General features: G+C 64.4%; 49 protein-coding genes and 1 tRNA gene. 29 read left to right on the top strand and 21 right to left on the bottom strand.

Annotated elements, in window-relative coordinates; genetic code table 11:
* The first annotated feature begins 316 nt into the window (after nt 1-316).
* The 3 genes from AC1DCZ_RS16370 (at nt 317) to AC1DCZ_RS16360 (ending at nt 2,493) form a co-directional block, all read left to right on the top strand.
* Nucleotides 317-1,027 (top strand): metallophosphoesterase family protein, encoded by a 711-nt coding sequence (locus AC1DCZ_RS16370; RefSeq protein WP_476975530.1) that lies wholly within the window; start codon nt 317-319, stop codon nt 1,025-1,027.
* A 186-nt stretch (nt 1,028-1,213) separates the two neighbouring features.
* Nucleotides 1,214-1,753, top strand: coding sequence for a hypothetical protein (locus AC1DCZ_RS16365; RefSeq protein ID WP_476975529.1), 540 nt, complete (start codon nt 1,214-1,216; stop codon nt 1,751-1,753).
* 5 nt (nt 1,754-1,758) lie between these two features.
* A complete protein-coding gene (locus tag AC1DCZ_RS16360) occupies nt 1,759-2,493 on the top strand; it encodes a recombinase family protein (protein ID WP_476975528.1) in 735 nt (244 codons plus the stop codon).
* A gap of 215 nt (nt 2,494-2,708) precedes the next feature.
* Here AC1DCZ_RS16360 and AC1DCZ_RS16355 read toward each other — a convergent pair whose 3' ends face one another.
* Nucleotides 2,709-3,524, bottom strand: coding sequence for a hypothetical protein (locus AC1DCZ_RS16355; RefSeq protein ID WP_476975527.1), 816 nt, complete (start codon nt 3,522-3,524; stop codon nt 2,709-2,711).
* A gap of 567 nt (nt 3,525-4,091) precedes the next feature.
* On the opposite strand from AC1DCZ_RS16355, the gene AC1DCZ_RS16350 reads away from it, so the two are divergent.
* The 7 genes from AC1DCZ_RS16350 (at nt 4,092) to AC1DCZ_RS16320 (ending at nt 8,383) form a co-directional block, all read left to right on the top strand.
* The gene (locus AC1DCZ_RS16350; RefSeq protein WP_476975526.1) at nt 4,092-4,583 is read left to right on the top strand and encodes a hypothetical protein; all 492 of its coding nucleotides are present in this window, start codon (nt 4,092-4,094) and stop codon (nt 4,581-4,583) included.
* Between the two features lie 61 nt (nt 4,584-4,644).
* Nucleotides 4,645-5,064: a DUF6884 domain-containing protein gene (locus tag AC1DCZ_RS16345; protein ID WP_476975525.1), complete on the top strand. Its 420-nt coding sequence runs from the start codon at nt 4,645-4,647 to the stop codon at nt 5,062-5,064.
* Nucleotides 5,065-5,208: 144 nt separating this feature from the next.
* Complete coding sequence (locus tag AC1DCZ_RS16340; RefSeq protein ID WP_476975524.1) at nt 5,209-5,544, top strand: helix-turn-helix domain-containing protein; 336 nt, start codon at nt 5,209-5,211, stop codon at nt 5,542-5,544.
* An 8-nt stretch (nt 5,545-5,552) separates the two neighbouring features.
* Nucleotides 5,553-6,374 carry an ImmA/IrrE family metallo-endopeptidase gene (locus tag AC1DCZ_RS16335; protein ID WP_476975523.1) on the top strand — a complete coding sequence of 274 codons (822 nt, stop codon included), beginning with the start codon at nt 5,553-5,555 and terminating at the stop codon, nt 6,372-6,374.
* Complete coding sequence (locus AC1DCZ_RS16330; protein ID WP_476975522.1) at nt 6,371-7,018, top strand: PIN domain-containing protein; 648 nt, start codon at nt 6,371-6,373, stop codon at nt 7,016-7,018. Before AC1DCZ_RS16335 ends, AC1DCZ_RS16330 begins: the two co-directional genes overlap by 4 nt.
* A 567-nt stretch (nt 7,019-7,585) precedes the next feature.
* Nucleotides 7,586-7,858: a hypothetical protein gene (locus tag AC1DCZ_RS16325; RefSeq protein WP_476975521.1), complete on the top strand. Its 273-nt coding sequence runs from the start codon at nt 7,586-7,588 to the stop codon at nt 7,856-7,858.
* Between the two features lie 87 nt (nt 7,859-7,945).
* Entirely contained in the window at nt 7,946-8,383 is a 438-nt protein-coding gene (locus AC1DCZ_RS16320; RefSeq protein WP_476975520.1) for a hypothetical protein, read from the top strand.
* Nucleotides 8,384-8,404: 21 nt separating this feature from the next.
* Here AC1DCZ_RS16320 and AC1DCZ_RS16315 read toward each other — a convergent pair whose 3' ends face one another.
* Nucleotides 8,405-8,698 carry a hypothetical protein gene (locus AC1DCZ_RS16315; RefSeq protein ID WP_476975519.1) on the bottom strand — a complete coding sequence of 98 codons (294 nt, stop codon included), beginning with the start codon at nt 8,696-8,698 and terminating at the stop codon, nt 8,405-8,407.
* A gap of 90 nt (nt 8,699-8,788) precedes the next feature.
* Here AC1DCZ_RS16315 and AC1DCZ_RS16310 point away from each other — a divergent pair, with 90 nt between their 5' ends.
* On the top strand, nt 8,789-9,727 hold the full coding sequence (locus AC1DCZ_RS16310; RefSeq protein WP_476975518.1) for a DNA/RNA non-specific endonuclease: 939 nt from the start codon (nt 8,789-8,791) through the stop codon (nt 9,725-9,727).
* An 82-nt stretch (nt 9,728-9,809) separates the two neighbouring features.
* On the top strand, nt 9,810-10,811 hold the full coding sequence (locus tag AC1DCZ_RS16305; RefSeq protein ID WP_476975517.1) for a hypothetical protein: 1,002 nt from the start codon (nt 9,810-9,812) through the stop codon (nt 10,809-10,811).
* A gap of 42 nt (nt 10,812-10,853) precedes the next feature.
* Here AC1DCZ_RS16305 and AC1DCZ_RS16300 read toward each other — a convergent pair whose 3' ends face one another.
* On the bottom strand, nt 10,854-11,687 hold the full coding sequence (locus AC1DCZ_RS16300) for a hypothetical protein (RefSeq protein ID WP_476975516.1): 834 nt from the start codon (nt 11,685-11,687) through the stop codon (nt 10,854-10,856).
* 454 nt (nt 11,688-12,141) lie between these two features.
* On the opposite strand from AC1DCZ_RS16300, the gene AC1DCZ_RS16295 reads away from it, so the two are divergent.
* Complete coding sequence (locus AC1DCZ_RS16295; protein ID WP_476975515.1) at nt 12,142-12,300, top strand: hypothetical protein; 159 nt, start codon at nt 12,142-12,144, stop codon at nt 12,298-12,300.
* Between the two features lie 73 nt (nt 12,301-12,373).
* Here the strand turns inward: AC1DCZ_RS16295 and AC1DCZ_RS16290 are convergent, their stop codons facing one another.
* The 13 genes from AC1DCZ_RS16290 to tmk all read right to left on the bottom strand — a co-directional run bounded on the left by AC1DCZ_RS16290 (nt 12,374) and on the right by tmk (nt 27,935).
* Nucleotides 12,374-12,706: a hypothetical protein gene (locus AC1DCZ_RS16290; RefSeq protein WP_476975514.1), complete on the bottom strand. Its 333-nt coding sequence runs from the start codon at nt 12,704-12,706 to the stop codon at nt 12,374-12,376.
* A gap of 337 nt (nt 12,707-13,043) precedes the next feature.
* Nucleotides 13,044-16,121: a type I restriction endonuclease subunit R gene (locus AC1DCZ_RS16285; RefSeq protein ID WP_476975513.1), complete on the bottom strand. Its 3,078-nt coding sequence runs from the start codon at nt 16,119-16,121 to the stop codon at nt 13,044-13,046.
* Entirely contained in the window at nt 16,105-16,479 is a 375-nt protein-coding gene (locus AC1DCZ_RS16280) for a DUF4357 domain-containing protein (protein ID WP_476975512.1), read from the bottom strand. The genes AC1DCZ_RS16285 and AC1DCZ_RS16280 overlap by 17 nt, the downstream gene beginning before the upstream one ends.
* Nucleotides 16,476-18,578, bottom strand: coding sequence for a GmrSD restriction endonuclease domain-containing protein (locus AC1DCZ_RS16275; RefSeq protein ID WP_476975511.1), 2,103 nt, complete (start codon nt 18,576-18,578; stop codon nt 16,476-16,478). The genes AC1DCZ_RS16280 and AC1DCZ_RS16275 overlap by 4 nt, the downstream gene beginning before the upstream one ends.
* 15 nt (nt 18,579-18,593) lie before the next feature.
* On the bottom strand, nt 18,594-19,805 hold the full coding sequence (locus AC1DCZ_RS16270; RefSeq protein WP_476975510.1) for a restriction endonuclease subunit S: 1,212 nt from the start codon (nt 19,803-19,805) through the stop codon (nt 18,594-18,596).
* Nucleotides 19,802-21,772, bottom strand: a complete 1,971-nt coding sequence (locus tag AC1DCZ_RS16265; RefSeq protein ID WP_476975509.1) for a type I restriction-modification system subunit M — start codon at nt 21,770-21,772, stop codon at nt 19,802-19,804. The genes AC1DCZ_RS16270 and AC1DCZ_RS16265 overlap by 4 nt, the downstream gene beginning before the upstream one ends.
* 238 nt (nt 21,773-22,010) lie before the next feature.
* Complete coding sequence (locus tag AC1DCZ_RS16260; protein WP_476975508.1) at nt 22,011-22,673, bottom strand: DUF6308 family protein; 663 nt, start codon at nt 22,671-22,673, stop codon at nt 22,011-22,013.
* A 59-nt stretch (nt 22,674-22,732) separates the two neighbouring features.
* The gene (locus AC1DCZ_RS16255) at nt 22,733-23,515 is read right to left on the bottom strand and encodes a metallophosphoesterase family protein (RefSeq protein WP_476975507.1); all 783 of its coding nucleotides are present in this window, start codon (nt 23,513-23,515) and stop codon (nt 22,733-22,735) included.
* Entirely contained in the window at nt 23,512-23,826 is a 315-nt protein-coding gene (locus AC1DCZ_RS16250) for a hypothetical protein (protein ID WP_476975506.1), read from the bottom strand. Before AC1DCZ_RS16250 ends, AC1DCZ_RS16255 begins: the two co-directional genes overlap by 4 nt.
* Nucleotides 23,827-24,261: 435 nt before the next feature.
* Nucleotides 24,262-24,334 (bottom strand) — tRNA-Thr (locus tag AC1DCZ_RS16245).
* A gap of 138 nt (nt 24,335-24,472) precedes the next feature.
* Nucleotides 24,473-26,044, bottom strand: a complete 1,572-nt coding sequence (locus AC1DCZ_RS16240; protein ID WP_476975505.1) for an alpha/beta hydrolase — start codon at nt 26,042-26,044, stop codon at nt 24,473-24,475.
* Between the two features lie 83 nt (nt 26,045-26,127).
* Nucleotides 26,128-27,270 carry a DNA polymerase III subunit delta' gene (locus tag AC1DCZ_RS16235; protein WP_476975504.1) on the bottom strand — a complete coding sequence of 381 codons (1,143 nt, stop codon included), beginning with the start codon at nt 27,268-27,270 and terminating at the stop codon, nt 26,128-26,130.
* On the bottom strand, nt 27,267-27,935 hold the full coding sequence (gene tmk / locus AC1DCZ_RS16230) for a dTMP kinase (RefSeq protein ID WP_476975503.1): 669 nt from the start codon (nt 27,933-27,935) through the stop codon (nt 27,267-27,269). The genes AC1DCZ_RS16235 and tmk overlap by 4 nt, the downstream gene beginning before the upstream one ends.
* A gap of 87 nt (nt 27,936-28,022) precedes the next feature.
* Here tmk and AC1DCZ_RS16225 point away from each other — a divergent pair, with 87 nt between their 5' ends.
* On the top strand, nt 28,023-29,207 hold the full coding sequence (locus tag AC1DCZ_RS16225; RefSeq protein WP_476975502.1) for a trans-sulfuration enzyme family protein: 1,185 nt from the start codon (nt 28,023-28,025) through the stop codon (nt 29,205-29,207).
* Nucleotides 29,208-29,216: 9 nt separating this feature from the next.
* Nucleotides 29,217-29,561 (top strand): DUF2516 family protein, encoded by a 345-nt coding sequence (locus tag AC1DCZ_RS16220; protein WP_476894245.1) that lies wholly within the window; start codon nt 29,217-29,219, stop codon nt 29,559-29,561.
* 66 nt (nt 29,562-29,627) lie between these two features.
* Here AC1DCZ_RS16220 and AC1DCZ_RS16215 read toward each other — a convergent pair whose 3' ends face one another.
* Entirely contained in the window at nt 29,628-30,452 is an 825-nt protein-coding gene (locus tag AC1DCZ_RS16215; protein WP_476975501.1) for a class I SAM-dependent methyltransferase, read from the bottom strand.
* A 145-nt stretch (nt 30,453-30,597) separates the two neighbouring features.
* Between AC1DCZ_RS16215 and AC1DCZ_RS16210 the strand changes: the two genes are divergently transcribed.
* Nucleotides 30,598-31,344 (top strand): phosphoglyceromutase, encoded by a 747-nt coding sequence (locus AC1DCZ_RS16210; protein WP_476894243.1) that lies wholly within the window; start codon nt 30,598-30,600, stop codon nt 31,342-31,344.
* 87 nt (nt 31,345-31,431) lie between these two features.
* Here AC1DCZ_RS16210 and phoU read toward each other — a convergent pair whose 3' ends face one another.
* Nucleotides 31,432-32,094 carry a phosphate signaling complex protein PhoU gene (gene phoU, locus AC1DCZ_RS16205; protein ID WP_476975500.1) on the bottom strand — a complete coding sequence of 221 codons (663 nt, stop codon included), beginning with the start codon at nt 32,092-32,094 and terminating at the stop codon, nt 31,432-31,434.
* 207 nt (nt 32,095-32,301) lie between these two features.
* On the opposite strand from phoU, the gene AC1DCZ_RS16200 reads away from it, so the two are divergent.
* Both AC1DCZ_RS16200 and AC1DCZ_RS16195 read left to right on the top strand, forming a co-directional pair.
* Nucleotides 32,302-33,540, top strand: coding sequence for a sensor histidine kinase (locus AC1DCZ_RS16200; protein WP_476975532.1), 1,239 nt, complete (start codon nt 32,302-32,304; stop codon nt 33,538-33,540).
* Nucleotides 33,537-34,217, top strand: coding sequence for a winged helix-turn-helix domain-containing protein (locus AC1DCZ_RS16195; RefSeq protein ID WP_476894241.1), 681 nt, complete (start codon nt 33,537-33,539; stop codon nt 34,215-34,217). The genes AC1DCZ_RS16200 and AC1DCZ_RS16195 overlap by 4 nt, the downstream gene beginning before the upstream one ends.
* An 84-nt stretch (nt 34,218-34,301) precedes the next feature.
* Here AC1DCZ_RS16195 and AC1DCZ_RS16190 read toward each other — a convergent pair whose 3' ends face one another.
* Nucleotides 34,302-34,886, bottom strand: a complete 585-nt coding sequence (locus tag AC1DCZ_RS16190) for a hypothetical protein (RefSeq protein ID WP_476975531.1) — start codon at nt 34,884-34,886, stop codon at nt 34,302-34,304.
* 350 nt (nt 34,887-35,236) lie between these two features.
* Here AC1DCZ_RS16190 and AC1DCZ_RS16185 point away from each other — a divergent pair, with 350 nt between their 5' ends.
* The 6 genes from AC1DCZ_RS16185 to rlmB all read left to right on the top strand — a co-directional run bounded on the left by AC1DCZ_RS16185 (nt 35,237) and on the right by rlmB (nt 40,319).
* Complete coding sequence (locus AC1DCZ_RS16185) at nt 35,237-35,719, top strand: CarD family transcriptional regulator (RefSeq protein ID WP_476894240.1); 483 nt, start codon at nt 35,237-35,239, stop codon at nt 35,717-35,719.
* Between the two features lie 166 nt (nt 35,720-35,885).
* Nucleotides 35,886-36,704, top strand: a complete 819-nt coding sequence (ispD, locus tag AC1DCZ_RS16180) for a 2-C-methyl-D-erythritol 4-phosphate cytidylyltransferase (RefSeq protein ID WP_476975499.1) — start codon at nt 35,886-35,888, stop codon at nt 36,702-36,704.
* 2 nt (nt 36,705-36,706) lie between these two features.
* Nucleotides 36,707-37,231, top strand: a complete 525-nt coding sequence (gene ispF / locus AC1DCZ_RS16175) for a 2-C-methyl-D-erythritol 2,4-cyclodiphosphate synthase (RefSeq protein ID WP_476975498.1) — start codon at nt 36,707-36,709, stop codon at nt 37,229-37,231.
* An 87-nt stretch (nt 37,232-37,318) separates the two neighbouring features.
* Nucleotides 37,319-37,678, top strand: a complete 360-nt coding sequence (locus tag AC1DCZ_RS16170; protein WP_476975497.1) for a hypothetical protein — start codon at nt 37,319-37,321, stop codon at nt 37,676-37,678.
* 74 nt (nt 37,679-37,752) lie between these two features.
* Nucleotides 37,753-39,204: a cysteine--tRNA ligase gene (gene cysS / locus AC1DCZ_RS16165; protein WP_476975496.1), complete on the top strand. Its 1,452-nt coding sequence runs from the start codon at nt 37,753-37,755 to the stop codon at nt 39,202-39,204.
* Nucleotides 39,205-39,332: 128 nt separating this feature from the next.
* Nucleotides 39,333-40,319, top strand: a complete 987-nt coding sequence (rlmB, locus tag AC1DCZ_RS16160) for a 23S rRNA (guanosine(2251)-2'-O)-methyltransferase RlmB (protein ID WP_476894235.1) — start codon at nt 39,333-39,335, stop codon at nt 40,317-40,319.
* A gap of 287 nt (nt 40,320-40,606) precedes the next feature.
* Here the strand turns inward: rlmB and AC1DCZ_RS16155 are convergent, their stop codons facing one another.
* On the bottom strand, nt 40,607-41,416 hold the full coding sequence (locus AC1DCZ_RS16155; protein WP_476894234.1) for a carbon-nitrogen hydrolase family protein: 810 nt from the start codon (nt 41,414-41,416) through the stop codon (nt 40,607-40,609).
* A gap of 135 nt (nt 41,417-41,551) precedes the next feature.
* Between AC1DCZ_RS16155 and glgX the strand changes: the two genes are divergently transcribed.
* The gene (glgX, locus tag AC1DCZ_RS16150; protein ID WP_476975495.1) at nt 41,552-43,666 is read left to right on the top strand and encodes a glycogen debranching protein GlgX; all 2,115 of its coding nucleotides are present in this window, start codon (nt 41,552-41,554) and stop codon (nt 43,664-43,666) included.
* A 27-nt stretch (nt 43,667-43,693) separates the two neighbouring features.
* A complete protein-coding gene (locus tag AC1DCZ_RS16145) occupies nt 43,694-44,050 on the top strand; it encodes a barstar family protein (protein WP_476975494.1) in 357 nt (118 codons plus the stop codon).
* A 126-nt stretch (nt 44,051-44,176) separates the two neighbouring features.
* Here the strand turns inward: AC1DCZ_RS16145 and glgP are convergent, their stop codons facing one another.
* On the bottom strand, nt 44,177-46,795 hold the full coding sequence (gene glgP, locus AC1DCZ_RS16140) for an alpha-glucan family phosphorylase (protein WP_476975493.1): 2,619 nt from the start codon (nt 46,793-46,795) through the stop codon (nt 44,177-44,179).
* A 152-nt stretch (nt 46,796-46,947) separates the two neighbouring features.
* Between glgP and AC1DCZ_RS16135 the strand changes: the two genes are divergently transcribed.
* Genes AC1DCZ_RS16135 through AC1DCZ_RS16125 form a run of 3 tightly spaced genes read left to right on the top strand, consistent with a single transcriptional unit; the run spans nt 46,948 to nt 54,507 of the window.
* On the top strand, nt 46,948-49,029 hold the full coding sequence (locus tag AC1DCZ_RS16135; RefSeq protein ID WP_476975492.1) for an alpha-1,4-glucan--maltose-1-phosphate maltosyltransferase: 2,082 nt from the start codon (nt 46,948-46,950) through the stop codon (nt 49,027-49,029).
* Nucleotides 49,026-50,822, top strand: coding sequence for a maltose alpha-D-glucosyltransferase (gene treS / locus AC1DCZ_RS16130; RefSeq protein WP_476894229.1), 1,797 nt, complete (start codon nt 49,026-49,028; stop codon nt 50,820-50,822). The genes AC1DCZ_RS16135 and treS overlap by 4 nt, the downstream gene beginning before the upstream one ends.
* Before the next feature lies 1 nt (nt 50,823).
* Nucleotides 50,824-54,507: a 1,4-alpha-glucan branching enzyme gene (locus AC1DCZ_RS16125; RefSeq protein WP_476975491.1), complete on the top strand. Its 3,684-nt coding sequence runs from the start codon at nt 50,824-50,826 to the stop codon at nt 54,505-54,507.
* Nucleotides 54,508-54,876: the final 369 nt, after the last annotated feature.

Below are 54,876 nucleotides of genomic sequence, written 5' to 3'. Positions count from 1 at the left end.
GAGCTCATGCAACAATCACAGACCGTCGGCACCGTGCCGGCTGCCGAGCCAGAACAGGAGGACACCAACCCCGAACTGGCGCTCAGCGCCTAACCACCCCAAGAATCACGCAACAAACGCGTTACACCACACAAATGGACTTGACCCCGGCCCGCTTCTGGATACAAGTGCGTGACGATCACATCCCGACTATCAGAACGACATCACCCGTCGTACAAATCGAATCCCTTGCGAGGACCTGAAGTATGAAAGCGGTAACTGGTTCGTCGCCGATCGCGGTTTTCGGCGATTTGCACGGTGACACGGGCTGGGCATTGTGGGCCTTCGTGCCGCTGCCCGCGAGGGCGTTCGCAACGCCTTGCACGTCGGTGACTTCGGCGTCGACTGGCCCGGGCCAAAGCGGGGGCGATACGAGCCCAGGCTGAACAGGTTCCTGGCCGACCACGACATGCTGTTGACTCTGGTGGGCGGTAACCACGATTGCTGGTCGACGCTGGCCAACCTCCCTGTACAAAACGATGGTTTGGCCACCTTTCGCTCGAACATCAAGGTGTTGCCCAGGGGCGGACGGGCAACCATCCAGGGCCTCAGAGTGGGCGGGCTCGGGGGAGCCTTCAGCGTCGACTACCGACACAGGACCGAAGGCAAAGACTGGTGGGCGAACGAAGAACCCACAGCCGAGGAGGCGCACAATTTGATCCGCGGCGGGCCGTTGGACGTCCTCATCACGCACGATGTGCCGACCGGAGTGCCGCTAAAAGGGGACTTCGTCCTGACTGCAGACCTAGTGGAACATGCAGAACGCACTCGGGTCCTGCTCCGGGAGGTGGTCGACGAGCTGGCACCGCCCCAGGTCTTCTGCGGTCACTGGCATCAGCGGCGGATTCACCAGCTGGTCCACTCCGATAGACGGATAACTCGCATCGACGTGCTCGACAAGGAGGAGTCCCGGGAGGGCAACGCGGTGCTGGTGTGGCCGGGCGGCGAGCCCCTGCGCATCAAGCCGCTGTTCATTCGGGGTGATTAAGGCCGGCAACGGCCACCAGCAGAGGTGTGCCTGAGGCCGCGGTGAGACATACACTCCCGTCCGCACACATGAGGACCATGAATACTTCGAGAGCGGCAAACAATATGCGCCTTCAGCCCACATCCCGGCCGGCTGCACAACACTGGGCCCCTCGCACTCCTGAGGCGACCGAGGCTTGGTCTACCGATGCAGAAGAAGTGGTCGCCGCTACCGCAGATCGGAGGCTCACAGATGGACGCTGAAGGTGAATACACGCCGGATGAGATCGCGTTCCACGCCGAGGCAATTCGTGACGCGCCATGGCCGCTTGACGAACACATTTTGATTGATCCACTTTACTTGGGCGCCGTCGCCGCCAAACTGGCCAGCCACCATTGTGCCGAGGCCGCACGGTGGACAGCGGTCAACCAGGACGCCCTGCTGCTGGCCAGGGAACGAAATGACCGGACCTTCCCAGAAGTTATCGAGTACGTGGCCGGCGACATGCTCCGGACCAGCTGGCTGGACCGCTTCTTCCACGGGGTGAGCCCTAACGATCCGGCTCCCAAGACGACATACCTGGAGAATATTGGGGCGTTGGAGGAGTTGGCCATGAGCGCGATTCTTGATGTTCGGTTCGTCGTCCAAGCTTTCCGCGACACGCCTCCAAGAAAGCGTCATGCACTGCTTGACCGGCTAGCGGAAACAAGCCGCCGTGAACGCCGGACGGCACGACAGGAAGAGTGATAGAGATGCCAGCCCAGAACGTGAACCAAGATGCGCTGATTTCACCATCGGCGATAACTAATGATATTGGCCACATAAACGCCGGTGCGGCAGTTCACGGATCTCCGGCCGGCGAAAACCCCCGGCGAAACGATGGCACTTCAGCCCGGGTTTCTGCCGGACCTCTACTTCTCGGCTACGCGAGAGTATCCAAGGCTGACCAGCGTTTGAACCGGCAAGTAGAGGCATTGCGCCAAGCGGGTTGCAACCGTGTTTTTGAAGACCACGGGATCTCCGGCATGAAGGTGTCCCGGCCGGGGCTGGACGAGCTGCTGACCTTCGCTCGCCCTGGGGATGCGATTGTCATTCTTGATCTCGATCGACTGGGTAGGAGCACGAGACATTTGTTGGCGCTCATTGATGACCTTCGCTACAGGGGGATTGGCTTGAAAATCCTCAACCTCGGCGTCGACACGAACACGCCTGCTGGGCAGCTCGTTCTCACAGTCATGGCCAGTATCGCCGCGCTGGAGCGCGCGTACTTGGTGGACCGGGTACGCTCAGGGCTGGAATCTGCGAAGCGGAATGGCCGAGTGGGTGGTCGCCCGGCGGCGCTTTCTACCGAACGCCGAGAAGAAGTGGTTCGAATGAAAGCTAGCGGTCGTACGGTCGCGGAGATTGCCAGGCTCATGGTCACCAGCGAGCGCACGATCCGACGCGTGCTGGCTGCGACGGCGTGCGGCCCGTCCGATGACGGCTGAAAGCAGTCCGGTCAGAGCGAACTCCGGCTAGGACTTCACCACCGGTTGGGCTTTATGGTGCGGAGGCGATGCCTCTGGACGCCTATAGAAAATCGCATGCACTAGGGACTGGTGGGAATGCCCCGTTCCTGAAGGGACTCTGCTCGGGACACATTCATTGGCTCACTGGATGGCAGGAGTTCCGGATGCGTGAGTCAGCCGGGGCCGAGTCAAGACTAGAGGTGCTTGACCCGGCGCAGATCCCACAGGTGCCAGGCTTCACTGGTCATCACCGTCGCGGCCCCCACCGACCGGCCGAGCTCCTCGGCCGAGGTCGTGAAACTGTGCAGTTTGCCGTCCGCGGTCTTGGTTTTCTCGGTCTTTCGCACAAATGCGGGCCAGGAACGTCCGCGGGCGGCTGCGCTTGCGACCCGCCATTCGTATGCGAGGGCGAACCGTGCCCACTGGGCGTCCACGGAACCACCCTTAGTCAGATGTTGTGCGGCCTCCCGCATCATGGTCGTGGCGTCCGAGTCGATCTTCGGATGCTCCTTGCGCAGCTCGCTGATCCGCGCGATGTCTTTGGTCAGCCCTGCCGCCTGGTTGTTTAGGTCGCTAATGAGCCCGTCATCGAAGTGGCCCGTGGCGTATTGATCGTTGGTGTAATCCCACAGGAATCTACGGTGCTGGGCCCGTTCGTCCTCTGCGATCGCCAGGGCCCGCGCCCGGCGGGTCGGTCGGTTGCCGCTCAAGACCCACACCGCCTGAGATGCACCTAGCAGCGCGGCGCGGGTCGGAGTGAAAAGCGATGTGGGCCGCATGTTCAGCTCACCTTCGACGAGGTCTGCCATGAGCGCCAGATGGTCGACGGCAGACAAGAGTCCCGACCAAGCAGTTGTCCGTACCGGAGCACTGACCAGGCCCTGGTCATCCACTCTCAAGGAACTTCCCTGCTCGATGTTGTCCGGGGACGCTGTTCTCGGCTCCCATGCCCGCGCCGCGTCAAAGCACCGCAGCAGGCGCCCGTGCCACATCCCATCGCTCTCGTCCATGGAACGAACCTACAGGGCCGCCCATCCACAGCAGTCAGGTGCGGTCCTTGCCTCTACGCATGTTTTCCTTGAGACACATCCGCGAGAGGTGTGCGCCAGTAAGAAGTGGGTCCTCGTCGCCGTGCTGGTGGCCGCCGTCCTCATCGCCGCCGCATGTGCCGCGGAGACTGCAGCAGGAACAGCAGCGGCAGGCGGGAGCTGCGCAGCCGGCAGCGCCGGTCGAGTCCATGGTGCAGGCCAAGCGGAGGATCGAAGCCGACGCCTACACGGCCCGAGTCGTCGCCGAGCCTGAATCTATGATGACCGGCGGCAAGCGCAAAATCGTTCGGCACGAGGCCTGAACATCTCCTTCGAATGGGTCCGCGGCCATAACGGCCACCCGCTCAACGAGCTGGCAGACCGCCTGCAGCGCTGGCCCGCCACAACCGTAAATGGGCGTCGACGAAATCACGAACGCCCAGGATGATCGCTTCGATCCGGGATGACGCGAAGGGAATTGTTGGCAGCCACCCTACTGGCGTCTGCCTATGCCCCAGTCGGCTTGGTATGACTGGATAGGCTTTCTGCATGACTGAAATTCTGGAGACAGCACGCACCAGCTACGGCGACTGGAAGGGCACCACCGCCGCCGATGATCACCAGACCGTGGGACACCGGACCCCCTATGAGGTCGTCGGGCTAGACCCTGATCTGTGGTGGATCGTTGGCTTCGACTTTCAGGGCCCGGACCTGACCCACGAGGGTGGCCTGTTCGTCTATGCGGTCCGGAAGGACGCGATGGGCATCACCAACTGGGACGCGATCCAGCTGCATGGCGAAGCCAACGGCTCGGTGCCCGTCACCAAGTTCCTAGTCCACGGAGTCGCGCCGGTGGAGCTCATCAGCGAATCCTTCAACCAGTTCCAGGTCCAGCTGAGAACCCGCAACGTCGGGCATGACCTGGATGTCGTGGCCCTCGATGACCTGAACTACGACGCCGAGACCAACACCGTCATCCCGCGGCCCAAGCCGGAAGCGGGTCCGCTGGCGAAACTAAGGGCTGCCCGCCGCCCAGCCTAGGAGTAACCGCACACTGCGCCGGCTGAAGAGTCCTGGGCGGTCCTCCGTACACCTGGGGCCCATGAGAAACTCATCCGGAACCTACGTGGGCCTTGCTGGCTGCGCCTCCCAGAAGCTGCAGCGCCGGGCCCCGGCCCGCGAACTCTACGTCTCCCAGCTGTTCCGGAAGGCTTCCGCCTACGCCGAACTGACCTGCGACCGCTGGTACATCCTCTCGGCCAAGCACGGGCTGCTCCACACCGACGAGATCATCGACCCCTACAACCTGCGGCTCGGCACGAACGATAAAACGTCACCACCGATCCGCGCGTGGTCCGCCGGCGTCCGGGACCAGCTCGACCTCGAGGACGTCACCCGGGTGGTCCGGGCGGGAGAGCAGTATCGGACTGTGCTGCTTGGCAGCCGGTGGCCGTCCGAGGTGCCCATGAAGGGTCTCGGCATCGGCTGGCTGACGGCGCGGCTCAACGCCGGCAGCAGTTGACGATGCCGTGGGGAAGAAAATCGGACTCGTTCATGCCTTCAGGCTCGCGCGCTGAGGGAGACCATTTGGTCGGCTACTTGACACCCTGGTGGTAGGATTGAATCACTAACTAACAAAAATGATTCATGCGAAAGAAGTCATGCCATGAGCGGACATATTGCCGGGCGCATCACCAAGCTGCGCGAAGAGAGCGGAATGAGCCAGCGTGCTCTGGCCGCCGCCGCCGACGTCCCCCAGACGATCCTTTCCCGGATTGAGGCGGGCTCCCGCCCCGCGCGGATTGACGAGGTCATGGCTTTGGCTTGGGCCATGGGGCACAGCGTGGATGCCATCCTGGACGAGCATCCCCTGAGCGAGCGCGTTCTCGTTGCTGCGCGCGCCAGCATGACCGGCGCCGATGCTGCGTCCGTGAAGAGCCGGCTCACTTATTTCCTCGAGGTGGACGCGTACATGGACCTGGAGAAGGTCGCTGTTCGTTGAGCCATGAAATGAAAGCACCTGCAGACCTGACCGGCATCGAACTGGAGGCCTACCTCAGTGCCCGGAAGCTGCGAGTGGCCCATGGGCTGAGTACTGCACCGATCCGCGACGTGCAGGAACTAATCGAGATGGTGGACCCGGAGATATTCGTTGCTGTCCTGGACATGCCCGCCGGCATGGACGGTATGGTCGTGAAGGACCCGGCCCGTGACCGCACTGTCGTCGGCGTGGCAACAACGAGTGTCCCGGAGCGGCTGCGCTCTTCCTTGGCCCACGAGCTCGGTCACATCGTCAATTCGGACTATGTGGGAGAGCTTCCCCCGAACTGTGCCGAGCGCACCCCCAGCGAAAACAGGGCCGATACGTTCGCGCGGCACCTGCTGGCGCCACGTGAAGGCATCGAGCTTCACCTGCTCGACCTCGGCGCCACCGCAGGACATCTTGAGCTCGCCCACCTCGCGTCGGTCACGCGGCACTTCGGGGTTTCTCCCATCATGGCACTGATCCAGCTGCGCGCCATGCGCTGGCTCAGCGGTACCCAGGAGCAGGACTGGAAGAGAGAATCTTCACGGAGCCTCGCCCTGCGCTTCGGCGGCCTGGAAGAGTACAAGGCGCGGGCGGCCGAGAGCCAGCGGCCAGTCCCGCCGAGGAAGTTGGTAGCCAGGGCAACCGAGGGATACGTCGACAACCAGGTCTCCCTGCGCACGCTGGCACTGCTAAACGGTGAGGACCCGGAGGATTTGAAGGCCGAACTGGATGAAGCGGGCATCGTCCCGGCGCCCATCGAGGTCATTTGGGCCAACGACGACGATTTCGGTCCGGGCAATTGACCGAAAAATCACAGGCAATCCTGGACGCCGGCCCCAGCATCACCTTCTGCGCTGTCTCCCGCCACAGCATGCTTTATGAGGTTCTCGGCCAGAAATCGGACCTCCTGGCCCCTGATGTCGTCAGCGACGAGGTCACCCGGAAAGGCGGAAAGGACTTCAAAGCCGTCAAGGGTAACTGGCAGAAGCTGACCGAAAACGGCCACATCAAGATTCTCGACTCCACAGCCGGCGTGCCCAGCTCTGCTGACCTGGAGCGCGAGGTGAAGCGGATCGAGCGGATGTCGCTGGCAGAGCGGAGCACGCAGGCGAAGAACCTCGGCGAGCTGCTGGCGATCTGTCATGCCATAGTGCTCAGGAATCAGGGGAAGAAAGTCGCCGTTCTTATGGATGACCGTGAGGGCCAGATTATTGCAGCGCGGAACAAGATCCAGGTCATCTCCACTGAGCGGGTGCTCGGCTGGTCAGCGCAAAGCGGCCACATCAAAGACAAGGGCGAGATGCGCAGCCTTTACGCGAGGATGCGGCCTCTGGACTTGGCCCTGAGACCGCTCGAGCAGACCGAGCTCCTGAGCAATACACTCTGGAATCCGATCAAGGCTGCAGCCCGAGCCGCTCAGGATGAAGAAGCCTCCGTACCCAGCTAACACCCCGCTGGATTGGGCAGGAGACTCTGTGACTGCCGCCCTGCGGAAGCGAGATGGCGTGATGGCCCAGAGGGAATGCAGCACCAGCAGGTCCCCGCCGAGTTCCATCCCGGCGCTGATCATTAGGTCCGGGCGCTTGAGGGTCAGCATCTCCCCGACATTGGCGAGAATCTGGTCGACGGCGTCCAGGGTATCGAACAGGTCGATGAGGCCGGCGTCCGGGACGATGCTCAGGTGCGCCTTCCCGACAAGGACACGGCGGTCATCTTCGAAGTCGTCACTGTTGCCCTCAGCCCAGGCGGGCGCGTCGATCGTGACCGTCCAGTCCTTCGGGTAATCCGACGGGTCGTGGTCCAGGCTGGGGACACCCCGGTACTGGCAGCTGTAGTCGAGGGTCATGTAGTCGGGGTCAAGGGCGGCCATGGGTGCCCTTCGGTGCCGGGGGTGGTTCGTCACGCGCAGTCTATGCCCAGTCCTTCGGCGGCGTAGTAGCCTCGGGGTAAGTCAGCTTGGGGGAGAAAGATGAACAGGAGCTTCAGAACAAAGTCCGGCCGGAGATGGTGGATTGTGGCGATCTTCGGCATCGTGTCCACCCTGATTGTGGTTCCGGCCGTCACGGTCGGGCACTTCATGATCGATCAGGCTGTTGGCCGGGTCACCGTGGCCGCGGACGCCGAAGGACGCGAACGCGCGGTGTACTGGCGTGAGTATCCTGGCATGGCAGGAGTTGATCCCCAAGAAATCCTCCAGGGTCCCACACCCGAGGAGGGGCTTGCCGCGGGTCAAGCCATGATCTCGGAGGTCCGTGCCGCCCTGACGGAGGAGCTTGGGCTGAAATGAGCGCCGCCGCCGGAAGGTCAGGACGATGTCGACCCCTTTGTCCACCGGGTCCAGAATTACTTCGGAGGCGAATCTCTCCTGACTGTCGTGAATGCGCTTCCCTCCCAGAGCACCAGCGTGCCCCGTGACTGGGCGGACAAGCAGCGGGCACTTGAAACCGTCCGTACGGTCATCGCCAAATACGGGTACTCGGCACCAGTCATCGACACCTTCGACCAGTGGTCCGATGAGCAGCTCATCAGTGATCGTGGAGGACTGACGCCCGAGACTCAGGTGATCGTCTCCGGAATGGCCCAGGGACCGGCAGGCCAGTGGCTGTCGTTCACGTTCCAGGACCTCTCGAAGGACACAACCGGGAAAATCGACGAACGCCTCGCCCCGCCTCCAGGGTCCGGCTGGCAGCTGGACACGTTCAGCCTCGGCTATGGCGCGAACGGGCTTCTGCGTGACGCGGACCGGGATGAGTTCAAGAAGCGGCTTGAACCCTTCGCCGGCCTGACGCCTCCGGCGCCCCTGGAAACCTAGCAGGACCCCAGTGGGCGGCTGCTACTGCACGAAGCCGCTCTGGAGCGCCTGCAGGTCCGCAGCCAGGGCTGTCATCCCGGGGGTGGGCGGCTCGGGCTCACCGGAGCTGTCGCCGAACCATTTGTGCCAGACGGTGGCGACGACTTCCGGGGTGATGGGCGTGCGGGCGGCAATCAGCGCGACGAAGTCTTCCATCTCGGAGTCGGACTCGTCCTCGGGCGCCCCGTCCGGCAGGACGCCGAGCAGGTCGTGGGCGTTCAGACGTTCGGTGATGGCGGCACGCAGTCGGGCGTCTTCCGGGGTGATGGTGTCCATGGGCGTCATTCTAGGAGCAATCAGGGGCCGCGGGGGTTGAGAGTCCGTTGTGATCGGCGGAGTCCCGCCCGGCGCCTCCAGGACTCCCTGGTGGCAGAACGTTCACTTGGCGGACTTGCTTCGCTGGTAGGGCCGGGCATGGATGAACTGCTGCAAGGCGCTCCGCCAATTGTGACCGCAAGCGCGAAAGACTTTGCCGGCAGGAAAGGCTTCGATACGGACTTCCTGGGCGTGCCGGTGCCCCTGCCGGGACTGGTCGGGGTGGAGACTGCCGTGTTGCCTTACACGCATTTCTCGGTATTGATGCGCCTGGACAAGCGGCTTGCCGCCGTCACTGCAGTGGGGATTGACGGCAGCAAGCTCAGGGATCTAGATCGGGCGGGGATCTCCTGGCGGTTGGACCCCCGGCTCGCCGCTGACCTGCAAACGGGGGAGCGGGTCTACGCCCGAAACGACATTGACCGCGGCCATCTGGTGCGCCGTGCTTCGGCCGTCTGGGGCGACACCGTCGCCGAGGCCGAACTAGCCAACGAGGACACCTTCCACTACACGAACGCGGCGCCGCAGGCGGCCAAGTTCAATCAGGGCCTTGAACTGTGGCTGGGTATTGAGTCCTATCTTCAGGAGCATGCGGCCCAATACCGCAGCAGGATTGTCGTCTTTACCGGCCCGATATTCAGCGCCCTCGATCCGGTGTACCGGGGAGTGGACATCCCGCTGCGCTTCTTCAAGGTCGCCGTGTTCATCCACCAAGAGGAGTTGGCAGCAGTTGGCTACGTGGTGGACCAGTCCCCGCAGCTGGCCGAGCTGCCGGACGTGCCGCGGCCCGGGGCCACAGAAGACGTGCCGCCGCTGGGCCCGTTTCGGACGTTCCAGGCACCCATTAGGGACATCGCCTCGCTGACCGGGCTGGATCTGGAGCAGCTGGTCGCCGTGGACCGGATGCCCATTGCCGCGATCCTGGATGCCGCCCGGGTCGGGTCAACGTGGCGGAGGCTGGCCGCCTTCGAAGACCTCGACCTGGAGTGATGAGGCTGCTGTGGACGGCGTATGGCCCCAGCCTCCGCCGGTTGCCCAGGCTCCTGGGCAACCGGGCTGAGATGCTAGGACAGTGACTGACTTCCCAGCAGCATTCCCCGGGCCTCACCAGCTTGACGCTTTTTCGTCCCTTTTCCAGGCTGGCGCGGGTCCGACCCTCCCGGCCGAGGCGAACCTGAAGACGGTGAGGACCGCCGTCGCCGGCGCTCTTGCCGAGGCGAAGGCGTACGAGGTGGCCGAGGAGTGTGTGCGCTTCGGGCTCGAACCCCAGAAGGACAACGAAGACCCCTGGGCGAGTAAGTTCCGGTATGTCGAGAAGAAGCTCAAAGGCCTGGGCTTGGACGAGCTCGTTGCGCTGGGTCATCGGGTGCTGCAGGAGTACCCGACGCCGGAGCTGGAACAGATCCTGGCGCTGGCTGGCGCACGGGGAGTGGCCGGTGAACTGAAGAATCTGATCTTCGCCGCAGACGGTCCCAAGCCCAAAATCGTCCTCCGGGACGCCGTGAACAATCACATCGAGATCACCGAGAACGCCGAGCATTGTCTGGTCTACGATGGGGCGCTTCCGCCCGAGGGCCTGACCTGGCGGGCCCTAGTCGCATGGTGGACCAACACGGAGGTGGTCCCTGCCGATGCGGAACGGGAGGCGGCCACCGCACTCTACCGCCGACTTGTGGCATCCCTGGCAGGGAACGGCGCGGAGATGTTCCTGTTCGATCAGTACTGCGCGCTCTACGGATCACACGGTTTCGACCTGCCGGCGTTGATTCCGCAGGTATACCTGCACTATGACCCCTACACGAAGCGGACGGGCGCGACGCTCCCGCGGCAGCGAATGGACTTCTTGCTGCTGCTGCCGGGTCGGCGGCGCATCGTGCTCGAACTAGATGGTGTGCAGCACTACGCGCGGGACGGGCAGCCGCGGCCAGACCTTTACGCCATGATGGTGTCAGAAGACCGCAAGCTCAAGCTGGCTGGCTATGAGGTGTACCGCTTCGGTGGTCAGGAGTTAGTGGACCGAGCAGCGGCCGCCCGGATGCTGACGGCCTTCTTCCGCGAACTGCTGCAACTGTAGTCCGTAGTGCTCTCGTGCGATCGAGTCAGGTAAGTGTCGGCTCTAGAACGGACGCAGCTCGTAGTCAATCTTCATCGATACATGCACCGGACCTCCGGGCGATCCCGGAACTTCGACGTCGAGCAGCCGGACCAGGGCATGGCCGTGGTCGTTGCGGTAAATGGCGATCATTCCGACTTCGAGCTCGGCGAAGTGGTTTTCAAAGTCGTAGCTACTAGGGTCGTCAATCTGGTCAAAAGATTGCGCATAGCGCGCGAGGGCAACGACACCAGGGGTGCCGCCGTTGGCGTAGATCGAGCCAGGACCGCGTTTGCCCCATCGCGTCGTCCAGGTCGCGGCCGTTTCTTCAGGGCCGGTAGCAAGCACGTACCGGCCCCCGTTCTGCGTGAAATCGAACTTGGCAGTTCCGTGCAGGCCATCCCGCCGCAGGAAGAATCCCTCAAACGTAGCTGTCAGCGCAGCAAGCTCATCCCGCAAGTCCTGGGGAAAGTCCCGGCAAACAACGCCCCTCGCTGTTAATGCACGCCATCCGAGCCGGTTAATGCGCGGATTGATGTCGTAGCGACCAATGAAGACCTCCGCGATGCCTGCGTCGGCTAGCCGATCGGCACAGCATAGGCGATTCTTGCTCTCGAGGTTTGAACAGGGTTCGAGCGTCACGTATGCCGTGGCTCCGGCAAGGTCCAAGTCCTCAGCTTTTGCCTTGTCTAAGGCAATCTCTTCAGCATGCTTAGTTCCGCCACCTTCTCCTTTATGCGCTGACATCAGTAGAACCCCGTCGCGGGCCAGCACTACTCCTACCCTGGCACCGCTCTCAGGGGATTTTCGTGCCTCTTCAACGGCGCGGCGCATCAGCAAGTAATCTTTGGTGGTCATGAAATAACTGTCGCACGGGCTCTCTCGGCCAAGAAATTTTGCGTCTCTCACAGTTAGATGGGGGTATTCAGCATGACGTGCCCAGAGTTCCCCGCCCGCCAAGGTCGCCCGTCTCGCCGGGTCGCACGAACTCTAGTTAACAGGGAACGTCGCCCCTGCCCTGATTTCCCAGGATTTCGACGTCGTAACTGTCCCATACAGTCTGTCTCATCGGGTCGTCTCGATATTCCCCAAGGACTAATGAGACGAGACAGGACGGGAGGCAGTGCATCGATTGTTCAGCGCCGGTGCCGCAGTCGTGCATCCGCGTACCGTCCAGGGCACCTACTGCACTCGTACCCAGGCCGGGTGAAGCGCAGCGACATCACAGCCGACGTCGGCACCGACTACACCGTTTGGGCGCCTTGGAAGCCCCGGCGGGCGTCCCGGTCCAGCTGGGGAACCCGGCGAGCAAATGGCAGTCGCCCTTAAGGCCGGCTCGTCACAGAACCGCACCGTCCCCGCCGACAGCCAGGTCACGGCCCTGACCGACGCTAATGGTAGCTTCGTCGTCGTCTACCCGTCGCCGACCCGGGCGCTGCCCCTGGCGAAGCCTACGAGGTGCGCGCCGTAGGCGGAGGGGCGGCGGCGATGGTCAGCAGTCGCCATCGTCGCCCGCTAACCTGCCCACTACCCGTGCAGCGGGACTACTTCCCCTCGGGACTCCCGTCGCTGGTATCGTCCGGGTCGCCAGCCGGTCCTTCCGCGGCGTCGGCTGAGCTCGTCGACTCTTCAACGATGGCCCTCAGCTGCTCCTTGGCCTCGGCAGCGGCGGCTCCACTTCCTTTGAGCCTGGCCAAGCCACGCTTGCTGGCATCCAGGGCGGGCTTCGCACCCGCGCCAATGAGGACTCCTACCCCCACCAGTGCGGGGGCGGCCTTCTTCACTGCATCGAATTCGATGTGCTTGATCAGTTGCTCCACCCCGCCGGCGGCCTTTGCCGCGGTGGTGATCTGCTGGTACAGGCCTAAGTTGCTCATCGTTCCCCCTGCCCGGATGCGATCCGGGATCTCTCATCAATGATGTTCAGTGTAGGCGGCCAGCGGTGAACCGCCCGCTTGATTACCTGTCTAGGCCACGTTGATGAAAAACCGCCCAGTCGCGCATGGGCGCAAAAAGCATCCCTCTAACGGAGACACCGCCATGATCCTGCTTGACCGGCACGGCCCGGAGGACGGAGCCGGCCCTGCCGATGATCCTCTCCGTCGTCGCCGGGTTACCCGGCTTCGCGGCGCTCCTGCCGCTAGAGTCGAGGCCAACCGCGTCCGATCGACCCCCCATGGAGGGACCCGCCCAACTGCACTTAACGCCCGCCCCTCATTTCTGGAGCTCCTCATACACGAGTGCGCTCAGCATCTTGAGGAGCGCCGTCATCTTCGTCTTGTCGCCCAGGGCCTGAAGACTCAAGTTGTAGTGGCTGTCCATGGAGTTGGACACCGCGTCGGTGACGGCCTTCTCCAGATGCGGGCTGCTGCCGAAGTGATTCCTCGAGTTGTTTTGGGCCTGTTTCTGCAGCGTCTCGTTCTTTACCAACTCCCGTCGCACGCCTTCGACGAAGTGCGCTACTGCGTCCAACTCCTCGCCCTCGAAGGGCAGGTTGGCCTGCTGGATGATTTCCTCCCACGTCACCAGGACAGGATCCTTGGCCTGACCGGTGCCCGGCTCCGTCAACGGCTTCAACAGCTCGCCCTCGCCGGAGAGCTGCAGCTGGGACTGACCCTTGTCCTTTAGCGCATACTTGGCCAGCACGACGCCGGAGAGGTCCAGCGCCACCTTCGCGTCGTTCACACGCAGAACCGGGAGGAGGTGCTTGTAGTAGATCGAGCGTTTCTCCAGGTCCGGGTCTGCGAAGTCGACGATCTGGGACAGGAAGTCGTAAGCGCGGACAAACGAGCCGAGGTCTTTCCGGAACAGGTCCAGCTCGTCCTGGGCGGCCTTGTTGCCCTCGGCAACGGCTTCGTTGTACCGGGTGTTGAAGCGGGACTTTGCCGGGGCCACCCAGCCGGAGAGCGCGTTGTTGCCGGCCTCCAGCACGTAGGACTTCACGAGCCCGTCCACCTCGGACTCGAGGTAGATCTGCGCGGCGTCGAGCTTGGCCTGGAGGTCGTGGACCACATTCGGTTCGGAGACGCCCTCCAGCGCGGCCTCGCGGAAGTACGGCTGGAAGGAGGCCAGGATCTCGTCCGGGTCGTTGACGAAATCCAACACGAACGTCTGTTCCTTGCCCACGGCTGTCCGGTTAAGCCGGGAGAGCGTCTGCACGGCCGAGACACCGGAGAGCTTCTTATCCACGTACATCGCCACGAGCAGCGGCTGGTCGAAGCCGGTCTGGAACTTGTTGGCTACTAGCATGATCTTGTACTCATCCGTGGCGAACGCCTCCGGCAGCGTCCGTCCCTTCAGCCCGAGGTTCATGTTGAGCTCGGTGAACGCCTCGGACCCGGATTCGTCGTCATTGACCTCACCGGAGAAGGCGACCATGGTGCCCAGACCGGAGTAGCCGGCGTCGTGGATGTACTTGTCGATCGCGATCTTGTACCTGACGGCTTCCTTGCGGGAGCCGGTGACCACCATGGCCTTGGCCTTGCCGTCGAGGCGCCAGGCGACGTTGCTGCGGAAGTGCTCCACGATCACCTGGACCTTCTGGCTGATGTTGTACGGGTGCAGCTTCACCCAGTTCATCAGGGAGTTCAGCGCCTCGGACTTCTCCACCTGGGCATCGTCCGAGTCGTAGTCCCGGCCCTCGTGGGTGAGCCGGTAGGCCACCCTGTAGCTGGTGTAGTTCTGCAGCACGTCCAGGATGAAGCGCTCCTCGATGGCCTGCTGCATGGAGTACAGATGGAACGGCTGCGGCAGCCCGTCCGGACCCTTGCGGCCGAACAGCTCCAGCGTCTTGGCCTTGGGGGTGGCAGTGAAGGCGAAGTAGCTGATGTTCTTGGCATCCGCCCGCTCGGCCATCTCGGCCGCCAGATAGGCCTCCACGTCGAACTCGCGGCCGTCGTTGACGTCCGCCAGTTCCTCGGCGGAGAGGACCTTCTTCAGCTTGTTCGCGGTGGACCCGGTCTGGGAGGAGTGGGCCTCGTCCGCGATGATGGCGAAGTTCCGCCCCTTCAGCGCCTGGGATTCAGCGATGGCCTTCAGCGCGAAGGGGAAGGTCTGGATGGTGACGATGATGATCGGCGTCCGGGCCACCAGCGCGGCGGTGAGTTCGGCGGACTTGGACCCGGCGTTGCCGCGGATGGGGACCACGACGCCGGACTTGTGCTCGATCTGGTAGATCGCGTCCTGCAGCTGGGCGTCCAGCACGGTCCGGTCTGTCACGACGATCACGGAGTCGAAGAGCTTCTCGTTGCCGGTGCCGTGCAGTGAGCTGAGCCGGTGCGCGGTCCACGCGATGGAGTTGGTCTTGCCGGATCCGGCCGAGTGCTGCACCAGGTAGCGGTGGCCGGGCCCCTCGGTGCGGGCGGTTTCGATGAGCTGGTTGACCACGTCCCACTGGTGGTAGCGGGGGAACAGCAGGGACTTGTGGACTTCCCGTTCGCCGGTGACGGGGTTGGTTTTGTCGCTGATCTGCAGGTGCAGGAACTTGCCGATGATATTCAGCCAGGAATCGCGCTGCAGGACCTGTTCCCAGAGGTAGCTAGTGGCCGACCCCTTGGGGTTAACCGGGTTGCCGGCATGGCCGTCATTACCGAGGTTGAAGGGCAGGAAGTAGGTGTCCTTGCCCTTGAGCTCGGTGGTCATCTGGATTTCGTCGTTGCTGACGGCGAAGTGCACCAGGGCGCGTCGGCCGAAGGACAGCAGCGGCTCGTACTTGTTCATGCCGTTGCGGGGGAGCCGGTCCTTGCGGTACTGCGCGACAGCGTCGTTGATGTTCTGCGTGAAGTCGGTCTTGAGCTCGATGGTCGAGACCGGCAGGCCGTTGACGAACAGGACCAAGTCGATGCTCTTTTTGGTGTCGACGGTGGAGTAGTGGACCTGCCGGATCACGCGGAGGCGCACCTTCCCGTAACGCTCCAGCGTCTCCGGGTTCAGGCCCATGGCCGGTTTGAACTGGCACATCTCGAACTTCGCGGCGACGTCCTTGAACCCGGTACGCAGGACCGAGAGCATGCCTGCTTCCTTGGCTGCCGGCTTGTCCAGCACCTTGCACAACCGGTCCAGGAGGAGCTGCTTCGCGACCTCGTGCTCGGCGGGGGAGTCCGTGGGCTTCAGTACCTTCGCCAGCTGCTCCGGCTGCGTGTCTGCCAGCCACCCGAAGACGTCCTCCGGGACGAGAGCGCGGTGGGCGTCGTAGAGTTCGCTGGCCCTGCGGTGCGGCTCGTAGATCCAGCCCTCGGCGGCAAGGGCCTGGCAGATCTCGTCCTCGAATGTCACTTCATTGTGCTGCGCCAAAATGAGTCCCCTGCTCGTTGGTACGAAGATCGTGCAGTGATGTTCCGTCCGCGTCACGCCACAGCTTTAGTGGTTCCCGCACGTGACCTCCGTTCATCAGATCGACTGCCTGTCCGGGGCCCGTGAAAATGTAATCCTGCTTCAGGACAAATTGATCGCCAAGAATTTCGGCGACCCCGTCCGAGATGAGTCGGCTTCGGTGACCCAGGATTGTCTCAGGCGCGCCGGGCCTAGCCTCGGCCCGGGCCGACGAGCCTGCGATGACGAGCATCTGCTCACCCACCAGGCGCCCCTCCAAATCGCAGCTACGGTGACGGAGGTAATACGTCGTGCCCGCGACGGGCAAAGGTTCGATCATCGTGAAACTCGATCCATGAGACCCTGAATCGCGACCGGCTCGCCCTCGTTGTTTTCCACTTGCCAAAACTCCGCTCCCGGCACGTTGTCAGCGCCGGCGTGATGAGCCGCGGCGTCCAACGTGGAAAACTCATGGCCATCAATGACGACCACTCCGTCTTCAGTGACCTCGGCCCGCATTCTGATTGTGTCGTCTGCGGGGCTGAGGAAATCACCCGAGGAAAGGATGCCGGCTTCGACGAGGTCAGCAACGTCGGAGGCAACACGAGTAGCAAGCTGCGCGATCCCTTGAATGGCGGGAAATGCGACGGACTGGCCCGACTTTAGCCGCTCGTAGCCGGCCCTCGTGACTTGGGCCATGAGGATCCGGCGCTCCTGCACGAATTCGTCGTAGCCCATCGTTTCCCAGTCCTCGGGAAGAGCGTGCCAGAACATCTGCTGCCGAAGGGCATCGTCCCTGAAACCGCGTTCGGCAACTAAGGCCGGCCAGTATTCGGCCGGCTCTCGGTCGGAGATCAGGATATTGGTGCTCCAGTCGGTCGGGGCAAAGTTGGCAACCTGGTTGATCTTCTTGAGGTCCTTGATGCCGACAACGTTTTCGAGGTATTTGCGAGGGTTAAGGTGATGGCCCTCGGTCCCCTTCGTCGCCGGGAGTGCCGGATCCATCCACTGTTGGACTTTGTTCCTCAGCATAAACATGTCCGCATCGAGAATATTCAGTGCGGCTAGGTAGGTCTGGTACGCGGGGGACAGTGCGGATGACGAGGTCACCAGAGAATCTGGCATGCGAAGCGTCCAGAAATCGTCCGATAGTTCGGCAGAAATGACTGCCTCAAGTGTGTATACGAAGCTGCTCGAATCACTGCCCTCGATGGCCGTCAAACGGTCCAGATCTTTCTGGAGTTGGGTTTCCGCGCTACCGGTATAGCGACCGGACAGTTGGGACATGAAGAGCCAGCGGGCCATGAGGTTCCGCAGGGTAGTGACGTCCACACCGAAACGCGTACGGCCCAGTATCCAGAGGGCGTAACTGGACAAGATGTTCATGTCGGACGTGACCATTTTTCGAGACTTGAAACCCGCCACGGCGAGGCATCGGATGAACTCGGTCCAGTGCAGATCCTTGAGGACGATCGGCAGTGCGGCCTGCAACTTCGCCAATTCGGCGTCCTGCCGCTCAGGCACGACGAAGCCAGTGCTGCGATCCTTGGCCTGGAGCGCGTTGTACGCGTCCCCGAGCTTTGCCCGGTTCTGCCCGACGGCGACCAGAACCCGCACCAACTGCCCGGCGTCGACCGCCAGGTAATTGTTTATCGGAGTCCAGGGAACGGTCCGGCCTGCTATTTCGCTGGCCCGCTGAGGTGTAAGACGCGAATCTCGCGCAAAGCTTTCCAGACGCTCGCGTCCTTCTGGCCAGAAGACACTGAGCCACGTCAAGATGAAGTCCGACGCCTTGAGACTGACTCCCTCGGAGTTGATACGGACGAAGATGTCAGCAACTACCTTCTTGTCGGCATCCGGCTGGATCTCAACGACCGTGAACTCGTAATTACGCAGGCCATCAAGGCGACCGAGCCGTTCTTCGATGAGTTCCTCCATCTCCTCGGTCAGCTCACCGCGGGCTTCCTCGTAACGTTTCTTGAAGGATCGCCGGATCTTGAAGGGGTTATCGAAGAACTCCGACACGTTCCCGATCCAATCCGCGGATTTCTCGATGGCGGTATTGGTCACTTCAAACTTTTCCGTGACCGGGTTGAAACCGATTGACATGGTTTTCGAGTTGTAGTCCGCGTCCCGGACAGCCGCTCCCTTGAAAACGGCATACAAGCTCGTGAGCCGCTGCTGACCGTCAATGATCTGGTGCGCGCCGATCCGCCCCGTGGCTCCGGAGATCGTTCGGGACGATTCTTCTTGCGAGACATTCCAGAACATCAGCTCGCCGACAGGGTACCCGCGATACATGGAGTCGAGCAGGTCACGGATCTTCGACTTAGGCCAAACAAAGGGTCGCTGTAGGTCGGGTAGTTGAACGACTCCAGACTCAACAGAGTCGACCAGGCCCTGGACCTTCCAACCGACGGGTTTGAATACCGTGCTCATTCCGTGACTCCTTCGCTACTGACATTTGATTTTGCCGTTGACTGCAGCGGAGATGACGGCGGAACGGCGCTCGCGCAGCAATTCGACACAACGCTCAGCCTTATCCTGAAGCATCTTATACGCGTGCACCTTCTCATCTACATAGCTGACGATAGCTTCCTGCTCGGCAGGGGGCGGCACGGTAAACATAAAGTCGATCAGGGTTGGCCGGCGCAGGGAATCCACCGTTGATTTTGCAGAGCCGTCCAAGGCCACCTTTGCGAAAAGCGTCGAGAAAAAATAGAAAAAGAATCGACCTAAGATTCCTCCGAAATCGCGCATGACATAGACCCGTTGATGAGCATCGAACTGTCCTTCAAAGTAGTGAAAGACCTTTCCGACGCCTGCTCCGTCGCCAGCTGTAAGAACTGCTTCGCAGTCGAACGAAGCAGTGTTGATGCGTTCGACAGTCTGAGAGCGTACAAAGAACGGAAACTGGCCCTCCGCTTCGGCGTTCACGGTGTCGCGAGACCCAGTGCTTACTTTGCATAGGTACCGCATAGCTTTGACATCCCAATGGATTGGCACGTCACCGAGCCAGGGGATGCCCGAGGGTTTGGTCGGGGCGGTTGCGTCGAGGCCTTTGGTGACGGCGTGGGTGATGATGGCCTGGCGTTTCTCGCTTAGCAGGTCGATGAGCTGCTCCTGCCTGCCGATTAGCTTGTCGATCTGGGCAGTTTCGCGGTCAAGGAACTTAGCGATCGAATTCTGGGTCGCCAGATTTGGGAAGGGCATTTGAAAAGAACGAAAGTCATCCTGGCTGAGGTTCTGCATGCTACTGCTGGTGCCAACACATATGGCGGCAACCTGGTCGCGATATTCCCGCGTCTGCATCCACCAGTAGAGATATTTTGCGACTGCGGCCTCAGACGTCCGCACTTGCCAAAGACGATCCGGAAGATACAGATTGTCATAATCACGCTGTGTGTAGCCAGCAGCACCCACAAGAGCTGGCGTATTCATCCGACTGACGATCAACCGGTCGGAACGGACTGGACAGGACACCCGGTGACGCTCGTCGGGATCAACGACCTTGTTTTCCTTTGCGTCGAAGTATCCGTTGGAAACACAGCTAGTCTTCAGCACGCCTGCTTCGTCGTTAACGGATGGGAGATCCATCGAATTTACACTGGTTCCGCTTTCGATCGCGGCCACTGCACGGCGGACCGCCAGTTGAGGGAACGTCACTTTTCGACCTCGGCCAGCATCGTCGTGATTTCACCGATGAGCTCGTTCAGATCGGCATCGATCTCGTCCAGCGACCTGGGCGCGACATACTTGTAGAAGTGCCGGGTGAAGGGGATTTCGTAGCCGGTTTTGGTCTTGGTTTCGTCTATCCAGGCGTCGGGGACGTGGGGGAGGACCTCCCGCTCGAAGTAGTCCCGAATATCTTCGCCGAGCGGGACGTTTTCCGTGTCGCGAAGGTCCGTATCTGCTTCCGGCGTACCCTTCGGGCCTTTACAGAAGTCGGCGGTTTCGTCGCGTTCGGAGAGCCCGGTCAGGATTGTTTTCAGGACTGGGGCGCCGGGCTTCAGACCGGCGCTGGCGAGGGCCGGCTTGAGGGCCCTGAGAAAAGCCTCACGGTTCTTCCAGAGCTTTGTCTCGCCTTCGCCGAGACGGGTGAGCGTCTTCTCGAGAGATTGCCGGTCGTCGTCGGACAGTTTCTCGACTGGTTTCTGCGCCAGAGCGGCGTCGATCCTCTCGGGCGTGCAGGCGAAGTTGAGCTTGAGGGGTCGTTCCACGGTGATGGTGGCGTAGCCGAAGTCCTGGTTGTTGAAGATCTTGGAGGTCGCGCCGTCGTCCTCGAAAGCGCCGTAGAGCTGGACGATGTTCGCAATGTCTGTGGTGCCGAGTTCTTTGCGCTTGGAGCCGAGGCTCTTGCGCATTTTCTGGAAGAAGTCGACGCCGTTGACGAGTTGGATCTTGCCGACGCGTTCCGGGTGTTTTTGTTTCTTGCTGTTGGAGAGGATCCAGATGTAGGTGGCGATGCCGGTGTTGTAGAACATGTCCGTGGGCAGCGCAATGATGGCTTCCACGAGGTCGTTCTCGATCAGGTACTTGCGGATCTCGGACTCGCCCGAGCCGGGGCCGCCGGTGAACAGCGGCGAGCCGTTCAGGACGATGCCGATGCGGGAGCCGCCGTCGTGCGCAGGGCGCATCTTGCGGACGAGGTGCAGCAGGAACAGGAGGGAGCCGTCGCTTACGCGGGGGAGGCCCGGGCCGAAGCGGCCTTCGAAGCCGTGGAGTTCGTGCTCTTTCTGGATCTGCGGCTGGATTTTCTTCCACTCCACGCCAAACGGGGGATTGGAGAGCATGAAGTCGAACTGCTGGCCGATGTTCTGGTCATTGGCAAGGGTGTCGCCGACGGAGATCTTGGAGATGTCCTGGCCCTTGATCAGCAGGTCAGACTTGCAGATGGCGTAGGACTCGTCGTTGATTTCCTGCCCATAGGCGACGAGGGAGGCGCTCGGGTTCAGCGCGTGGAGGTGTTCCTGGGCGACGGTGAGCATGCCGCCGGTTCCGGCGGTGGGGTCGTAGATGGACCGGACGATGCCCTCTTTGGTGAGGACGTCGTCGTCGTAGTTCAACAGGAGCTGCACCATTAGCTGGATGACCTCGCGCGGGGTGAAGTGTTCACCGGCGGTTTCGTTGGAGGCTTCGGCGAAGCGGCGGATGAGCTCCTCGAACATGAGGCCCATCTCGATGTTGCTGATGGTCTCCGGGTGGAGGTCGATCGCGGCGAAGTCTTTGGCGACGTGGTAGAGCAGGTCCGAGCTGTCGAGCTTCTCGAGCGTCTTGTAGAACTCGAAGCGCTCGAAGATGTCCCGGGTGTTCTCGGAGAAGCCCTGGACGTAGTTGAGGATGTTCGCCTTGATGTTGGTGGGGTCGTCGAGGAGCTTGGCGAAGTTGAACTTGGAGGTGTTGAAGAAGCTGTGGCCAGATGCCTTCTGCAGGAAGGTGTCCAGCGGGATGTTGAGGTCCTTCTTGGCCTCGGCCTCCTGCAGGACGGCATCCTTGGTCTTTTCCAGGACGCAGTCCAAGCGGCGAAGGATGGTGAACGGGAGGATCACCGAGCCGTACTGCGCTGGCTTGTAGGTGCCCCGCAGAATATTCGCGATGCTCCACACCAGGTTGGCGTTGTTGTTGCCGGCCACGTCTTGATCCTCATATCCCCGACTCCGTCGGCTGTGCATGGTGTCGGTTCACCCGTCATTCAATCCCTATGCATCATATGTGTGCGATGGCATCGTTGGGCGCGCACTGATCGGGCACAACACGAGTCTTTCGGTCGTCACATTCGTCTGACACTAGTGCGCGCCGATTCCATCAAGAACGGCGTCGAAGAGGGCGAGGATGATGGGGTAAGCGCTGCGCAGGTCCGTCGATACAAATTCAGTGTCGACAACCCCGCCGCGCTTCATCTGCCAGACGCCAGCCCACGATGTCCAGAACCCGTAGTGGAGTGACCTCCGGGCCCGGCGCCAGGGCGGCCATGGCTTTCCAGTGCTGCATTCCGTTCTGGAGGTCCTGCTTGACTTCTGGTAGCCAGGCAAGCATGAAGTCTTCGTTGTTGCGTCCTTGGACGCTCAGCATCCTTTTCGCCCCGAGTTCGCCGTAGCACTGCCATATGTAGTTGTCGTAGAGCGGCAGCAGTCCCGGCCGCTTGAGATGCAGTACCTTGGAGAGCTTCGTCCGGCGCACCCCCGGGGTGGGTGCCTTTCGGTCCAAAACTCCGTAGAGCCGGGCGATGGCGTCGATTGTGTCCTGCCCGGCCACGTCCATCGTCCCAGTCAGCGCGGGGTCCTTCAACAGGATGTTGATTTCTTCCAACAGGCTCAGGAAGGTGTACTGCGTCGTGACGGGGTTCTGCCCGGCGTTCAGGAGCCCCACCGCCAGAGTGTCCTGGAGTTCGACCGTATTCGGGTTCCCGTTCCCCGCGTAGCCGTCGTAGGCAGGATAAGACCATTTGGCGTACTGGGTCAGATACTCGCGGGCAAGGATGGTAGCGTGCTCGACGTCATCGTTGACGCCCCCCACGGTAATTGTTTCAGTCATGGCCTTGAGCCTACTGCCGTCCGCGGAAGGGGAATCGAACCTGGACGGAAAGCCGCGGACTATATGCCGCGGATGATGAGTGGCTCAATGCGTAGCGGTGGTTCGCCCGGATAGACGAGTACCCCGTTGCCCGTTTTCGACTGCTCACTGGCCAGCACATCGACACGTGTCACGCGCCCGTCCGGATGACTGATCTCGGCAACTACGCGTTGATGCCAGTGCCCACAAAAGACGTGGCGCGGGACGAGACGATCCACCGTTTCGCGCAGTAGGACCCGGGTGCGGTCGGCTTGGGCGAGGATCTCCGGGGGAAGGTCCGTGCCGGGCTTCATCGGGACGCCTGCTGGAACGTCGTGCGTGATGACCACATCCAGATCCCCGCCGGCGATCAGCTGTTCGGCCTGTTCGGCGGTAGGTTCTTCATCGGGCCACCAATCTTTGCCTTCACGACGCCAGGCTTTGTCCACTGAGAACGCCCCTCCCAGGGCTCCGACCCGAAGACCGTCAATGACGGTCCGCCCGCCTTTGGGCAGCACCCTGATGTTGCTTCGCCAGGATATAAGGCCATCCTCCCGAACATCGAGCAGATTTATTGCCGAGAGGTTGTCATGGTTGCCGGGGGAGACCACGAGCACTGCGCCACGTTCCAGGAGTAGTGTGTTCAGCTTCTTCTCATACCGTCCGCGTTCCGCCCCTGGCCAGTCGAGGCCGAAGTCACCAACGTGAATCAGCGTGCTGACCCCCTGGTCCGAAGCGGAGCGGATTGCAGCCAGGCCCATCCCGAGATGGCCGTGCCAATCCCCAAACGCTGCCCATGGTGCTGAGCCTATTTCGCCGTTCATGCTTCAGGCGCCAGTGGTTCAATTCGCACGACCGGCGACGTCGTTCTGATGGTCGCTACGTGGTCGTTGCGGATCTGCAGCCAGTAGCGCGCGGACGAGCCGACGGCGCAAGACTCAAGCATGAGCAGCTCCAGAGTTTCTCCGTCTCGGCGCAGCCGCGAGAAGCCGGCATCCAGGAAATCGATGATCGGCGGGGTGGCGGCCATCTGCCGCTTTACGGTTCTGGCGGTCAGGTCGAGCTCGGACTGGCTACCGGTAGCGGTGGTCACCATATACCGGCCTTCATCTTCGTTACGGAGCTCCTGTCTCATGGCGCGAGTGTACCTGCGCCCTCTGACCGTATTTCCTGGCTCCAGGGATAGATGCTAACGCGGTCAACGGCTTAATCCCGGCGGTTTCCAGGAGGACCCGGACACGACCGGCAACGTCTTCAGTGTGGTACTAGATCGACGCGGATGCCCGTATGACTGGTCGATCTGCATGGGGGCGGTCGCCTCGAGCCAGAAGCTTAGCTTGCTGACTGTCGGCCCATGTGAGGGTTAGGCGATCGTGAGATTTGAGAACTGGACACGGGCCCCTGACAGTTGCACTGCATGCTCGGAGTCCTAGAATCGGTCCATGACTGGGATGTGCGCCAACGTCAAAGTGTGCCATAGGTGTGCCCTGGCCCCACACGGCCACCTCACCGCAGCCGACAAAAAACCCCGTACACCCGCTGAATCAGCGGAAATACGGGGTTCTTCTCGAGCTTCCTGCCAGAATCGAACTGGCGACCTTCTCATTACGAGTGAGACGCTCTACCAACTGAGCTAAGGAAGCAACCGCATGAATTTCCGGCGAACCGGGCGGATCATGCAAGAGATAACTGTAATGGAGTCCCGGCGCCCGGGTCAAAATGAGCCGCAGGCCGGCGTGGCAGCTGAGCCCCCGCAAGCGCCGGCGGCTGGCGGCAGGTGCTTAGCAGACCGTGTTGTCCGCCGGTTCCTTGCCGTCGATCAGGTACGAGTCCACGGCGTTGCCGATGCAGCTGTTGGAGCGCCCGTACGCCGTGTGGCCTTCGCCCTTCCACGTCAGCAGCGAGGCATTCCCGAGTTGCTTGCGCAGCGCGCTGGCCCATTCCACAGGGGTGGCGGGGTCCCCGGTCGTGCCCACGACGACGATGGGGGCTGCGCCCTTGTATTGCACCGGAGCAGGGGTCCTGGTGTTCTTGTACGGCCAGTCCTTGCAGTTGGCACCGCCGTAGGCGAAGTAGTAGCCGAGGGTTGGGGACTCCTGGAGCAGGTGCTGCTCTTCGGCCCGCATCGATGCAGTGTCCGCGTCCATCGGGTAATCCAGGCAGTTGATGGCGTTGAAGGCGAAGGTGCTGTTGGACGTGTAAGCGCCGTTAGGACCCCGGTCGGCGCCGAAGTCGGCCAGTTCCATCATGCCGCTGCCATCGCCGGCCATGGCCTTGGCGAGGGCCTGGGTGAGGATCGGCCAGTTATCGCTGCTGTACAGGGGGATGAGCAGGCCGTTGACGAACGTGGTCCCCGAGACCAGCCGGCCGTCCTTGGCCCGCAGCGGGCTGGCCGCGGCTTCCTTGATGAGCTTGCCGATCTGCTGGACGCCGTCCTCGGTGCTGCCGCTGAGCGGGCATCCGCTGTTTTGCTGGCAGTTAGCCACGTAGACGCCAAGCTCCCTCTCGAAAGCCTTTGCCTGCCCCCTCGTAAGTTCCTCGTAGCTGAGGGACGGGTCCAGGGCGCCGTCGAGGACCATCCGGCCCACGTTGTCGGGGAACATCGAGGCGTACGTGGAACCCAGGAGCGTCCCGTAGGAATAGCCAAGGTAGTTCAGCTTCTTGTCATTGAGCGCCCCGCGCAGGATATCGAGATCCTTCACGGCGCTGTTGGTGTCAATATGGGCCAGGACCGGGCCGGTCTTCTCCACGCATTTGGCCGCGATGACCTTGTTGTCCGCAAGACTCTCCTCCAGCCCGGCGTCCGTGTCCAGATCGTAGGTCTTGGCCCGGTACGCGTCGCGTTCCTGGTCGGTGAGGCACGTGACCGGCGCGGACCGCTTCACACCGCGCGGGTCGAAGCCCACAACGTCGTAGTTCGCCCGGACCTTCTCGGAAATGCTGGTGGTGCCGGCATCCCTGACGAAGTCGTAGCCCGAGGCGCCCGGGCCGCCGGGGTTGACCAGGAGGCTGCCCTTCTTGTTGCCCTTCGTGGCCACCTTGAGGGCAGCGATTTCGATCGTGGCGCCGTCCGGTTTACTGTAGTCCAGCGGGACCTTGATCTTGGCGCACTGGAGACTCTTCTCGCACGGCGTCCAGTTGACCTGCTGGGAGTAGAAGCTCCGGAGCTCAGCCGGTGCCGCGGAGGCGATCGACGGGTCAGCCTGCCCCGAATTCCCGGACTTCGTGCCGCCGTCTCCGCTGCCAAAGAGACTGCACGAGGCCAGCGTCATGGCCAGGGCCATGGCGCCGAGGGCCCGCACGCCGATCGCCCAGGATCGGAATCTTGCGGGCTGGGGTCGAGCAGGCTTCATGCGGTTCTCCTTGGGGGATAGGAACGAAAGCGATGGGGCGGGGCGGTTGGTTGGTGCCGTCCTGCGGGCAAGAGATCAGGCCGTCAGATGAGGCTGGCAGCCATGGACTCGATGGCCAGCAACGGGGCGACATTGGTGGTGGTGATGCGGTTGCGGGCCTTGTTGATGGCGTCCATGCGGGCGAGGGTGATCTCCGCGGTGGAGCGGGTAGCGAAGTCTTCGAGTTCGCTTCTCAGCTCAAGGTTGACCAGTTCCACGGAGTTCCCCATCTGGATGATCAGGATATCCCGGTAAAAGGAGAGCAGGTCTGTGAGAGTGCGGTCAAGGGAATCAGTGATGGAGCGCTTGGCGCGGCGCTTCTGGTCATCCTCGAGCTGCTTCACCTGGCCCCGCATGGCCGGCGGCAGCGTCCCGCTCTCCGGCGCTCCGAGGGTCGCCAGCAGCGCCGCTTTCTCACTGGCGTCGCGCTCGTCATTGGAGCTGTTGGCTTCCTCGGTGGCGATCTTGACCAGTTTTTCCGCCATCAGGACCGCCGCGGTGACGCCGCGGAGGGAGAACGGGAACCGCACGGTTTCAAGCCGGCGCTCCCTTGCCTCCGGGTCCCGGGCCAGGCGCCGGGCGATGCCCACATGGCTCTGGGCCGCGCGGGCCGCGCGTTCGGCGACAGCCGGCTCCACGCCGTCGCGCTTGACCAGGAGGGCCGCGACGTCGGCCGCGGGCGGAAGCCGCAGGGCCACGGCACGGCAGCGGGAGCGGATCGTGACGAGGACGTCGGCAGGGGACGGGGCGCAGAGCATCCACACGGTACGGGGAGTAGGCTCCTCGATGGCCTTGAGCAAAACATTGGTGGTGCGCTCGGCCATCCGGTCAGCGTCTTCGACGACAATGATGCGCCACCGGGCCGATGAGGGCCGGTTCCCGGCGGTGGACACCAGTTCGCGCGCCTCATCGATGGTGATGGTGACTTTTTCGGTGCGCACGAAGGCGACGTCGGAGTGGGTTTCGCCGAGGATGGTCAGGCAGGCGGCGCACTCGCCGCAGCCACGCAAGGTGACGTCCTCCTGATCGCAGTTCAGGGCGGCGGCGAAGGCCTTCGCCGCATTGGAACGGCCCGATCCGGGCGGCCCGGTGAAGAGCCACGCGTGCGTGAGCGCTTCGCCTTGGGCCGCCTGGCGCAGTTGCGCGACGACGGCGGGCTGGCCCTGGAGATCGTCCCAGACGCTCATGCTGTCCTGCTGTGGGGGAGTGCCAGCAAGGACTCGACACGCTCAAGGATCCGTTCGGCCAGCTCCGCCACGGGAAGCTGCGCGGGCAGGACGAGGTATTTCCCGGGCCGGGCCGCCGCCAGGTCCAGGAAAGCTGCCCGGATCCTGGCGTGGAAGTCATCGGCCTCGGATTCGAGGCGGTCTTCGGCGGCTTCCCCCGCGGTCCGCCGCTGCCGGCCGACCCCGGGGTCGACGTCGAGCAGCACCGTGAGATCCGGCTGCAGGCCCGACGTGGCCCAGTCGTTGATGTCCCGCACGGCGTCCGCGCCGAGATCCCGGCCGGCGCCCTGATAAGCGACCGAGGAGTCAATGTACCGGTCGGTGAGGACGATCTCGCCGCGTTCCAGGGCGGGCCGGATGACCTGGTCTGCGTGTGCGGCGCGGGAGGCAGCGAAAATCAGGGCCTCCGTGCGGGCATCGATGTGGCCGTGGCCGTGGTCCAGCACCAGGGAACGGAGCTTCTCGCCGATCGGGGTGCCGCCCGGTTCGCGGGTCCGCAGCACCGTGAGGCCGCGCGACTCGAGAGCCCCGGCCAGTTCAGCTGCCTGGGTCGACTTGCCGGCGCCGTCACCGCCTTCGAAGGCAATGAACAGTCCGGGCAGCGGTCCGGGGTGCTGGGTATTCACGCTCCTAGACTACCGACAATCACCGACGCTTTAGTGTGCGGCGTAACGCCTTGGCCGCCCTGCGGGGCTCCGACGTACCCTGTGTCCATGAGTCTTTCCGAACAACAGGCAGCAGCGCTCTCCGCAGAAACAGTGGTTGTGGCCGCGGGCCGGCCGCCGCGCCAGCGCGATGAACCGGTCAACCCTCCGCTCGTCCTGTCCTCCACCTACTTCGGCACCGGACCGCTGGGCGACGGGGACCGCGGCTACGGACGGTATTCGAACCCGACGTGGGACCCGTTCGAGGAGGCCCTGGGCCAGCTGGAGGGGGCGGACCTGCCCGGCCTGCTGTACGCCTCGGGGCTGGCCGCCGTGAGCTCGGCACTGTCCCTGGTTCCGGCGCACGGCGTGCTGGTGATGCCCTCCCACAGCTACGCCGGTTCGCTGGTCATGGCCACGGAACTGGCGGAAAAAGGCTTCCTCGAACTGCGGACCGTGGACATTGCGGATACGGACGCTGTCCTGGCGCAGCTCACGCCGGCCGGCGCGAAGCCGGCCAGCATGCTGTGGCTGGAAAGCCCCACCAACCCCATGCTCGGTGTGGCGGACATCCGGACCCTGACCGCGGCGGCGCATGCGGCCGGAGCAATCGTCGTCACGGACAACACCTTTTCCACGCCCCTCGTGCAACAGCCCCTGGCCCTCGGATCCGACGTCGTGCTGCATTCGGTGACTAAGTACCTTTCCGGGCACTCCGACGTCGTGCTGGGCGCGTTGGTGACCTCCGACGCCGGGCTGCGCGCCACTCTTCTGCACCACCGCACCATCCACGGCGGCATCGCCGGACCCTTTGAGGCCTGGCTGGCGCTCCGGGGACTGCGCACCCTGGCCCTGCGGATCGAACGCTCGCAGGCATCGGCTGCCGTCCTGGCGGAGCGCTTGAGCCGGCATCCGAGGGTCGCCAGCATCCGTTTTCCCGGACTGGCCTCGGACCCGGGCCATGAGCGGGCCAAAGCACAGATGAAAGGGTTCGGCTCCGTGCTGTGCATCGAGGTTGCCCCCGCGGGCGGCCTCAGCGGCGCCGACGCTGCGGACCGCGTCATCCGCGCCCTCCACTTGTGGCTGCCCGCGACGTCCCTTGGCGGGGTGGAATCCCTGATCGAACGCCGGCGCCGGCACACTGCCGAGCCGGCCAGCGTTCCGGAGAACCTCGTCCGGATGAGCGTCGGGATTGAAAACGTCGAGGACCTTTGGGCCGATTTGGAACAGGCGTTGGGCACTTTGGACAGCTAGGCTGGGGGAGTGGACGGAAGAATACTCATTTACTATGTCGAAACCGCGATCTACCTGATCCTGGCGGTGGTGGCTTTCGCCATTGAGGCGTGGGCGTTCTTCGACTGCCTCCGCCACAGGGCCAACGCCTTTGAAGCCGTATCCAAGCGGACCAAGACCTTCTGGCTCGCGCTGACCGGCGGCAGCGTGGCCGTCGGCCTGATCTCCCTGGTTTCCCAGCTCGGCGGCGGCGCGGGGGGCATCAGCACACTGGGCCTGTTCGGGCTCGCTGCCGTGACCGCGGCGTCGGTGTATCTCGCCGACGTGCGACCCGCCGTCAAAGACGCGGGCCGCGGCGGCAACCGCGGCTGGTGACACCCTGACAGCCGGCCCCGGAGCATAGCTCCGCGGTCGTGGCGCCGCGGCACTAACTTCGCGGTCCTAACTCCCCGGGGCCACAGCTTCCCAATTGACCGTCACTTCGCCGAGCCGCCACCGGGACGGCCCGTCCTGGACCGGCCAGCCGCCGTCGAGCAGTGCGCGGCACATGGCCGAGAAGCGCTGCCGGTTTCCGAACGACGCGAGCGGTGCGGCCTCCAGCCACGCCTGGTCCATCGCCTGCAGGTAGGAATGGATCTTCTCGCCCGGCACGTTGCGGTGGATCAGCGCCTTCGGGAGCCGCTCCGCAACGTCCGAGGGCAGCGTGAACGCGCCGAACCGCAGGGACAGGCTCAGGCTCAGCGGCCGCCCGGCGTCGAGCGCCACCCAGGTGACGCGCCGCCCGATCTCGTCGCAGGTCCCGTCGATGAACAGGCCGCCAGGAGCCAGCCGCCCCTGCACGAGCCGCCAGATGTCCTGGACGTCGGTTTCCTCGTACTGCCGCAGTACGTTGAAGGCCCGCACGAGCACGGGGCGGCCGGGCACGGGAAGCTCGAAGCCGCCCACCTGGAAGTTGAGCCCTGGCCGCTCCAGTGACTTCGCCTGCCGGACACGTTCCGGTTCGATTTCGATGCCGGTCACCCGCACGTCCGGACGGACCACGGACAAGCGCTCGAAGAGTTCGACGGCGGTGGCCGGGGAAGCGCCGTAGCCCAGGTCGACCACGAACGGATCGGCCGCTTCACGCAGCCGCCATGCCTGGGGGCCGGCCAGCCAGCGGTCCACGCGGCGCATCCGGTTCGGATTGGTGGTCCCGCGGGTCACGTTGCCCACCGGCCTGCCGCTTCGCCGTCCGGGGTTCCTGACCTGCTCCGCTCGTTGCACCACCGTCCCACCCTATCCTCCAACGCGGGGCCACCTACGGCCCATCCGGAGGCCCTTGATGGGACGTAGGTGACCCCGCGTTGGGGTGGGGCGTGACGGGGATGTAATGCTCGGCGCGGCCAGGGGCGGCTCCGCTAGGATGAAAACCATGACTTACAAGCTGATTCTGCTGCGCCACGGCCACAGCGACTGGAACGCCAAGAACCTGTTCACCGGCTGGGTGGACGTTGACCTCAACGACCAGGGCCGCGCTGAGGCGGTTCGCGGCGGCGAGCTTCTCGTGGAGCACAACATCCTCCCCGACATCCTCTACACCTCACGGCTGAAGCGGGCCATCAATACGGCGAACCTGGCCCTCGAGAAGGCGGACCGCGGCTGGATCGACGTCAAACGCGACTGGCGCCTCAACGAACGCCACTACGGCGCCCTCCAGGGCAAGGACAAGGCGCAGACGCTTGCCGAATTCGGCGAAGAGCAGTTCATGCTCTGGCGCCGGTCCTACGACACCCCGCCGCCGCCCCTGGCCGACGATTCCGAGTTCTCCCAGGTGGGGGACCCGCGCTACAAGGACCTCGGCGACGCCATTCCCCGCACCGAGTGCCTCAAGGATGTCCTGATCCGCCTCATGCCGTACTGGGAATCGGACATCAAGGAAGAGCTCAAAGCGGGCAAGACCGTCCTGGTCACGGCCCACGGCAACTCGCTCCGTGCCCTGGTCAAGCACCTGGACGGGATCAGCGACGAGGACATCGCCGGCCTGAACATCCCCACCGGCATCCCGCTGGTCTACGAACTGGACGAGAACTTCAAACCGGTCATCCCGGGCGGCACCTACCTCGATCCTGAGGCCGCCGCTGAGTCGATCAAGGCAGTCGCCAGCCAGGGCAAGAAGTAGCGCCCAGCCACCGGAAACGACGACGGCGGCCGGTCACCCCCAAGGTGACCGGCCGCCGCCGTTCTGCTTCGTGAGCTAGCTGAAAAGCTAGCTGTGTTCGATACCGCTCGGCTGCCAGGCCCCTGTGACGAGGTAGGTGACCTTCTGGGCCACGGAGACGCCGTGGTCGGCGAAGCGCTCGAAGTAGCGGCTGGCGAGGGCGACGTCGACAGTCGTGGCCGGGGATTCCTGCCAGTCGCTGCGCGCGATCGCCTTGAAAACGCTCAAGTGAAGATCGTTGACGGCGCCGTTGGCCTTCATGATGTCCCGGGCGACGCCGAGGTCGCGGGTTTCCAGCAGCACGGTGAGTTTCTGCGCGATCAGCAGGTCCTGCTCGGCGAAGCTCTTGAACGTCGCCTGCAACTGGGCCGGGATCACGTTGGCGGGGTAGCGGAGCCGGGCGAGCTGCGCGAGGTGGCGGGCGAGGTCGCCCATGCGCTCCAACGAGGCACTCATCCGCAGCGAGCCCACGATCATGCGAAGGTCGCTGGCCACCGGGCCCTGGAGCGCCAGGATGTCGATGGCCCGCTCGTCGAGGCTGTTCTGCAGGAAGTCGATCCGGGCATCGGCGGCAATGACGTCCTCGGCCAGGTCGATGTCGGCGCCTTCGAACGCCGTCGTGGCCTTCCCGATGGCCTCGGTGACCAGCTTGGAGATTTCTACGAGCTGTTCACCCACCTGGGCGAGCTCTTCCTGAAAAACCTTACGCACGTGTGCGTCCTTTCCTCGGAAATATTGCCTGCCACAACCGTGGCGGACGTATTTCGGTTCACCTCGCGGCGCTTCAACGGCCAACTCTTCCAGTGTCCGGTGAACTGTTGCGCCCCAATAGGTGAACGTTAGCTGAACCGGCGCCGGAATCGCAGGAGATTACGGTTGCGGCCCTGAAGCAGAGCCTAAGCTGGAAGCGTGGACCCAATGCTCATCGGCGTGATCGCCGGCCTGATCGGCCTCTCGCTCGGCATCTTCGGCGTGCTCGCGTTCCGGGTCAGCGAGCAGCAACGGCAGATCGTCGACGTCGACGTCGAGGACCCCTCGCTCCCCGAGGGTGCAGCCGAGGTTCTGGCCGTTGTCGGGAGGGCTTTCGTCGTCGTGGATGCCATCGACGGCGTTGTCCGCGCCAGCCCCGCGGCCTACGCCTATGGCCTGGTCCGCGGGCACACCGTAGTGCACCAGCAGCTGCTGGAATTGACGGCCAAGGTCCGGCGCGACGGCGTCATCCTCGAAAAGCAGCTTGAGCTGCCGCGCGGCCCGCTCGGCCAGGGAACCATCGTGGTCCAGGTCCGGGCAGCCATGATCGCCGAGGACTATATCCTCCTGCTCGCCGATGACCGCACCGAATTCACCCGTACTGAGGAAGTCAGGAACGACTTCGTAGCCAACGTCTCCCACGAACTGAAAACGCCGGTGGGGGCGATTTCCCTGCTGGCCGAGGCGCTGGAGTCATCCGCGGACGACGAAGAGGCCGTCCGGCGCTTCGCCAAGCGCATGCACAAGGAATCGGCCCGGCTCGCGGCACTCGTGCAGGACATCATCGAACTCTCCAGGCTGCAGGGCACGAATGTCACCCAGCAGGGACGCCCGGTGGACATCAACACCGTGGTGTCCGAGGCCGTGGACCGCTCCCAGCTGCCCGCGGAAAGCAAGAACATCCGGCTCGTCGTCGGCGGGCACGCGGACGCGATGGTCTACGGCGACCAGGACCTCCTGGTGACGGCGCTGCGCAACCTGATCGACAACGCCATCCGCTACTCCCCGGAAAACACCAAGGTGGGCATCGGCGTACGGTCCAAGGACGGATTGGTTGCGGTGTCCGTCACGGATCAGGGCGAAGGACTCAGCCCGGAAGACCAGGAACGCGTCTTTGAACGCTTCTACCGCGTGGACGCCGCCCGGTCCCGCCATACCGGCGGCACGGGCCTGGGTCTCAGCATTGTCAAACATGTCATCTCCAACCACGGCGGCGAGGTGACCCTGTGGTCGCAGCCAGGGCAGGGATCAACCTTCACCATCAGGCTTCCGGAGATGGAAGGCCAGGACGACGGCGACACCCCCGAGGTCCGCAGACCCGCGGGCCGGCCAGCGGGGCTGCAGCGGCCAGCCGGACCACACAGACGGGACGCCGCAGGCGTCCATGAGCAAGGAGCTAGCGCTTGAGCAGGATTCTTATTGTCGAGGACGAAGAGTCCTTCAGCGACCCGCTGTCCTACCTTTTGGGCAAGGAAGGGTTCGAGGTGGAGGTGGTGGACAACGGCCTCGATGCCATCACCGAATTCGACCGCAACGGCGCTGACCTGGTGCTCCTGGACCTCCAGCTGCCCGGGCAGTCCGGCACCGAAGTCTGCCGGCAGCTCCGGCAGCGCTCCAGCGTGCCCGTGATCATGCTGACGGCCAAGGACTCGGAAATCGACAAGGTGGTGGGTTTGGAGCTTGGCGCCGACGACTACGTCACCAAGCCGTACTCCTCGCGGGAACTCGTCGCCAGGGTCCGGGCCGTGCTGCGCCGCCAGGGCGAGCCGGAGGAACTGGTGGCAAGTACCGTGCAGGCCGGCCCTGTCCGGATGGATATCGAGCGGCACGTGGTCAGCGTCGGCGGCGAGCAGGTCTCCCTGCCGCTGAAGGAGTTCGAGCTGCTGGAAATGCTGCTGCGGAACTCCGGCCGGGTCCTGACCCGAGGCCAGTTGATTGACCGCGTCTGGGGCTCGGACTATGTCGGAGACACCAAGACCCTGGACGTCCACGTCAAGCGCCTGCGGAGCAAGATCGAGCCGGACCCCTCGGCGCCGCGGTATCTGATCACAGTCCGCGGGCTGGGCTACAAGTTCGAGCCTTAGCGCCGGAGGCCTTGTGCCGAAGACCCGAATGGGCACATAAAAGGAGGGGCACCCGGCGGGTGCCCCTCCTTTTGGCGGGTAAAGCTAGTGGCCTGCGGTGCTGCTCGGCGTCGGGGACGGCGTCGCGGTGCCGGAGGTGGCAGTTCCCGAGGGGGAGGCGCTCGAGGTGGCCGGGCCGGAGGAGGTGGGCTCCGCCGTCGGCAGGTACTTCTTGTAGTCAACGATCGTAGAGTCCATGACCGGAATCTTGAACTTCGCCTTCTGGCTGGTGCCGTCCTCGACGATGGTGACCTCGACGACGGTACCCGGCTTGCCGCCCGTGGTGCTGAGGATGGCAGCGTCCGTGGAGTCGTTGAGGAGGGTATAGGAGTTCTTCTTGACCGGAACCTGGGTCTGGGATCCGCCGGCGCCGTTGATTGTCAGCTTCACATCGTTCGACGACGAGTTGTACACCGCGCCGACCACGCGTCCCGGCTTGTTCTCCCCGTCGGAGATGATCAACATGTTGCGCAGCTGCAGCGGGCCGAGGTCCGTGCGGGTTCCGTCCGACGCCGAATACTGCTCCGAGGTCTGCTGGGGGTTGATGTAGCCGCAGCCGGTTACTGACAGCAGGCCAATGCCAAGTGCCGCCGTTGCCATTGCCAGCTTGCCGCGCTGGCCCCGGTTCATCGCAGTGAAACGCACGTCACGCACTCCTTGAGAGTCTTGAAACATTATTCAGCCATAGCCTAGCCGCAATCGGCCCTAAACGAGGATTCGGGCGGTACACAGAGCGGTCCGCAGAGCGCTACACCCGGACGTGCACAGAGGAAGGGTCGGCCGGCTGCCCGCTCCCGGCCGTGACGGCCTAAGCCTCTTGGCAGCGGGTGGCCAATGCACTATTATCCGCATCCGTCAAGTAGTTTGAGGAGGTCGATTTGGGCCATTTTCCGCGGATTCATGCGGTTTCAGGGCACGATGCATGGCAGTTGTATGCCTTAATCGTGATAAACTGGTCTGCGGGAAAGGGGAATGTCCACATGGTTTTTGAGGTCGGCGAGACAGTAGTTTACCCTCACCACGGTGCAGCAAAAATTGAAGAAATCAAGATGCGCACTGTCAAGGGCGAAGAGAAAATGTATCTCAGGCTCAAGGTGGCTCAGGGTGATCTGACCATTGAAGTTCCAGCAGAAAACGTTGACCTAGTTGGGGTCAGGGACGTAGTGGGCAAGGAAGGCCTGGAGCACGTGTTTGACGTGCTGCGGGCTGAGTTCACTGAAGAGCCCACCAACTGGTCGCGTCGTTACAAGGCAAACCTGGAAAAGCTTGCATCCGGTGACGTCATCAAGGTGGCAGAGGTCGTCCGCGACCTGTGGCGCCGCGATCACGATCGGGGTCTCTCCGCAGGGGAGAAGCGCATGCTGGCCAAAGCCCGCCAGATTCTGATTTCAGAACTGGCGCTGGCGGAAAAGACGGATGAAGAGAAGGCCGCAAGCGTTCTCGACGAAGTCCTGGCTTCCTAAGACAAGAATCGAACCCCGGTGGCTTAGGCCGCCGGGGCTTCTTTTTGCCCTTTTTCAGCCCGCCGCCCCCGGTTGCGCCGCCACGTGGGGTCCTTCCGGGCGCCGAGAACGGCCACAACCGATGGCTCAGTGGGATGAAGCGTGGCCGGGACGTAGTGTTGTGCGCATGAACACTGCATCGACACCCCCCGTCACCGCGGTCATCGTTGTGGCTGCGGGCTCCGGCCAGCGCCTGGGCTACGGCATGCCGAAAGCCAAGGTGCCGCTGGGCGGGGAGAGCATCCTCACCCACGCGCTGCGGGGTGTCGCCGCCGCCGGGGTTGCCCGGCAAATCTGCGTGGCCATTCCGCAGGGGGATGCCGAACTGCGCGCATTGTGCGAGGAGTTCGCCCGGGAGCTTAAGGCAGCGCATCGCCGCAACGCCGCGTCCGGGCACTCCCTGCAGGATCCGGTCCTGACCGTCGTAGACGGCGGCGCCAGCCGCGCCGATTCCGTCCGTGCCGCAATGGCGGCCCTGCTGCCTGGAACGGAGGCCGTCCTGGTGCACGACGCGGCCCGGGCCCTGACGCCGGAGTCCGTCTTTCACCGGGTGGCCGAGGCACTCGCCGCCGGGGCAGACGCCGTCATCCCCGTAATGCCGGTGGTTGACACCGTCAAAACCGTCGAACCCACAACGGGCGACGGCGCCGCGGTTGCCCCCGAACTGGTGACCGGGACAGCCCCCCGCGAGACGCTCCGTGCGGTGCAGACGCCGCAGGGATTCACCTTGGCCGCCCTTCAGCGTGCCCACGAGGCAGCAGCGGGGTTCAACGCCGTCGAGGCCGCCGTCGTCACCGACGACGCCATGCTGGTGGAGCTCCTGGGCATCCCCGTCCACGCCGTACGCGGCGCCAGCCAGTCCCTGAAGATCACGACCCCGCTCGACCTGATCCTTGCCGAAGGACTCCTCGAAGGACCACTCGGCGCACGGTGGGTGGAAGGCTGATCATGGCCGATACCCAGAGCCGAATGCGCCAGAGCGGCGCACCAGTCATCCCCCGCACGGGCATCGGAATCGATGTCCATGCCTACGCTGCCGAGCACGAGCCGCGGCCCCTGTGGCTCGGCGGCCTGTTCTGGGACGGCGAAAGGGGGCTGGCCGGCCATTCCGACGGCGATCCGGTGGCGCACTCCGCCGCCGACGCGCTCTTCTCGGCCTGCGGAATCGGGGATCTCGGTACGCACTTCGGCACCGACCGCCCGGAATACGCCGGCGCATCCGGAGTCACCTTGTTGACCGAGGCCGCCAGGATCGTCCGCGCGCAAGGATTCGAGATCGGCAACATCGCCGTGCAGTTCGTAGCCAACCGGCCCAAGTTCGGCCCGCGGCGGGAGGAATCGCAGCGCGTCCTCAGCGCGGCCGCCGGGGCGCCGGTAAGCGTCACGGCCACGACGAGCGACGGACTCGGATTCACCGGCCGCGGCGAGGGGATCTCGGCCGTGGCCACGGCGCTCGTCTACACGGTCCGCTGATCCGCCCATGCTGAACGGCCCTGCTTGCTGGGCCATTCGTCCCCTAGGCTTAAGGGGCAACCCTTCCGGCAACATCAGGAGACTCCCGTGAAAAAGCTGCTGCCCGCCGTCGTCGTCGTGGCGGGATTGCTGCTGACCGGCTGTGCCGGCGCATCGACGCCCGCCGCGACGCCGAGCCCGACGCCGAAGATGAGCGTCGACGAAAGCTGCAAGTTCCTCAACACCGACACCTTCGTGCCGACCGGGACTCCGAAGGAACAGGCCGGCCAGATCGGCAAGCATTACCAGGAAGTCGCGGACAAAGTCGCCCCCGAGGTGGGCGCGCCGATCCAGAAAATGGCCGACATCATGAAACAGGTGGCGGACAGTCCCGATGGCAGCAAGACCACCGACCAGACGACCCAGCTCACGGATCAGATCAACAAGATCGGGCAGTACTGCAAATAGACGTTCCGGGCGCCCGGGTGCCCGGCCATCACCGGCCGGTCAGGCCGGGAGGCCCCATCGGCTAATCTGGAGCGGTGACCCTGCGCTTCTATGACACAGCATCCGCCGAAGTCCGCGACTTCGTCCCCCTGGTACCGGGCCGCGTGAGCCTGTACTACTGCGGTGCCACGGTCCAGGGCATGCCTCACGTCGGGCACATCCGCTCGGCCATCGCCTTCGACCAGCTCACCCGCTGGCTGGAGTACCGCGGCTTCCGCGTGACCGTCGTCCGGAACGTCACCGACATCGACGACAAGATCCTGGCCAAGTCAGCCGACTCCTTTGAGCAGGGCTTTGACGAGCCCGGAGCCATCCCCCACGAGGAATGGTGGGCGCTGGCCTACCGCTACGAGCAGGAATTCCTCAAGGCCTACGACACTCTCGGCGTCTCCCGCCCCACCTACGAGCCGCGCGCCACCGGCCACATCCCCGAAATGCACGCCCTCATCCAGCAGCTCATTGACCGCGGGCACGCCTATCCTGCCCTCGATGATTCCGGCGACGTCTACTTCGACGTCCGTTCATGGAACAAGTACGGCTCACTGACGCGCCAGAAGATCGATGACATGCAAGGCGCGCCCGACGCCGACCCCCGCGGCAAGAAGGACCCCCGGGACTTTGCGCTGTGGAAGGGCTACAAGGACGGCGAGCCGACGTCGGCGAGCTGGGCCTCCCCATGGGGCGCCGGCCGCCCGGGCTGGCACCTGGAATGCTCCGCGATGGTCACCAAATACCTCGGCACCGAGTTCGATATCCACGGCGGCGGCCTGGACCTGCGCTTCCCGCACCACGAGAACGAGATGGCGCAGTCCCAGGCTGCGGGCCACGGCTTCGCCAACTTCTGGATGCACAACGGCATGGTCACCTACGCGGGTGAAAAGATGTCCAAATCCATCGGCAACACTGTCAGCCCGGCCGAGATGCTGGAGCTCGCTCCGCCGCGAGTGGTCCGCTATTATCTCGGCCAGGCGCAGTACCGCTCGGTGCTGGACTACCAGCCGACATCGCTGCAGGAGGCCGCCGCCGCCGTCGAGCGGATCGATGGATTTATCAGCCGAGCACTTCGGAGCACGACGACGCATGACGGCGCGTCCGTCCCCGAAAGCGCATCCGTCCCCGACGCGTTCGCGGCCGCCATGGACGACGACCTGAACGTCCCCCAGGCCCTCGCTGTGCTTCACGAAACCGTCCGCGCCGGCAACACCGCCCTCACTGACGGGGAGCTCGACGCCGCCCGGGCGGCACTTGCCAGCGTCACCGGCATGCTGGAAGTCCTTGGCCTCAACGCCACTGCGACGCCTGCAGCCGACGAGCAGGCCAACACCGCGCTCGGAGTCCTCGTCGAAGCGCAGCTCGCGGCCCGCGCGCAGGCCCGCGCCGGAAAGGACTGGGCCGCGTCCGACGCCATCCGGGACACCCTGGCTGCGGCCGGCGTCGTGGTCGAGGACGGTCCGGACGGCGCGATGTGGAGCCTCAAGCGCGGCTGACAACGCTTCGCCGCGCGGACTGACAAGCACCCCCGCCGCACCCTGCGGTCGAGGATTTAACTCGAGTCAGTAGACTGGAGGTCAGACTTGTCAACAAATCGCGTATTACCAAAGCAGGGGTGTAACTCATGGCCAACAACGGTCGCCGGTCGGTCAAGATGAAGAAGGGCCCCTCCGTCGGAACCGGCGGTCACGGCCGCAAGGCTCTCGAGGGTAAGGGCCCGACGCCCAAGGCGGAGGACCGCCCGTACCACAAGGCCCACAAAAACAAGCAGCTCGCGGAACGTTCCGCGGCCAAGCGTCCGGGCGCCCCGCGCGCAGCCGGCGCCCGCTCCGGACCCAAGGGCCGTGCCACCGAGGAAGTTGTCACCGGACGCAACTCGGTTGTCGAAGCACTCCGCGCCGGCATCCCGGCCAAGGCACTGCACATCGCCGTCCGGATCGAGATGGACGACCGCGTTAAAGAGTCCCTCAAGCTCGCGGCCGAGCGCGGCATCCCGCTGCTCGAAACCGGCAAGCCCGAGCTGGACCGCATGACCGAGGACGCCATCCACCAGGGGCTCGTGCTGCAGATCCCGCCGTACGAATACCAGGACGCGTTCGAACTCGCCGAACACACCCTCGAGGCCTGGAAGAAGGGTCACGTCGCCAACGCTCCGCTCTTCGTCGCGTTGGACGGCATCACCGATCCCCGCAACCTCGGCGCGATCATCCGCTCCGTTTCGGCCTTCAGCGGCCACGGTGTCATCGTCCCGGAGCGCCGCTCCGTCGGCGTCACCGCCTCGGCTTGGAAGACCAGCGCGGGCGCCGCCGTCCGCGTGCCGGTTGCCCGTGCCGCCAACCTCAACAACACGCTCAAGGCGTTCAAGAACATGGGCATCTATGTTCTGGGTCTCGACGGCGACGGCGACGTCTCGCTGCCGGACCTCGCCCTGGCCACCGAACCGGTGTGCCTCGTTGTGGGGTCCGAGGGCAAGGGCCTGAGCCGCCTGGTCCGCGAAAACTGCGACCAGATCGTCTCCATCCCGATCGACTCCGCCATGGAATCGCTCAACGCCTCGATGGCCGTCGGCATCTCCCTCTACGAGATCTCCCGCCAGCGCGCTGCCAAGTAAGGTAGTCCCTTCTTCCGGGTCGGGTCCGCCGGAACCTCAGTCTCCCCGTCGCTTAGACACCTCCCGACGCTCCGCTCGGCAGCGGCCGGCCTCGCACCGCTCTGGTCGGCGATGCGCTCCTTAGCAAGACTCCGGTTCCGCCTCTGACGCTCCCTCACCTTTTGCTGGTGGATGGCAAACGCTCCCTCACACCTTGTGAGGGAGCGTTTGGGTTTGACTGTGCGAGACGTGAGGGAGCGTTCGGTTTGGGAGTGCGAGACGTGAGGGAGCGTCGAAGGTAACCGGGCCTAGAACTTGTGGCGGTTGGCCAGGACAGGGAGTTGGGTGCGGGCTTCCTTGACGACGGCGGTGTCCAGGTCCGCGAATAACAGGCCGGGGGCGCCGTCGAGTTCGGCCAGAATGTCGCCCATGGGCGAGACGACGACCGAGTGCCCGACGCCGGTGGGGGCGGAGCCTTTGACCGGGATGCCCTGGCTGGCGGGGTCGCCCTGGCCGCAGGCGAGGACCAGGGTGGTGGAGTCCAGGGCGCGGGCGCGGGCCAGGAGCTTCCACTGCTCGGCTTTGCCCGGACCAGAGCCCCACGAGGCGCAGACGATGTTGACCTGGGCGCCGCGGTCCGCGTTTTCCGTAAACAGGTCGGGGAAGCGGATGTCGTAACAGGTGGCCAGGCCGAACCTCACGCCCCCGGCCTCGAACGTGACGGGCTCGGTGCCGGCGTCGACCGTGTCCGACTCCGCGAAGCCAAACGCATCGAAGAGGTGGATCTTGTCGTAGCTCGCCTCCACTCCGGGGCCGGTGGCCAGGAGGGTGTTCCGCACTTTGCGCGCGCCGCCGTCGGTCACTGAGCCTGGCGTGAACATCCCGGCGACGATCACGATTCCGAGTTCCGACGCAATGGCGCGGAGGTGGGAGGCCCATGGGCCGTCCAGCGGCTCGGCAATGTCCACCAGGGAATTGCCGAAGGCGCGCATTGCGGCCTCCGGGAACACCACCAGCCCGGCGCCCCCGGTCTTGGCCTGCCGGGCGTATTCCTCCACGAGGGCCAGATTTGTTCCAAGATCGCGTCCGGTGATGATTTGGGCCAGCGCAACTCGCACATTTACCTCCAATTCAGCGCTTCATTCCAGTATGAAGCGTTGCTATTCCGCAGACCGCACAGCGTCCGTACACTGCACAACGTCATGAAAACGAAAACGCGGGGCCAGTTGTCCGTCCCGGCTAAGCTTTAGGCAATGGTTATGCCTTTTGTAGATACAGCTTCCACCGTAGACGCCTCACGGGCGTTTCCGCTGGGGATCAGCGTTCCGCTGTCCGGGTCGCCGGCAATGGACGACCCTCGGGGTGCGTTCGCCAACGTCGCTGTCTACGCGCCCGCCGTCACCACCCTGGAAATCGCCTACCAGGCACCGGGGGGAACGTGGCAGGTGAAGACGCTGCCCAACGTCGCCTCCGGTGTCCACTACGGCATCGTGGAGGGCATCCCCGCAGGTACACGCTACGGTTTCCGGGCTTCCCCGGAACACGAGGCGCTCCCGCTGTCCATGCCCGCCATGGACTTTGACGCCGACGGCGGCCAGCCGCTGCTGCTGGACCCTTACGGGCGGGCCGTGGACGAACGCGACGGTTTCCTCACGAGCGTCCGGATGGCCGGCGGCTTCGACTGGGGCGCAGACGCCAACCCCCGCACGCCGTGGCGCAACACCATTATCTATGAGGCGCACGTCCGGGGCCAGAGCAAGCTGCATCCGGACATCCCCGAAGACCTGCAGGGAACGTATGCCGGCATGGCGCACCCGGCCATGATCGAGCACCTGATCTCACTGGGTGTGACAGCGGTCCAGCTCCTGCCGGTCCATTTCCACGTGGACGAGCCGCATCTGCAGAACCTCGGATTGACGAACTACTGGGGCTACAACACGGCCGCGTTTTTCGCCCCGCACCCCGGCTACGCCACCGAGGCCGCGCAGGCGGCCGGCGCACACGCAGTCCAGGACGAATTCAAGGGCATGGTCAAGCTGCTGCACGCCGCCGGCCTTGAAGTCATCCTCGATGTCGTCTACAACCACTCGGCCGAGGGCGGCACCGACGGCCCGACCCTGAGCTTCCGCGGCCTCGGGGAGATGCAGTACTACCGCAATGACGGCCACGGCAGGTATGTTGACACCACTGGGTGCGGAAACAGCCTGAACTTCGCGGAGCCACGAGTGGTCCAGCTTGTGCTGGACTCGCTGCGGTACTGGGTGTCCGAGTTCCACATCGACGGCTTCCGCTTCGACCTTGCGGTGACGCTGTGCCGCAACGCAGCCAACGAATTCGACCCCCGGCACCCTTTCCTGGTCGCCATCGCCGCGGATCCTGTCCTGTCCGCCACCAAGCTGATCGCCGAACCGTGGGACGTGGGCTACGGCGGCTGGCAGACGGGCCGGTTCCCGGCCGGCTGGGTGGACTGGAACGACCACTTCCGCGACGCCGTCCGCAGCTTCTGGCTCGCCGACCGCGCCGCGATCGACGCCGGCGGCCACGGCGGCTCCGTGGCCCGGCTGGCGGATGCCCTGTCCGGCTCCGCCAGCCTGTTCGAACCCTCCGGACGGTCCAGGCTCGCCTCGGTCAACTTCGTCGCCGCCCACGACGGCTTCACGCTGGCGGACCTGGTTTCCTACGACCGCAAACACAACGAGGCCAACGGCGAACAAAACCGCGACGGCCACGGCGACAACCGCAGCTACAACCACGGTTTCGAAGGCCGGACGGAAGACGAGGAAATCCTTGCCCGTCGGGCCCAGACGAGCCGCAACCTGATGGCCTCGCTCATGATCTCCCTGGGCGTGCCCATGATCAACGCCGGGGACGAGCTCGGCCGGACCCAGCAGGGCAACAACAACGCCTACTGCCAGGACAACCCCCTCGCCTGGATCGACTGGACCACCACCCCGGAATCCCACTCGATGCTGCGCACCACCAAGCGGGTCATCCGTTTGCGCAAGGAGTTCCTGGCCGGCCAGCCGCACGACTACCCGGCCCGCGAGAACCAGTCCTACCTGCACTGGTTCGATGCCACCGGCAAACCGATGTCCGGTGAAAGCTGGCAGGATCCCCGCCACCGCGTGGTCCAGCTGCTGCTGGGCTCCGACGACGGCCACGTCGACGGGCTGGTGGTGGTCAACGGCGGCGGCGACGACGTCAAAGTCACGCTGCCCGCCCTCAGCAACGATGACGGCACCGGCCACCGGCTATTCGAACTGCGCCTGACCACCTCGGAACTCCACGACCGGCGCCAGGGCGTCCGGGTGTCCTCCGGGGAACGGGACGTCGTCCAGGCCAATTCGATCAACATCTACCGCACCTAAGCCCCGCCGCAGGCACGTAAGGACACCATGAAGATTTTCTCTGCAGACACCTGGACGATTGACGAACTGAAGGATCAGATCGACGACGCCGGCCGCCGCTCCGTCGTGGTCCCCGCCGCGGATAGCAGGCGGACAGTCCTGGAGTCATTCCGGGAAATCCTGGACTTCCCGGAAGAGGACGGCGTGGACCTCGATGCCCTCAACGACTCGCTGCACGACTTCGCGGACGAGGTCACGGATGTTGGCCAGCTCCCGGTGACGTTTATCTGGCAGGTGCCGGCCGGCTTCCGGGCGGACCGCTCCTTCGGCGTCATCTGCGAAACCCTCCAGGATGCCGAGGCTTACGCCGGCAAGAGCCTGGCCGTCATTGCCGTCTGCCTGTAGCCAGCGGAACCGGTAGCCGGCGGGCGCTGGACCTGAGGGACGCTGTAGCCGGCGGGCGCTGGAACTAACCGACCGGACGGCAACGGCGCCGCAAACCGGTGACCGGTCCGCGGCGCCGCCGACAAGCTAGGCGTTGACGATCAGGCCAAGCTCGGCCTTGGATGCCAGGGCTTCGTGCTTCGGAAGCACGCGCACCGTGTAGCCGAAGGACCCGGAGCGGTCGATCACGAGGGTGCCGCTGAAGAGATGGCGGCCCTTGCCGAGGTCCTCCGCGGCTTTCAGCTCGGCAACTGTGACGTCCGCGAGTTCATCGCTGTCCTCGGCGCGGCCGTAGGCGACCTCCACGGACACATCATCCGGTGAAAGATCGTGCAGGGCCACATAGGCGTTCACTTGGAGGAGGTCGCCGATCTGCGGGTCCTCCGAGACACCCACTGAGTCCACGTGCTCCACCTGGATCTGGGGCCACGCGGACCGGACCCGGGAGGACCACGCCGCCAGGGCTTTTGCCTGGGCATAGTTCTCCGCCACGGCGTGGCGCCCGGCGATGGCCGCCGGCCGGTACAGCACGCTGACGTAGTCCTTGAGCATCCGGTCCGCGGAGACCGCCGGGCCCAGGTGCGACATCGTGTGCTTGATCATCGAGATCCAGTGCGTGGGGACCTTCTGCGGGCCGGGCTGCGAGGGCCCGGCAGCGCCGGCGCCGTCGGAGACCGTGAGGCCGTAGAAACGCGGCGCAACCTGCGTTTCGAGCAGTTCGTAGAGCGCGGCCGCCTCGATGTCGTCGCGTTCCTCGGGGGACGCATCGTTGTTGGCGGTCGGAATCGCCCAGCCGTTCTCGCCGTCGTACATCTCATCCCACCAGCCGTCCATGACGGAAAGGTTCAGGGAACCGTTCAGGGCCGCCTTCATGCCGGAGGTCCCGCAGGCCTCCAGCGGGCGCAGCGGGTTGTTCAGCCACACGTCGCAGCCGGGGAACAGGGTCCGGGCCATGGCGATGTCGTAGTTGGGCAGGAACGCGATCCGGTGGCGCACCTCGGGATCGTCGGTGAACCGGACCAGGTCCTGGATCATCTTCTTGCCCGCGTCGTCTGCAGGGTGCGACTTCCCGGCGATGACCAGCTGGATGGGGTGCGTCTTGTGCAGCAGCAGGGCCTTGAGCCGAGCCGGGTCGCGGAGCATCAGGGTCAGGCGCTTGTAGGTCGGCACGCGCCGGGCGAAACCGATGGTCAGGACGTCCGGATCCAGCACCGAGTCGGTCCAGGCCAGCTCGGCGTCGGCCGCGCCGCGTTTCTTCCAGGCCGCCCGGAGGCGGCGCCGGACGTCCTCCACGAGGGACACGCGCATTTCGCGGCGGAGCGCCCAGAGCTCTTCGTCGGTGACGTTGTAGGCGAGGTCCCAGCGGCCTTTCGCCTCCGCCTCGGCGCCGAAGTGGTCCCGGGCCAGCTGGGAGACACGCGGGTCAACCCAGGTCGGGACGTGCACGCCGTTGGTGACCGAAGTGATGGGGATTTCCGAGTGGTCGAATCCAGGCCAGAGGGCCGAGAACATGCCGCGGGAGACAACGCCGTGCAGCTTCGCGACGCCATTGGCCCGCTGGGCCAGCCGCAGGCCCATGACCGCCATGTTGAACACGAACGGGTTGCCTTCGGCGAAGTCTTCCCGGCCCAGATCCAGGATCTTGGCCACCGGGACATCCGGCGCCAGCCCGGCCTCGAAGAAATGCTGGATCTGGGAGATCTCGAAGCGGTCGATGCCGGCGGGAACCGGGGTGTGCGTTGTGAACACGGTCGAGGCCCGTCCGGCAGCCAGGGCTTCGTCCCAGCTCAGTGGTTCCGCGGCGGACATCATTTCCTGGATCCGTTCGATGCCCAGGAAGCCGGCGTGGCCCTCGTTGGTGTGGAACACCTCCGGCGCGGGGACCCCGGTGAGTTTCTGGAAGACGCGCAGCGCCTTGACCCCGCCCATGCCGAGCAGGAGCTCCTGCTGCAGCCGGTGGTCACCGCCGCCGCCGTAGAGGCGGTCGGTGATGCCGCGGGCGGCGTCGTCGTTGCCCGGCACGTTGGAGTCCAGCAGCAGGAGCGGCACGCGTCCGACGTCGGCCCGCCACACGTGCGCCAGCAACCTGCGGCCCTGGGGGAGGGGCAGGGAGATCTGGATCGGCCTGCCGTTGCCGTCCGGGGAGGCCTCCCGCAGCAGCGTCAGGGGGAGCCCATCGGGATCGAGGACGGGGTAGGTCTCCTGCTGCCAGGCGTCGCGGGACAGCGACTGCTTGAAATAGCCGGCCTGATACAGCAGTCCGACGCCGATTAGCGGCACGCCGAGGTCCGAGGCTGCCTTCAGGTGGTCTCCGGCCAGGATGCCCAAGCCGCCGGAATACTGGGGCAGGACCTCGGTGATACCGAACTCGGGCGAAAAGTAGGCGATGCACGACGGCGCGCCGTCGCCCAGGCTTTGGTACCAGCGGGGCTGTTCGAGGTACCGGTCCAGATCGTCCGCAGCGGCGTGGACGCGCTGCACGACGTCCTGGTCCGCTGCGAGGCGCTGGAGTTCTTCCCGGCTGACCAGTCCCAGGAACGTGACCGGATCATGGGCGCTTTCGGCCCAGATCTTGGGGTTCAGCCCCTCGAAAAGCTCCCGGGTGGGCCGGTGCCAGGACCACCGAAGGTTGGTGGCGAGCCGGGCCAGCGGCCGGATCGACTCCGGAAGAACGGTTCGGACTGTAAATCTGCGGATTGCCTTCACCAGCGAAACACTAACGGACAACTCGGTGCCCGGGAACGGGTTTAGGATTCTTTCCCGTAAATGACGGTTTGCCCTCGGCGAAAACCCGAAACGCCCCTAAAAAACCTGAGCAGGCTTAGCATTCTCGTCGTTTTGTAGATAACGTCGAGCCTGTGACGAATAACTCGCGAACCAGTGCCGTGTCCAAGCAAAAGCCAAAGGCCCTGATCACGGATGGCCTGCAATTTGGCCGTTTTCCGATCACAGCCGTACAGCCTGCCGTCGAGGGCGGGAAGTTCCCGGCCAAGGCCGTTGCGGGCGAAAGCCTCGTGGTCGGTGCCACCGCCTTCCGGGAGGGGCACGACCAGCTAGGCGTCAGCGCCGTGCTGCTCGATCCCCGCGGCAAGGAGCGCCAACGCGTCCGCCTCGCCCCGCCCCGCGGCAACAGGGGCAAGGGCACGGACCGCTGGGAAGGCCTCCTGACCCCGCCCGCCACGGGCAACTGGTCCTTCGTCATCGAAGCCTGGCATGACCGCTACGGCACATGGCACCACAACGCCGAGGTCAAGGTCGAAGCCGGCATCGACGTCGAACTGATGCTCGCCGAAGGTGCCGCGCTGCTTTCGGAAGCGTCCGAAGACCCGGCCCGACCCTCGGCGGACCGGCGCACGCTGCGGATGGCCGTCGTCGTACTCTCCGACACCTCCCGGACGCCCGAAGACCGTCTTGCCGCCGGGTTCAGCACCGAGGTGGCCGACATCGTCGAACGCCAGCCCATCCGGGAGTTCGTAACCGTCTCCGAGCCGTACCCGCTGCTGGTGGAACGCGAGCTCGCCGGCCGGGGCGCCTGGTACGAATTTTTCCCCCGCTCCGAGGGCGCAGTCCGCAACCACGAAACCGGTGAGTGGACCTCCGGAACCTTCCGGACCGCCGCGAAACGCCTTGACGCGGTCGCCGGCATGGGCTTCGACATCATCTACATGCCACCGATCCACCCGATCGGCTCGCAGCACCGCAAGGGGCCAAACAACACCCTCCTGGCCGGACCGCACGATCCCGGCTCGCCGTGGGCCATCGGCGCCAAGGAGGGCGGCCACGACGCCATCCACCCGGACCTCGGAACCTTCGAAGACTTCGACGCCTTCGTTGCGCGGGCGGGCGAACTGGGGCTCGAAGTCGCCCTGGACCTGGCACTGCAGGCCGCGCCCGACCACCCCTGGGTACAAAGCAACCCGGAGTGGTTCACCACCCGCGTGGACGGCAGCATCGCCTACGCCGAGAACCCGCCGAAGAAATACCAGGACATCTTCCCGCTCAACTTCGACAACGACCCCGAGGGACTCTCCAACGAGATCCTGCGCATCGTCTTCCTTTGGGTGAGCCACGGCGTCAAGATCTTCCGGGTGGACAACCCGCACACCAAGCCCGTGTGGTTCTGGGAATGGCTGATCGCCAAGGTCAACAAGAAGTACCCCGACGTCGTGTTCCTCGCCGAGGCGTTCACCCGTCCCGCCATGATGCACGCACTGGGCCGCGCCGGCTTCCAGCAGTCCTACTCCTACTTCACCTGGCGGAACACCAAGGAGGAGCTGGAGGAGTACTTCCAGGAGGTCAGCCACGAATCCCCGGCCTATTTCCGGCCGAACTTCTTCGTCAACACCCCTGACATCCTCACCGAGTACCTGCAGTACGGCGGTCCGGCCGCGTTCAAGATCCGTGCCGCATTGGCCGCCACGGCGAGCCCGATCTGGGGTGTGTACGCCGGTTACGAGCTCTACGAACACGTTGCCCGCCCCGGAGCCGAAGAGTACATCGACAACGAGAAATTCGAATACAAGGCCCGGGACTGGGACGCGGCGGCAGAATCCGGCCGGACGCTTGCACCGTACCTGACCAGGCTCAACGAGATCAGGCACACCCACCCGGCCCTGGGAGACCTGCAGAACCTGACACTGCACCAAAGCACGGACAACGCCACCGTGGTGTATTCCAAGCACAAGACGCTCCCCGACGGCACGAAGGACACCCTCATCATCGCCGTCAATGTGGACCCGCACGGCATCCGGGAGAGCACCGTTTCCCTGGACCTGGCCGCGCTGGAGCTGGATCCGGAGGACCTGACGCACAATGGAGGGTTCGTGGTGGACGATCTCTTAACCGGCGAGAGCTGGGAATGGGGGGAGTACAACTACGTCCGGCTGGACGCACATGTCGAACCCGCCCACATCCTTAGCATCCGGAGGCACCACCAGTGAGTTTCAGCCCGTCAAACCCCAACCAGCACTACAGCTCGAAGGGATCCTTTGAACTGAACGCACCCGGCCTCCAACACGATCCTCTCTGGTACCGCAAAGCGGTGTTTTACGAGGTCCTGGTCCGGGGCTTTGCGGACGGCAACGGGGACGGCTCCGGCGACTTCCACGGCCTGATCGACAAACTGGACTACCTGCAGTGGCTCGGCGTGGACTGCCTCTGGCTCCCGCCGTTCTTCCAGTCCCCGCTCCGCGACGGCGGCTACGACATCTCCGACTACAACTCCGTGCTGGACGAATTCGGCACCATCAGCGACTTCAAACGCCTCGTGGCGGAAGCCCATGCCCGCGGCGTCCGCGTGATCATCGACCTCCCGCTGAACCACACCTCGGACCAGCACCCGTGGTTCCAGGAGTCGCGCAAGGATCCCGACGGGCCCTTCGGCGATTTCTACGTGTGGAGTGACACGGACGAAAAGTACGAAGACGCCCGCATCATTTTCGTGGACACCGAGGAATCCAACTGGACCTTCGACCCCATCCGGCGCCAGTTCTTCTGGCACCGCTTCTTCAGCCACCAGCCGGACCTGAACTTCGAGAACCCCAAGGTCATCGACGCGCTCTTCGACGTCGTGCGGTTCTGGCTCGACCAGGGGATCGACGGCTTCCGCGCCGACGCCATCCCGTACCTGTTTGAGGAAGAGGGGACGAACTGCGAGAACCTGCCGCAGACCCACGAATTCCTCCGCAAGCTGCGCAAAATGGTCGACGAAAGCTACCCCGGCCGCGTGATCATCGCCGAAGCCAACCAGCCGCCCGCGGAAGTGGTCGAATATTTCGGCACCGAAGAGGAACCGGAGTGCCACATGGCGTTCCACTTCCCGATCATGCCGCGGCTGTACTACGCGCTGCGGGACCAGAAGGCAGCGCCGATCATCGAGACGATGAAGGACACCCCGGACATCCCCGAAGGCGCCCAGTGGGGCACCTTCCTGCGCAACCACGACGAACTGACGCTGGAAATGGTCACGTCCGATGAGCGCGCCGCGATGCTCGGCTGGTACGCGCCGGATCCGCGCATGCGCGCCAACATCGGTATCCGACGCCGGCTGGCCCCCCTGCTGGATAACTCCCGCTCCGAAATCGAGCTCATCAACGCCCTGCTGCTGTCCCTGCCGGGCAGCCCGTTCCTCTATTACGGGGACGAGATCGGCATGGGCGACAACATCTGGCTCGAGGACCGCGACGCCGTCCGCACGCCGATGCAGTGGAACCCGGACCGCAACGCGGGCTTCTCCAGCGCCGACCCGGGCAAGTTGTACCTTCCCGTCATCCAGTCGCTCGTCTACAACTACAGCATGGCCAATGTCGAGGCGGAGGCCGCGCACTCGGGCTCGCTTTTGCGCTGGACCCGGCAGATCCTGAGTGTCCGCAAGAACCACCCCGCCTTCGGACTGGGCACGTTCAAGCACGTCGAGGCCGACCATGACGTCGTCCTCGCCTACCTTCGGGAACTTCCCGAAGGTAACTCGGCCGGCGAAGACAGCGAAAGCATCCTGTGCGCTTTCAACCTCTCCCAGCACCCCGTCGCCACCACCTTGCGGGTGCCGAAATATGCCGGGCGCGGCCTCCGGGATGTCTTCGGCGGCCAGGCGTTCCCCGCCATCGGAGAGGACGGCACCTTGACGCTGACCTTGGGCAGCCACGACTTCTTCTGGCTGCGGATCCGCTCGGCGGCCTCCAACCCGGCCTCCCCCTACACGCAGGCGATGCCTATCCTGTCCATCGAAGGCTGAGATGAACCGACCGACCCTCACCCCAGCCCTCAGCGGACTGCTTGGCGCCTGGCTTCCGCGCCAGCGCTGGTTCCCGGTCAAAAGCGCGGAGTTCACGTTCGAGCCGGCCGGCGGCCTGCGGCTCGATGACGGCACCGGGGAGGCGGAGCTGGAGGTCCTGCTGGTAGCAGTGACGTATCCCACGCCCGACGGCGACCGCACCGACATTGTCCAGGTGCCGCTCAGCGTGCGCAGCGCGCCGCTGCCCGGAGCGGAGCCGGCCCTGATCGGAGACGTTCCGGGACAAGGCGCCGCCGGCACGCACGGGCACCGCTGGATCTACGACGGCGTCCACGACGCCGCCTTCGTCGCCGCCTGGCTAGAGCTCATGCGCCAAGGCGGCACGGCGCCCTCCGGTAACGCCACGGGCCACCTCGTCGAATCCGGCTACCGCTTGCCGTTCGCCACCGGCAAGGTCAAGGTGCTTTCCGGCGAGCAGTCCAACACTTCAGTGATCGTCGACGACGGCCGATCGGCCGCCATCGTGAAGTTCTTCCGCGTACTCTCCGAAGGCCACAACCCCGAAGTGGAAATCGGCGCCGCCTTGACGGCCGGCCGGACCGCTGAGGTCCCGGCCACGATCGGCTGGGTCGCCGGCGAATGGGCTGCCGCAACGGGGGACCCGGCTGGTAGCGCCCGTCCCGTGCAGGGCGAACTGGCTGTGGCCCACGAGTTCCTCGCCGGCGGCCTCGACGCGTGGCGCCTCGCCGTCGACGCGGCAAGTAACGGCACGGCGTTCGTCGACGAGGCGCACGCGCTCGGCGCCGCCACAGCCACTGTGCACCGCAGGCTCGCCCAGGCGCTCGGCACAGCCTCCGAGGCTGTCCCCGGCGCCGACATCGCGCCCGGAGTAGCCCAGCGGGTTCGCCAGTCCTGGGCCCAGGCCGGAAACGCCGTCGGGCCCTACGGGGACGGGCTGGACAGTCTCCTCAAGCGGCTGGAAGGAAGCAGCACCGGACCCCTGCAGCGCATTCACGGCGACCTCCACCTCGGACAGATCCTGCAGGTTCCGGGCGGCGCCGGCAACGGTCCGCGCTGGGCCATCCTCGACTTTGAGGGGGAGCCGCTCCGGCCGATCTCGGAACGCAATTTCCCCGATGTTCCGCTCCGCGACGTGGTGGGCATGCTGCGGTCCTTCGACTACGCAGCCGGCGCCGCCGTGCGCGAGCGTCCCGGCGCAGAGGTGCCGGCGACCTGGGTGGATGATTGCGCCGAGGCTTTCGTGGCCGGTTACGCCGAAGTCATTCCCGGCGGAATCGACCGCGACTCGCCGCTTTTCGTGGCGCTATGGCTCGACAAAGCCCTCTATGAAGTCATTTATGAACTAAGGAACAGGCCGGACTGGCTCTCAATTCCAGTAAACGCATCGCGTCGTCTCCTCGGCAGTACAGGTTCCGGCGTAGTCGCCGAAGCCGCAGCGGAAGGTATAAAAATGACAGGATCAGCACGTATCGAACGGCCCGGCGCTCCACTCCCGGTGGACGCGGAGACCCTTGCGAGGGTCGCGTCCGGCGAACACCACGCGCCCCACTCTGTCCTGGGAGCGCACCTTGACGACCACGGGCACGTCACGATCCGGACGGTAAAGCACTTGGCGGAAGCCGTCTCCGTCGTGACGGCGGCGGGCACCGTCCCCATGACGCACGAATCCGGCGGCGTCTGGGTGGCGGTTCTGGAACCGCTGGAGCAGGGCCACGTCCCGGACTACCGCCTCGAAGTGACCTACGAGGGACACGAGCCGGAAGCTGCCGACGACCCCTACCGCTACCTCCCGACCGTCGGCGAGGTGGACCTGCACCTGATCGGCGAGGGCCGGCACGAGCGACTGTGGGACGTCCTCGGCGCCCATGTCCAGCACTACAAGTCCTCTATGGGCGACGTGGACGGTGTGTCATTTGCCGTGTGGGCTCCCAACGCCCAGGCAGTGCGCGTCAAGGGCGACTTCAACGGCTGGGACGGCAGGGCATTCTCCATGCGCTCCCTCGGCTCCACCGGGGTATGGGAACTGTTCATTCCCGGCGTTGTAGCAGGGGCGTGCTACAAGTTTGAAATCCGGACCCGCCACGGATACTGGGTGGAGAAAGCTGACCCCCTGGCCTTCGGAACCGAGATCCCGCCGCTGACAGCGTCCCGCGTCGTGGAGCCTTCCTACGCCTTCAAGGACGACGAGTGGATGCAGGCCCGGGCTGCCCGGGATCCCCACAACTCGCCCATGAGCGTCTATGAAGTCCACCTCGGCTCCTGGCGCGTGGGCCTCGACTACCGTGAGCTTGCCAAGGAATTGGTGGAGTACGTCAAGTGGCTGGGATTCACCCACGTGGAGTTCATGCCCGTGGCCGAACACCCCTTCGGCGGGTCCTGGGGCTACCAGGTCACGTCCTACTTCGCGCCAACGTCGCGCTTCGGGCACCCGGACGAATTCCGGCACCTCGTGGATGAACTTCACCAGGCCGGCATCGGCGTCCTGCTGGACTGGGTCCCGGCCCATTTCCCCAAGGACGAGTGGGCCTTGGCCCGCTTCGACGGCGAACCCCTCTACGAGCACGCCGATCCGAACCTTGGCGAGCACCCCGACTGGGGAACGCTGATCTTTGACTTCGGCCGCAGCGAAGTGCGCAATTTCCTCGTGGCCAATGCGCTCTACTGGCTTGAGGAATTCCACATCGACGGGCTGCGCGTCGACGCCGTCGCGTCAATGCTCTACCTCGACTACTCACGCGAGGAGGGGCAGTGGCAGCCGAACCGCTTCGGCGGACGCGAAAACCTGGAGGCCATCTCCTTCCTCCAGGAGGTCAACGCCACGGTCTACAAGACCCACCCCGGCGCTGTCATGATCGCCGAGGAATCCACCGCGTTCCCCGGCGTCACGGCTCCCACGAGCCAGGGCGGCCTGGGCTTCGGCATCAAATGGAACATGGGCTGGATGCACGACTCGCTCAAGTACATGGCCGAGGATCCTTACAACCGCAAGTGGCACCACGGAACCATCACGTTCTCGATGGTCTACGCCTTCACGGAGAACTTCCTCCTGCCGATCAGCCACGACGAGGTTGTGCACGGCAAGGGATCGATGCTGCGCAAGATGCCGGGGGACCGTTGGCAGCAGCTGGCGAACCTCCGCGCTTTCCTGGGCTACCAGTGGGCGCATCCCGGCAAACAGCTGATCTTCATGGGCACCGAGTTCGGCCAGGAAGCCGAGTGGTCCGAGCAGCACGGGCTCGACTGGTGGCTCGCCGACATTCCGGCGCACCGCGGAATGCAGCTTCTCACGAAGGACCTGAACGAGCTCTACAGTTCCACCCCGGCACTGTACGAGCGGGACAACGATCCCGACGGTTTCCAGTGGATCAACGGCGGTGACTCGGACCGGAACGTGCTCACTTTCATCCGCCGTGATGCCGACGGGAACCCTCTGGTGTGTGCCATGAACTTCTCGGGCGGCCCCCACGAGGACTACCGCCTGGGTGTACCGGCGGCCGGCGCTTGGCAGGAAGTCCTGAACACCGATGCCGCCACCTATGGCGGTTCCGGCGTGGAGAACAGCGGCACCCTGACGGCGACCGACGGCGGCCTCGACGGACAGCCGGCTTCGCTGACTGTCACGCTGCCCCCGCTGGGAGCTGCCTACTTCAAGCCGCTTGGCTAGACCGTCCTCCTGCTGACGCCAGCAGCGGCCGTGAATGAAGGGCCCGGAATCCGCGTGATTCCGGGCTTTTCAGTGCCCCCACTGCGGGCGCTTTGTCACCGGCGCCGAGTGGTGGTAGAGTTTATTTCCGCGCTGCTCCCCGGAGTTGAACGGCCACAAAGACCCAGAAGCCTACGGCAACACTGAGTCGGAGATGCCGATTTGACTAGGGTGAAGCGGCCGGGTAAGTTTGGGAAGTTGCTCCGGAGCGATCTGTGACCGTGTGGTTGTGGTGGTGCCGGGTGTGTCTGTTGTTTGAGAACTCAATAGTGTGCCAAGTTTGTTGATACCAATTTATTGTATTGAATTGGTTGGATTGGCCAGGTTGCG

Source organism: Arthrobacter sp. 10N418 (assembly GCF_056394725.1).
The sequence above is the reverse complement of the archived record's forward strand: the minus strand, read 5'-3'. Positions and strand labels throughout refer to the sequence as shown.

What these genes read in the sequence shown, in the direction of transcription:
- AC1DCZ_RS16260 (WP_476975508.1), bottom strand. Translation starts at nt 22,673, where the DNA reads ATGACTGAAACAATTACCGTGGGGGGCGTCAACGATGACGTCGAGCAC.
- AC1DCZ_RS16255 (WP_476975507.1), bottom strand. Translation starts at nt 23,515, where the DNA reads ATGAACGGCGAAATAGGCTCAGCACCATGGGCAGCGTTTGGGGATTGG.
- AC1DCZ_RS16125 (WP_476975491.1), top strand. Translation starts at nt 50,824, where the DNA reads ATGAACCGACCGACCCTCACCCCAGCCCTCAGCGGACTGCTTGGCGCC.
- AC1DCZ_RS16290 (WP_476975514.1), bottom strand. Translation starts at nt 12,706, where the DNA reads ATGAGCAACTTAGGCCTGTACCAGCAGATCACCACCGCGGCAAAGGCC.
- AC1DCZ_RS16355 (WP_476975527.1), bottom strand. Translation starts at nt 3,524, where the DNA reads ATGGACGAGAGCGATGGGATGTGGCACGGGCGCCTGCTGCGGTGCTTT.
- AC1DCZ_RS16190 (WP_476975531.1), bottom strand. Translation starts at nt 34,886, where the DNA reads ATGAACCGGGGCCAGCGCGGCAAGCTGGCAATGGCAACGGCGGCACTT.
- AC1DCZ_RS16225 (WP_476975502.1), top strand. Translation starts at nt 28,023, where the DNA reads ATGAGTCTTTCCGAACAACAGGCAGCAGCGCTCTCCGCAGAAACAGTG.
- AC1DCZ_RS16350 (WP_476975526.1), top strand. Translation starts at nt 4,092, where the DNA reads ATGACTGAAATTCTGGAGACAGCACGCACCAGCTACGGCGACTGGAAG.
- AC1DCZ_RS16360 (WP_476975528.1), top strand. Translation starts at nt 1,759, where the DNA reads ATGCCAGCCCAGAACGTGAACCAAGATGCGCTGATTTCACCATCGGCG.
- ispD (WP_476975499.1), top strand. Translation starts at nt 35,886, where the DNA reads ATGAACACTGCATCGACACCCCCCGTCACCGCGGTCATCGTTGTGGCT.
- AC1DCZ_RS16145 (WP_476975494.1), top strand. Translation starts at nt 43,694, where the DNA reads ATGAAGATTTTCTCTGCAGACACCTGGACGATTGACGAACTGAAGGAT.
- AC1DCZ_RS16280 (WP_476975512.1), bottom strand. Translation starts at nt 16,479, where the DNA reads ATGATCGAACCTTTGCCCGTCGCGGGCACGACGTATTACCTCCGTCAC.
- AC1DCZ_RS16315 (WP_476975519.1), bottom strand. Translation starts at nt 8,698, where the DNA reads ATGGACACCATCACCCCGGAAGACGCCCGACTGCGTGCCGCCATCACC.
- AC1DCZ_RS16240 (WP_476975505.1), bottom strand. Translation starts at nt 26,044, where the DNA reads ATGAAGCCTGCTCGACCCCAGCCCGCAAGATTCCGATCCTGGGCGATC.
- rlmB (WP_476894235.1), top strand. Translation starts at nt 39,333, where the DNA reads ATGGCCAACAACGGTCGCCGGTCGGTCAAGATGAAGAAGGGCCCCTCC.
- AC1DCZ_RS16340 (WP_476975524.1), top strand. Translation starts at nt 5,209, where the DNA reads ATGAGCGGACATATTGCCGGGCGCATCACCAAGCTGCGCGAAGAGAGC.
- AC1DCZ_RS16185 (WP_476894240.1), top strand. Translation starts at nt 35,237, where the DNA reads ATGGTTTTTGAGGTCGGCGAGACAGTAGTTTACCCTCACCACGGTGCA.
- AC1DCZ_RS16365 (WP_476975529.1), top strand. Translation starts at nt 1,214, where the DNA reads ATGCAGAAGAAGTGGTCGCCGCTACCGCAGATCGGAGGCTCACAGATG.
- AC1DCZ_RS16300 (WP_476975516.1), bottom strand. Translation starts at nt 11,687, where the DNA reads ATGACCACCAAAGATTACTTGCTGATGCGCCGCGCCGTTGAAGAGGCA.
- ispF (WP_476975498.1), top strand. Translation starts at nt 36,707, where the DNA reads ATGGCCGATACCCAGAGCCGAATGCGCCAGAGCGGCGCACCAGTCATC.
- glgX (WP_476975495.1), top strand. Translation starts at nt 41,552, where the DNA reads ATGGTTATGCCTTTTGTAGATACAGCTTCCACCGTAGACGCCTCACGG.
- AC1DCZ_RS16275 (WP_476975511.1), bottom strand. Translation starts at nt 18,578, where the DNA reads ATGAGCACGGTATTCAAACCCGTCGGTTGGAAGGTCCAGGGCCTGGTC.
- AC1DCZ_RS16200 (WP_476975532.1), top strand. Translation starts at nt 32,302, where the DNA reads ATGCTCATCGGCGTGATCGCCGGCCTGATCGGCCTCTCGCTCGGCATC.
- AC1DCZ_RS16345 (WP_476975525.1), top strand. Translation starts at nt 4,645, where the DNA reads ATGAGAAACTCATCCGGAACCTACGTGGGCCTTGCTGGCTGCGCCTCC.
- AC1DCZ_RS16210 (WP_476894243.1), top strand. Translation starts at nt 30,598, where the DNA reads ATGACTTACAAGCTGATTCTGCTGCGCCACGGCCACAGCGACTGGAAC.
- AC1DCZ_RS16235 (WP_476975504.1), bottom strand. Translation starts at nt 27,270, where the DNA reads ATGAGCGTCTGGGACGATCTCCAGGGCCAGCCCGCCGTCGTCGCGCAA.
- AC1DCZ_RS16250 (WP_476975506.1), bottom strand. Translation starts at nt 23,826, where the DNA reads ATGAGACAGGAGCTCCGTAACGAAGATGAAGGCCGGTATATGGTGACC.
- AC1DCZ_RS16335 (WP_476975523.1), top strand. Translation starts at nt 5,553, where the DNA reads ATGAAAGCACCTGCAGACCTGACCGGCATCGAACTGGAGGCCTACCTC.
- AC1DCZ_RS16295 (WP_476975515.1), top strand. Translation starts at nt 12,142, where the DNA reads ATGGCAGTCGCCCTTAAGGCCGGCTCGTCACAGAACCGCACCGTCCCC.